This window comes from Gordonia sp. Swx-4 (assembly GCF_030316175.1).
Taxonomy (GTDB): domain Bacteria; phylum Actinomycetota; class Actinomycetes; order Mycobacteriales; family Mycobacteriaceae; genus Gordonia; species Gordonia alkanivorans.
This window is the reverse complement of the sequence record NZ_CP128197.1, coordinates 401,738-459,408: the sequence shown is the minus strand read 5'-3', so window position 1 is coordinate 459,408 and position 57,671 is coordinate 401,738. Positions and strand designations below refer to the sequence as shown.

General features: G+C 67.8%; 51 protein-coding genes, 1 tRNA gene and 1 other RNA gene (2 of these 53 running past the window's edge). 31 read left to right on the top strand and 22 right to left on the bottom strand.

Features of this window, described 5'->3' with window-relative positions; genetic code table 11:
- On the bottom strand, window positions 1–972 hold the 5' portion of the coding sequence (locus PWF70_RS02020) for an alpha/beta hydrolase (protein ID WP_006358971.1). It extends 123 nt beyond the left edge of the window; 972 of the gene's 1,095 nt are visible here — the first part of the coding sequence; it begins with the start codon at window positions 970–972; its stop codon lies off the left edge, out of view.
- Window positions 973–1,047: 75 nt separating this feature from the next.
- On the opposite strand from PWF70_RS02020, the gene PWF70_RS02015 reads away from it, so the two are divergent.
- Together PWF70_RS02015 and PWF70_RS02010 are read left to right on the top strand one after the other, a co-directional pair.
- Window positions 1,048–2,349 carry a MurT ligase domain-containing protein gene (locus PWF70_RS02015; RefSeq protein ID WP_075863644.1) on the top strand — a complete coding sequence of 434 codons (1,302 nt, stop codon included), beginning with the start codon at window positions 1,048–1,050 and terminating at the stop codon, window positions 2,347–2,349.
- Window positions 2,346–3,068, top strand: coding sequence for a type 1 glutamine amidotransferase (locus PWF70_RS02010; RefSeq protein ID WP_035754427.1), 723 nt, complete (start codon window positions 2,346–2,348; stop codon window positions 3,066–3,068). Before PWF70_RS02015 ends, PWF70_RS02010 begins: the two co-directional genes overlap by 4 nt.
- Window positions 3,069–3,072: 4 nt before the next feature.
- Here the strand turns inward: PWF70_RS02010 and PWF70_RS02005 are convergent, their stop codons facing one another.
- The 8 genes from PWF70_RS02005 to PWF70_RS01970 all read right to left on the bottom strand — a co-directional run bounded on the left by PWF70_RS02005 (window position 3,073) and on the right by PWF70_RS01970 (window position 8,900).
- Window positions 3,073–3,813: a uracil-DNA glycosylase gene (locus PWF70_RS02005; RefSeq protein ID WP_035754425.1), complete on the bottom strand. Its 741-nt coding sequence runs from the start codon at window positions 3,811–3,813 to the stop codon at window positions 3,073–3,075.
- Window positions 3,814–3,846: 33 nt separating this feature from the next.
- Entirely contained in the window at window positions 3,847–4,407 is a 561-nt protein-coding gene (locus PWF70_RS02000) for a uridine kinase family protein (protein WP_006358967.1), read from the bottom strand.
- A complete protein-coding gene (locus PWF70_RS01995; RefSeq protein WP_075863561.1) occupies window positions 4,404–5,993 on the bottom strand; it encodes an alpha/beta fold hydrolase in 1,590 nt (529 codons plus the stop codon). The genes PWF70_RS02000 and PWF70_RS01995 overlap by 4 nt, the downstream gene beginning before the upstream one ends.
- An 82-nt stretch (window positions 5,994–6,075) precedes the next feature.
- Window positions 6,076–6,687 carry a recombination mediator RecR gene (recR, locus tag PWF70_RS01990; RefSeq protein ID WP_006358965.1) on the bottom strand — a complete coding sequence of 204 codons (612 nt, stop codon included), beginning with the start codon at window positions 6,685–6,687 and terminating at the stop codon, window positions 6,076–6,078.
- Window positions 6,688–6,738: 51 nt separating this feature from the next.
- Complete coding sequence (locus tag PWF70_RS01985; RefSeq protein WP_286352820.1) at window positions 6,739–7,155, bottom strand: YbaB/EbfC family nucleoid-associated protein; 417 nt, start codon at window positions 7,153–7,155, stop codon at window positions 6,739–6,741.
- Window positions 7,133–7,462 carry a hypothetical protein gene (locus PWF70_RS01980; protein ID WP_006358963.1) on the bottom strand — a complete coding sequence of 110 codons (330 nt, stop codon included), beginning with the start codon at window positions 7,460–7,462 and terminating at the stop codon, window positions 7,133–7,135. The genes PWF70_RS01985 and PWF70_RS01980 overlap by 23 nt, the downstream gene beginning before the upstream one ends.
- 65 nt (window positions 7,463–7,527) lie before the next feature.
- Window positions 7,528–8,394: a pseudouridine synthase gene (locus tag PWF70_RS01975; protein ID WP_035754418.1), complete on the bottom strand. Its 867-nt coding sequence runs from the start codon at window positions 8,392–8,394 to the stop codon at window positions 7,528–7,530.
- Between the two features lie 68 nt (window positions 8,395–8,462).
- Entirely contained in the window at window positions 8,463–8,900 is a 438-nt protein-coding gene (locus PWF70_RS01970) for an SRPBCC family protein (RefSeq protein WP_075863560.1), read from the bottom strand.
- 81 nt (window positions 8,901–8,981) lie between these two features.
- Between PWF70_RS01970 and PWF70_RS01965 the strand changes: the two genes are divergently transcribed.
- Window positions 8,982–10,364 (top strand): FAD-binding oxidoreductase, encoded by a 1,383-nt coding sequence (locus PWF70_RS01965; protein WP_075863643.1) that lies wholly within the window; start codon window positions 8,982–8,984, stop codon window positions 10,362–10,364.
- Window positions 10,361–11,680, top strand: a complete 1,320-nt coding sequence (locus PWF70_RS01960) for a class I SAM-dependent methyltransferase (protein ID WP_006358959.1) — start codon at window positions 10,361–10,363, stop codon at window positions 11,678–11,680. Before PWF70_RS01965 ends, PWF70_RS01960 begins: the two co-directional genes overlap by 4 nt.
- 82 nt (window positions 11,681–11,762) lie before the next feature.
- Here PWF70_RS01960 and PWF70_RS01955 read toward each other — a convergent pair whose 3' ends face one another.
- The 6 genes from PWF70_RS01955 to PWF70_RS01930 all read right to left on the bottom strand — a co-directional run bounded on the left by PWF70_RS01955 (window position 11,763) and on the right by PWF70_RS01930 (window position 18,417).
- A complete protein-coding gene (locus PWF70_RS01955) occupies window positions 11,763–12,491 on the bottom strand; it encodes a M15 family metallopeptidase (protein WP_006358958.1) in 729 nt (242 codons plus the stop codon).
- 32 nt (window positions 12,492–12,523) lie between these two features.
- On the bottom strand, window positions 12,524–15,118 hold the full coding sequence (locus tag PWF70_RS01950) for a DNA polymerase III subunit gamma and tau (protein WP_279957163.1): 2,595 nt from the start codon (window positions 15,116–15,118) through the stop codon (window positions 12,524–12,526).
- Between the two features lie 43 nt (window positions 15,119–15,161).
- A complete protein-coding gene (locus PWF70_RS01945) occupies window positions 15,162–16,622 on the bottom strand; it encodes a glycosyltransferase 87 family protein (RefSeq protein WP_035754412.1) in 1,461 nt (486 codons plus the stop codon).
- A 111-nt stretch (window positions 16,623–16,733) separates the two neighbouring features.
- Complete coding sequence (locus PWF70_RS01940) at window positions 16,734–18,008, bottom strand: aspartate aminotransferase type Ic (protein ID WP_035754406.1); 1,275 nt, start codon at window positions 18,006–18,008, stop codon at window positions 16,734–16,736.
- Between the two features lie 70 nt (window positions 18,009–18,078).
- Window positions 18,079–18,173, bottom strand: an RNA gene (ffs, locus tag PWF70_RS01935) — signal recognition particle sRNA small type.
- A gap of 155 nt (window positions 18,174–18,328) precedes the next feature.
- Window positions 18,329–18,417, bottom strand: a tRNA-Ser gene (locus tag PWF70_RS01930).
- A 79-nt stretch (window positions 18,418–18,496) separates the two neighbouring features.
- On the opposite strand from PWF70_RS01930, the gene PWF70_RS01925 reads away from it, so the two are divergent.
- The gene (locus PWF70_RS01925) at window positions 18,497–19,345 is read left to right on the top strand and encodes an NmrA/HSCARG family protein (protein WP_155224950.1); all 849 of its coding nucleotides are present in this window, start codon (window positions 18,497–18,499) and stop codon (window positions 19,343–19,345) included.
- A 73-nt stretch (window positions 19,346–19,418) separates the two neighbouring features.
- Here the strand turns inward: PWF70_RS01925 and PWF70_RS01920 are convergent, their stop codons facing one another.
- On the bottom strand, window positions 19,419–20,501 hold the full coding sequence (locus PWF70_RS01920) for a DNA polymerase domain-containing protein (protein ID WP_155224949.1): 1,083 nt from the start codon (window positions 20,499–20,501) through the stop codon (window positions 19,419–19,421).
- A 2-nt stretch (window positions 20,502–20,503) separates the two neighbouring features.
- The gene (locus PWF70_RS01915; RefSeq protein WP_155224948.1) at window positions 20,504–21,556 is read right to left on the bottom strand and encodes an ATP-dependent DNA ligase; all 1,053 of its coding nucleotides are present in this window, start codon (window positions 21,554–21,556) and stop codon (window positions 20,504–20,506) included.
- A gap of 145 nt (window positions 21,557–21,701) precedes the next feature.
- Between PWF70_RS01915 and gluQRS the strand changes: the two genes are divergently transcribed.
- Window positions 21,702–22,619: a tRNA glutamyl-Q(34) synthetase GluQRS gene (gene gluQRS, locus PWF70_RS01910; RefSeq protein WP_279957160.1), complete on the top strand. Its 918-nt coding sequence runs from the start codon at window positions 21,702–21,704 to the stop codon at window positions 22,617–22,619.
- 3 nt (window positions 22,620–22,622) lie between these two features.
- Here the strand turns inward: gluQRS and PWF70_RS01905 are convergent, their stop codons facing one another.
- The 3 genes from PWF70_RS01905 to tgt all read right to left on the bottom strand — a co-directional run bounded on the left by PWF70_RS01905 (window position 22,623) and on the right by tgt (window position 26,590).
- Window positions 22,623–23,633 (bottom strand): hemolysin family protein, encoded by a 1,011-nt coding sequence (locus PWF70_RS01905; protein ID WP_155224946.1) that lies wholly within the window; start codon window positions 23,631–23,633, stop codon window positions 22,623–22,625.
- Window positions 23,626–25,047: a hemolysin family protein gene (locus PWF70_RS01900; RefSeq protein ID WP_155224945.1), complete on the bottom strand. Its 1,422-nt coding sequence runs from the start codon at window positions 25,045–25,047 to the stop codon at window positions 23,626–23,628. The genes PWF70_RS01905 and PWF70_RS01900 overlap by 8 nt, the downstream gene beginning before the upstream one ends.
- A gap of 286 nt (window positions 25,048–25,333) precedes the next feature.
- Window positions 25,334–26,590 carry a tRNA guanosine(34) transglycosylase Tgt gene (gene tgt, locus PWF70_RS01895; protein WP_155224944.1) on the bottom strand — a complete coding sequence of 419 codons (1,257 nt, stop codon included), beginning with the start codon at window positions 26,588–26,590 and terminating at the stop codon, window positions 25,334–25,336.
- A gap of 117 nt (window positions 26,591–26,707) precedes the next feature.
- On the opposite strand from tgt, the gene PWF70_RS01890 reads away from it, so the two are divergent.
- Together PWF70_RS01890 and PWF70_RS01885 are read left to right on the top strand one after the other, a co-directional pair.
- Window positions 26,708–27,217, top strand: coding sequence for a hypothetical protein (locus PWF70_RS01890; protein WP_006358947.1), 510 nt, complete (start codon window positions 26,708–26,710; stop codon window positions 27,215–27,217).
- A 49-nt stretch (window positions 27,218–27,266) separates the two neighbouring features.
- Window positions 27,267–28,064 carry a MerR family transcriptional regulator gene (locus tag PWF70_RS01885; RefSeq protein ID WP_155224943.1) on the top strand — a complete coding sequence of 266 codons (798 nt, stop codon included), beginning with the start codon at window positions 27,267–27,269 and terminating at the stop codon, window positions 28,062–28,064.
- 21 nt (window positions 28,065–28,085) lie between these two features.
- Here PWF70_RS01885 and PWF70_RS01880 read toward each other — a convergent pair whose 3' ends face one another.
- Window positions 28,086–28,901 carry a tyrosine-protein phosphatase gene (locus PWF70_RS01880; RefSeq protein WP_155224942.1) on the bottom strand — a complete coding sequence of 272 codons (816 nt, stop codon included), beginning with the start codon at window positions 28,899–28,901 and terminating at the stop codon, window positions 28,086–28,088.
- Between the two features lie 670 nt (window positions 28,902–29,571).
- On the opposite strand from PWF70_RS01880, the gene PWF70_RS01875 reads away from it, so the two are divergent.
- From PWF70_RS01875 to PWF70_RS01855, 5 genes are all read left to right on the top strand, one after another.
- Entirely contained in the window at window positions 29,572–30,303 is a 732-nt protein-coding gene (locus PWF70_RS01875; RefSeq protein ID WP_005200505.1) for an ATP-binding cassette domain-containing protein, read from the top strand.
- A gap of 4 nt (window positions 30,304–30,307) precedes the next feature.
- Entirely contained in the window at window positions 30,308–32,185 is a 1,878-nt protein-coding gene (locus PWF70_RS01870) for a YhgE/Pip domain-containing protein (RefSeq protein ID WP_075863641.1), read from the top strand.
- Window positions 32,186–32,296: 111 nt separating this feature from the next.
- Window positions 32,297–33,706: a glutamate decarboxylase gene (gene gad / locus PWF70_RS01865; protein WP_006358942.1), complete on the top strand. Its 1,410-nt coding sequence runs from the start codon at window positions 32,297–32,299 to the stop codon at window positions 33,704–33,706.
- A gap of 92 nt (window positions 33,707–33,798) precedes the next feature.
- A complete protein-coding gene (locus tag PWF70_RS01860) occupies window positions 33,799–34,473 on the top strand; it encodes a hypothetical protein (protein WP_075863550.1) in 675 nt (224 codons plus the stop codon).
- Between the two features lie 58 nt (window positions 34,474–34,531).
- Entirely contained in the window at window positions 34,532–35,584 is a 1,053-nt protein-coding gene (locus tag PWF70_RS01855) for a helix-turn-helix domain-containing protein (protein ID WP_075863549.1), read from the top strand.
- Window positions 35,585–35,603: 19 nt separating this feature from the next.
- Here the strand turns inward: PWF70_RS01855 and PWF70_RS01850 are convergent, their stop codons facing one another.
- On the bottom strand, window positions 35,604–36,917 hold the full coding sequence (locus tag PWF70_RS01850) for a UDP-N-acetylmuramoyl-tripeptide--D-alanyl-D-alanine ligase (protein WP_075863548.1): 1,314 nt from the start codon (window positions 36,915–36,917) through the stop codon (window positions 35,604–35,606).
- A 131-nt stretch (window positions 36,918–37,048) separates the two neighbouring features.
- Here PWF70_RS01850 and PWF70_RS01845 point away from each other — a divergent pair, with 131 nt between their 5' ends.
- The 18 genes from PWF70_RS01845 to PWF70_RS01760 all read left to right on the top strand — a co-directional run.
- The gene (locus PWF70_RS01845; RefSeq protein WP_035754385.1) at window positions 37,049–38,125 is read left to right on the top strand and encodes a D-alanine--D-alanine ligase family protein; all 1,077 of its coding nucleotides are present in this window, start codon (window positions 37,049–37,051) and stop codon (window positions 38,123–38,125) included.
- Window positions 38,126–38,194: 69 nt separating this feature from the next.
- On the top strand, window positions 38,195–38,605 hold the full coding sequence (locus PWF70_RS01840; RefSeq protein ID WP_035754383.1) for a hypothetical protein: 411 nt from the start codon (window positions 38,195–38,197) through the stop codon (window positions 38,603–38,605).
- 158 nt (window positions 38,606–38,763) lie between these two features.
- Complete coding sequence (locus PWF70_RS01835; protein WP_006358936.1) at window positions 38,764–39,171, top strand: NADH-quinone oxidoreductase subunit A; 408 nt, start codon at window positions 38,764–38,766, stop codon at window positions 39,169–39,171.
- 39 nt (window positions 39,172–39,210) lie between these two features.
- Window positions 39,211–39,765, top strand: coding sequence for a NuoB/complex I 20 kDa subunit family protein (locus PWF70_RS01830; protein ID WP_035754381.1), 555 nt, complete (start codon window positions 39,211–39,213; stop codon window positions 39,763–39,765).
- A complete protein-coding gene (locus PWF70_RS01825) occupies window positions 39,762–40,451 on the top strand; it encodes an NADH-quinone oxidoreductase subunit C (RefSeq protein ID WP_006358934.1) in 690 nt (229 codons plus the stop codon). The genes PWF70_RS01830 and PWF70_RS01825 overlap by 4 nt, the downstream gene beginning before the upstream one ends.
- The gene (nuoD, locus tag PWF70_RS01820) at window positions 40,451–41,812 is read left to right on the top strand and encodes an NADH dehydrogenase (quinone) subunit D (RefSeq protein ID WP_075863547.1); all 1,362 of its coding nucleotides are present in this window, start codon (window positions 40,451–40,453) and stop codon (window positions 41,810–41,812) included. The genes PWF70_RS01825 and nuoD overlap by 1 nt, the downstream gene beginning before the upstream one ends.
- Entirely contained in the window at window positions 41,809–43,860 is a 2,052-nt protein-coding gene (gene nuoF / locus PWF70_RS01815) for an NADH-quinone oxidoreductase subunit NuoF (RefSeq protein WP_075863546.1), read from the top strand. The genes nuoD and nuoF overlap by 4 nt, the downstream gene beginning before the upstream one ends.
- Window positions 43,857–46,268 (top strand): NADH-quinone oxidoreductase subunit G, encoded by a 2,412-nt coding sequence (locus PWF70_RS01810; protein WP_075863545.1) that lies wholly within the window; start codon window positions 43,857–43,859, stop codon window positions 46,266–46,268. Before nuoF ends, PWF70_RS01810 begins: the two co-directional genes overlap by 4 nt.
- Window positions 46,265–47,596, top strand: a complete 1,332-nt coding sequence (gene nuoH / locus PWF70_RS01805) for an NADH-quinone oxidoreductase subunit NuoH (RefSeq protein WP_006358930.1) — start codon at window positions 46,265–46,267, stop codon at window positions 47,594–47,596. The genes PWF70_RS01810 and nuoH overlap by 4 nt, the downstream gene beginning before the upstream one ends.
- Window positions 47,589–48,158 (top strand): NADH-quinone oxidoreductase subunit NuoI, encoded by a 570-nt coding sequence (gene nuoI / locus PWF70_RS01800; protein WP_006358929.1) that lies wholly within the window; start codon window positions 47,589–47,591, stop codon window positions 48,156–48,158. The genes nuoH and nuoI overlap by 8 nt, the downstream gene beginning before the upstream one ends.
- On the top strand, window positions 48,155–48,958 hold the full coding sequence (locus PWF70_RS01795; RefSeq protein ID WP_006358928.1) for an NADH-quinone oxidoreductase subunit J: 804 nt from the start codon (window positions 48,155–48,157) through the stop codon (window positions 48,956–48,958). The genes nuoI and PWF70_RS01795 overlap by 4 nt, the downstream gene beginning before the upstream one ends.
- Window positions 48,955–49,254, top strand: a complete 300-nt coding sequence (gene nuoK / locus PWF70_RS01790) for an NADH-quinone oxidoreductase subunit NuoK (RefSeq protein ID WP_006358927.1) — start codon at window positions 48,955–48,957, stop codon at window positions 49,252–49,254. Before PWF70_RS01795 ends, nuoK begins: the two co-directional genes overlap by 4 nt.
- Before the next feature lie 10 nt (window positions 49,255–49,264).
- Window positions 49,265–51,178 (top strand): NADH-quinone oxidoreductase subunit L, encoded by a 1,914-nt coding sequence (gene nuoL, locus PWF70_RS01785; RefSeq protein ID WP_006358926.1) that lies wholly within the window; start codon window positions 49,265–49,267, stop codon window positions 51,176–51,178.
- Window positions 51,175–52,812 carry an NADH-quinone oxidoreductase subunit M gene (locus PWF70_RS01780; RefSeq protein WP_042377081.1) on the top strand — a complete coding sequence of 546 codons (1,638 nt, stop codon included), beginning with the start codon at window positions 51,175–51,177 and terminating at the stop codon, window positions 52,810–52,812. Before nuoL ends, PWF70_RS01780 begins: the two co-directional genes overlap by 4 nt.
- On the top strand, window positions 52,809–54,611 hold the full coding sequence (gene nuoN, locus PWF70_RS01775) for an NADH-quinone oxidoreductase subunit NuoN (RefSeq protein WP_042377080.1): 1,803 nt from the start codon (window positions 52,809–52,811) through the stop codon (window positions 54,609–54,611). Before PWF70_RS01780 ends, nuoN begins: the two co-directional genes overlap by 4 nt.
- 112 nt (window positions 54,612–54,723) lie before the next feature.
- Window positions 54,724–55,605, top strand: coding sequence for a LysR family transcriptional regulator (locus PWF70_RS01770; protein WP_035754480.1), 882 nt, complete (start codon window positions 54,724–54,726; stop codon window positions 55,603–55,605).
- Entirely contained in the window at window positions 55,602–56,531 is a 930-nt protein-coding gene (locus PWF70_RS01765; protein ID WP_006358922.1) for a serine hydrolase, read from the top strand. Before PWF70_RS01770 ends, PWF70_RS01765 begins: the two co-directional genes overlap by 4 nt.
- A 100-nt stretch (window positions 56,532–56,631) precedes the next feature.
- Window positions 56,632–57,671 carry the 5' portion of a penicillin-binding transpeptidase domain-containing protein gene (locus tag PWF70_RS01760; RefSeq protein WP_035754369.1) on the top strand. It continues 733 nt past the right edge of the window, so the window shows 1,040 of its 1,773 coding nt (coding positions 1–1,040); its start codon is at window positions 56,632–56,634; its stop codon lies beyond the right edge, outside the window.

The window sequence follows — 57,671 nt, the reverse complement described above, 5'->3', positions numbered from 1 at the left end:
GTGGATCAGCGATCCCTCTCGGCGCAGCGTCACGGGTACACCCGCCTCCTCCAGCTTCTTCGCGTAGGCGAGGCCCTCGTCGCGGAGTGGGTCGAACCCGGCGACGATGACGTGTGCCGGCGGAAGGCCGCTGAGGTCGTCGGCGAGCAGCGGCGAACAACGCGGGTCCTTGCGTTGTGCGACATCCGGCACGTAGCGGTCGTTGAACCAGTGGATTCCGTCCAGGGTCAGGAAGTACCCGTTCGCGAACTCACGACGCGAGGGGGTCTCCGCGGTGGCGTCGGTGACCGGGTAGATGAGCAGCTGGAAGACCGGTGTGACCGGCTCGTCGCGGACGAGTCGGGAGACCACGGTCGCGAGGTTTCCGCCCGCGCTGTCCCCGGAGACGACGATCCGCGCGGGATCGAGACCCCACCGCGGTGCCGTGTCCACGGCGAAATGCCAGGCCGCGACGGCGTCGTCGACTCCGGCAGGGAACGGATTCTCGGGTGCGAGCCGGTACTCGACCGACAGCACGTCGAGTCCGGTGCCGTGCGCGAGCCGACGCACGAAGGTGTCGTGGCTGATCCGGCTGCCGGTGACGAACCCACCGCCGTGGAAGTAGACGACGAGCCCGTCCGACTCGGTCGACGAGCGGTAGCGCGTGGCCGGGATCGGACCGGCCGGACCGTCGATGACCAGGTCTTCCTCGACGGCCATCGGCGGCAGTTTCTCGGCCATCGCGGCGCCGAGCTCATCCGTACTGGCGCGCGACTGGTGGACCTCACCCGCGAACGGATTCGACCCCGGGACGTGCTCGGTGGACCAGCCGACCGCGACGAATTCCGGTGCCACCCGCTCACCATCGGAGTTGACGGGCGCACGCCGGCCGAGAACCGCCATCGCGGCGTCGGGAATCCTCGCCGCGGCGAGTAGCACGCCACGTTGGATTCGTGCGGGCAGGGACAGGCGGAGATAAGTGTCGCGGCTCACAGTCGCCGAGCCTACTTGCTGGTCGCCTGTCGGCACGAGCAACCCGGGCATCCGCCCTGTGGAACACTCGTGGCCATGCCCGACCGTCCATCGTCTGCCGGATCCGCATCTCGCCCGAGCACCCGTGTGCCCGCCCGCACCTCGGTCGCGCTGGCCGCGGCCGCAGCGGCTCGCTGGGCATCGCGCACCGCGGGCCGCGGCAAGGGTTCGATGATCGGCGGCCTCGTCGCCGCCAAGATCGATCCCGACATCATGCGTCGTCTCGCCGCCGGCAAACGCTCCGCGATCATCACCGGCACCAACGGCAAGTCGACGACCACCCGGATGACCGCCGCCGCGATGGCCGAGCTCGGCGAGGTCGCCACGCAGGCCGACGGCGCCAACATGGACGCCGGCATCATCGCGACCCTCACCCTCAGCCGCACCGCGCCACTGTGCGCGCTGGAGGTCGACGAACTCCACGTACCGCACGTCAGCGACGCGGTCGATCCCGAGGTGCTGGTCCTGCTGAACCTGTCGCGCGACCAGCTCGACCGGGTCGGCGAGATCAACCTGATCGAGCGCAGGCTTCGCGAGGGCATCGCCCGTCACCCGTCGACCACCGTGGTCGCGAACTGCGACGACGTCCTGGTCACCTCGGCCGCCTTCGACGCGCCCGACGTGGTGTGGGTGGCCGCGGGCGCCGGCTGGGTCGGCGACTCGGTGAGCTGTCCCCGCACCGGCGAACCGATCGTGCGGTCCGGCGACGGTTGGCAGTCGACCGGAGACGAGAACTTCCGTCGACCCACGCCCGACTGGTGGTTCGACGACGAGAACATCTACGGCCCCGGCGGCTTCTCCGCTCCCCTGACCCTGGCCGTCCCCGGCCGGGCCAACCGCGGTAACGCAACGCAGGCGGTGGCCGCCGCCGTCGCGATGGGCGCGGACCCGGGCAAAGCCGTCGCCGCGGTCGGGACGGTCGGCGAGGTCGCCGGTCGTTACGGCGTCCACCAGGTCGGGAACCACTCCGTCCGTACGCTTCTCGCGAAGAACCCGGCCGGCTGGCAGGAGGCCCTGTCGATGATCGACCAGGACGCCGACGGCCTGGTCATCGCGGTCAACGGACAGGTTCCCGATGGCGAGGACCTCTCCTGGCTGTGGGACGTGCGATTCGAGGCCTTCGAGACGATGCAGGTGGTCGCCGCCGGCGAGCGGGCCGCCGACCTGTCGGTGCGCCTGCTCTACGCGGGCGCCGAGCACACCACCATCCCAGACCCGATGGCGGCGATCGCCTCGTGTCCGCCGGGACGCGTCGAGGTGCTCGCCAACTACACCGCCTTCCGCGATCTGGGTATCGCCATGGAACGCGCGGCACGTGCACGAAAGGCCGAACAGTGAGCGAGTCGACGCTGCGGATCGGGCTGGTCCTGCCCGACGTCATGGGCACCTACGGCGACGGCGGCAACGCCCTCGTCCTCAAGCGTCGCGCCATCATGCGCGGAATCGACGCCGAGGTCGTGCACATCACGCTCGACGACCCGGTACCGGACTCCCTCGACGTCTACACCCTCGGTGGCGCCGAGGACTACGCCCAGCGTCTGGCCACCCGACACCTGACCCGCTACCCCGGCCTGCAGCAGGCCGCGGCGGCGGGACGCCCGGTCCTCGCGATCTGCGCGGCCATCCAGGTGCTCGGCCACTGGTACGAGACCTCGGCCGGTGAACGGGTCGACGGCATCTCGCTGTTCGACCTGACCACCGCACCGCAGGAGAAGCGCAGCATCGGCGAACTGGTCACCGAACCGACGCTCGCCGCGCTCACGCAGCCGCTCACCGGCTTCGAGAACCACCGCGGCGGAACAACGTTGGGCTCCGATGCCAAGCCGCTCGGACGTGTGAAGCACGGCGTCGGCAACGGCGTCGGCGACGGCACCGAGGGCGTCGTGCAGGGCAGCGCGCTCGGCACCTACATGCACGGTCCGGCGCTGGCTCGCAACCCGGAGCTCGCCGACCACCTACTCGCGACCGCGATGGGCGTCGAATCGCTTGCGCCGCTGGACCTCCCGGAGGTCAGCCGGTTGCGCAAGGAACGCCTCGCCGCCGGCCGGCGGCGGTAGGCACTCACTCCCCCGGCACGATCCCCGCGGACTCCGCCGCGGCTTTCAGCACGTCCACGAGCATCTCGACGGTCAGCCGTCCGGTGAAGGTGTTGTGCTGACTCACGTGGTAGCACCCGAACACCTCGAGGACCGCGTCGCCGCGGGTCAGGATCGTCGACGCGCCGTGCCCGAACTTCGGCGCCGGCCGCGGCACCGTCCAGCCGAGCGCGCCGAACGTGCGCAGCGTCGACTGCCAACCGAAGGCGCCCAGCGTGATCACGGATCGCGCCGTCGGAGCGAGCAATTCGAGCTCACCGTGCAGCCAGTGCGAGCACCGGTCCCGCTCCTCGACCGTCGGCTTGTTCTGCGGCGGAGCGCAGTGCACGGGCGCGGTGATCCGGGTGTCGAACAGTTCCAGCCCGTCGTCCATCGACACCGAGTGCGGCTGACTCACCAGGCCCGCGAGATACATGGCGGAGAACAGGAAGTCACCGGACTGGTCGCCGGTGAACATCCGGCCGGTGCGATTGCCGCCGTGGGCGGCCGGCGCGAGACCCACGATCAGCAACCGCGCATCCGCCGGTCCGATGCCCGGGACCGGCCGTCCCCAGTACTCCTGGTCGGCGAACGCCCGACGCTTCTCACGGGCCACCTGTTCGCGCCACTCGACGAGCCGCGGGCATGCGCGACAGTCGATCAGCAGCGCATCGAGCTCCGCGAGGTCACGGAATCCCGGATCACGAGAGTGCCGTCGGGTGCCCATATCCGACAGTAACCGCGAGCGGCGGTGGAGCGATCAGTCCAGTACGACGCAGCGTTCGCGCGTGCGGTCGACCGCGAACCAGCCGCGTTCGAACTCCTGCCATTGCTGCAGGTGGGCGCGCGACCCCTCGCCGTCCCGTGCGACGGCCCGCTCCAGACGCTCGGCCTCGGTTCCGCCGTCGAGCCACAGGGCGTGGGTCAACCGGTCGGCGATGCGACGCCGCGCCGACGACACCCCTTCGATGATCAGCAGCGGCTGCCACTCGATCCACACCGGCGGCCCGGGCGTCGCGACACCGTCGCGCCACACCCGAGGCCGATAGCGGTAGTCCCATCGCCGGACGAAGGAATGCAGCACATCGGCTTCCAGTTCGGGCCACCAGGCGACCGGGTCGTCCCAGGAGGCGAAGTCGTCGGTGCGCACCAGCGTCACCCCGGCGCCCCGCTCACGCAGTTGCGCGACCAGTAGATCCGCGACCGTCGACTTGCCCGCTCCCGACGGTCCGTCGATGGCGACGATGCCCGAGTCGAGCTGCCCGGCGAGTTCGGCGACCCGCGCACCGATCTCGGGGGCGACGCGGTCGGCCGCCGTCACCGCACCGCCACACCCGCGGACAGACCCGGCGGGAACGTGGTCAGTGGTGCGGTGATCGGCGCCTCCGGGACACGGGTGACCGCGGTCCGCCCGGTCCGCAGGTACTCGGCGATGGCGGCGTCGAGCGGCCGGTTCGCACGGCCCAACTGACCGTGGTCTCCCCCGCCGACGGTGATCAGGTGGCTGTCCATCTGCCGCCGCATGACCAGGCTTCCGCGGTACGGCGTCTGGGGATCGCCGATGCTCTGGATCTGCAACGGCCGTACGGCGAGGCCCCGATTCCGGATCTGGATCGGGCGGGTGACCGGAGCCGCTCCCGCACAGGCCATCCCCGACCGGTAGACGAATCCCGGCGCCTCGAACGGGTCGGCGGTGACGTAGCCGGTGATGAACGCCGGGAGGCTCATCGACGGGTCGGCCGGCACCTGGTTCTCGTTGCACAGGACGATCCCCTGCATGTCCTGTGAGACCGTCGCAGCTTCGAGAACCGTGGGTGGGGGCTCGGCGAACTTCCGGGCGGTACCGGCCGTCATCATCGCGATGACCGGCCAGAGGTTCCGATCGGGCGCAAACGCCCGCGTCAGGATCAGGAGTCCCGAGTTCGCCTGCACCGAACCGGGTGTCAGCAGCGTCGCAACGAAGTTCTCGAACCGTGCACGCGCATCCGCGGTCAGGTCGGTCCCGGCGATGTACTGGTCGGCGACGGCGCGAAGCCCCGGCGGAACGTCCCCGACCCGTGCCGGTGGCGCGACCAGAGACGGCGGGACGCCCGCCTCGGCGCTGACACGGTTGCTCCACTTCCGGTACACGGCAAGCGGAGTGGCACCGAGATGGTAGATGCGATCGTTCCGGGCGATCCAGGCCATCATGGCGTGGACGCGGGCCTTGTAACCGGGGGTCTGCGTATCCAGGAGTGCGTTCCACACGACGCCGGGATCGAAGCCGGAATCGAGGACCATGCGATCCACCCGCTGGGGGAACAGCGTCGCGTAGGTCGCGAAGAGCAACGTCCCGTAGGAGATGCCGTACAGGCTGATCGCGGACTCGCCCAGCGTCCGACGGACCACCTCGATGTCGCGTGCGGTGTTCTCCGTGGTGAGGGTCGACCCGACACCCGGCGTTTGCCGTTCGCACCGATCTCGATTGAGTTTCCCTGCGGCGGTGAAGGTTTCGGGCTCCGATCCGGTGATCGGGTCACACTTGAGCGGAGTGCCCGACACCAGCCCACGCGGCTGCACCGCAACGAGATCCCACTGATCGCGCACCTCGTCCGGCACACGCAACTGGCTGAACATCGCGATCCCGTCGCCGCCGGGGCCTCCCGGGTTGCCCATCAGGACACCGCGGCGCTGCGCCCGATCGCGTGCGGGAACACGGCTCACCAACAGCTCGATGGTGGGCCCGTTCGGCTTGGCGTGATTCAGCGGGACCTCGACCGCGGCACACCGGACGCTCGCCGGCACGCCGTGCACGGCGGGACATGACGTCCATTCCAGCTCGGGCACCGCAGCCCCGGCGGGAGCCACGACCCGTGCCGTGTCCGCCAGGCCGGCGACGGCGACAGCGGCCACCCCCGCCGCGATCACCCGGACTCGTCGACGCCCCCGCTTCAGCGATATCACTCCCCGACCTTAGCCGGGCTCACGAGGTACGCCCGCGTTCGGTTCCTCAGGCGAGAATCCGGCGCCCGGACAGGGCCCGGCCGAGGGTCAGTTCGTCGGCGAACTCGAGGTCGCCGCCCATCGGCAGACCCGACGCCAGGCGCGTCACCGACAGCCCGGGGAAATCCTTGAGCATGCGCTGCAGGTAGGTGGCGGTGGCCTCGCCCTCGGTGTTGGGGTCGGTCGCGACGATCACCTCGCTGACGTCGACGCCGTCCTCCTGATTGGCGAGCCGACGCAGCAGCTCGCGGATACGGAGTTGGTCGGGCCCGATCCCCGACAACGGATCAAGGGCCCCGCCGAGCACGTGGTAGCGACCGGTGAACTCCTTGGTCCGCTCGATCGCGTGCACATCCTTGGGTTCTTCGACGACGCAGATCTTGGTGGCATCGCGTCGCGCATCCGAGCAGATCCGGCACAGCCGGTTCGCCGACACGTTTCCGCATTCGGCGCAGAACACGACGTCGTCGCGCACGCGTCCGAGCGCGGCGATCAGCCGGTCGATGTCGGACTTCTCCCCCGCGAGCAGATGGAAGGCGATCCGCTGCGCACCCTTGGGACCGAGCCCCGGCTGTTTGGCCAGTTCGTCGATCAGATCCTGGATCGGTCCTTCATACATCGCGTGCCCGGGTTCTCTGGTGTGGTGGGAAGGATCGCGCGGCGGGCGCGATCAGCCGCCGAGCCCGGGGATGCCGCCGCCGAGGCCTCCGGCCAGCGGACCCATCTTCTCGCTCGTGATCTGCTCACGCTTCTGCGACAGGTCGGCGAGCGCGCCGAGCAGCAGATCCTGCAGGGTCTCCACATCCTCGGGGTCGACGACCTTGGGGTCGATGGACACCGCGGTCACCTCGCCGGTGCCGTTGCCGGTCACGGTGACCAGGCCGTTGCCCGCGCTCCCGACGATCTCCGCCGCGGCGATCTCGTTCTGTGCCGACAGGAGCTTCTCCTGCATCTGCTGCGCCTGGGCCAGCAGACCCGCCATCGGGTTCTCGCCGCCCTGGCCGCCGCCGAACAATGCGCTGGGATCGAATGGTTGCGTCACGCCGTCCAGGGTAGCCCCCGGGTCAGCGCAACAATCGATCGACATGCGCGGCGATGTCGTCGACGCTCACCTCGTCGACCGGGCTGATCTCGAAGGACAGCACCTCGTCGCCGAACAGATGACCGGCTCGTCGTGTGAGAGAGAACTCGAAACGGTCCTCGACCCGCCGCCACTCGACGATCCCGCCGTAGATGGGCGCACTCGCCCCGGTGGTGACGCAGTGTTCGTCGGCCCGGGGGCCGCCGGTGAGATCTCGCTGGATCTGGAAACACGCCAGCGACTCGTCGTCGATGAACACGACGGCCTCGCAGCCCAGGTCGGGGTGTCGTTCGTACGACGCGCGGATGGTCACGGTCGCCAGGGTACTTCTGCCGCCCGCCCCGAGGTCAGCCGCCGAAATCCACCAGGGGCGGCATTTCAGGACACCACCGAGCGACGGCTCACGAACCGGCGCTCCGTCCCGTCGAGCGGGTCCGTGAACTCGAGGGCGTGTGCGACGAGCCGCAGAGGGGAAGAGAAGTCCCCGTGATCGGCCCGTTCCGCGAGCTCGGGGCGTACGTCGGGATACAGCGGATCGTCGACGATGGGCACACCCAGGGACGACATGTGCAGCCGCAGCTGGTGCGTGCGTCCGGTGTGCGGCACCAGCCGGTAGACGCCGCCACGGTCGGTCTGTTCGACGAGGGTGACGTCGCTGATGGCGTTGACCGGCCCGTCGACGACGCGGGCCCGCAGGTCACCGGCGGTTTTTTCGATCCGGTCGCGCACGGTGACGGTCTCGGTGAGTCTCTCGTCGACCGGCGCCAGCGCGCGGTACTCCTTGCGCGCCAGCCGGGAGGCGAACAGGTCTTGATACGCCGCCCGGACCTCGGGCCGCAGCGTGAAGAGCAGAACACCGGCGGTGAGCCGGTCCAAGCGGTGGGCCGGCGAGATCGTGTCGCTGCCCAGTTCGCGGCGGAGTCGTACCAGCGCGGTCTGCGTCACGTGACGACCCCGCGGCATGGTGGACAGGAAATGCGGCTTGTCCACGACGACGATGTTCTCGTCGCGGTAGAGCACCGGGACGTCGAACGGGATCGGGACCTCGTCGGGCAGGTCGCGGTACAGGTAGAGCGAGACGTTCACCCGCGACGGCGCGTCGAGGTCGACGGGCTGCCCGTCGGCGTCGACGATCTCGCCGGCCGCGGCACGCGCGTGCAACTCCTCGATCCCGAGATCCGCGAGGCTCGGCGACGCCAGCAGTGCCTCGGCGACGGTGCATTCCGGCCCGGACCGCAGCACCACCCGTGTCGAGTCGACGCCGTCCCGGATCGGGAGCGGCGAAGGCCGCGCCCGCCCCCTCCTGCGCGGGGTCAGTTCTCGAGGCGCTTCTTGAGATTGCCGAGCACCTCGGCCTGAATGCGGTTGAGCCCCTTGGGCGCGAAGGTCTTCTCGAAGAAGCCGCCGATGCCACCGGCACCCTTCCAGGTGGTGGTGGTCGTGACGCGCGAACCGCTGCCCGACGGGGCGACCGTGTAGGTCGTCACCATCGTGGAGTTGGCGTCGCGCTCGGTCACGGTGTCCGGGGTCACGCTGACGGTGACCTGGACGTCACGCTGCCGCTTCTCGGTGGCCTGCAGGATCCAGTGCACGACGGTGCCGTCGCCGTTGCCGCCGCTGATGACCTTGTAGTCGCGGTAGTGGGCCGGGAGGATCGCCGGACGCACCTCGGTGTAGTCGGCGAGGGCTCCGATGACGGCGTCCGGGGCGGCGGTGATGTCGATCGACTGCGATGCGGAAACCTGACCCACGATGGAACACTCCTCGGGACGAAACGATTGGCGGGCGAACTGATCAAGTCCTAGGCTAACCGGGTGAGCTCTGGCTTGGAGATGGGGGGACAGGCATTTGACCAGGGGGTGTCCGCCCTACTGGCCAGCTATCGTGCCATCCCCCCGAACGCGACCGTGCGCCTTGCGAAGAAGACGTCGAACCTCTTCCGTAAGCGCGCAGCCAATCCACATCCCGGACTGGACGTCTCCGGACTCGACCGGGTGATCTCGGTCGATCCCGATGCCCGCACCGCCGACGTCGCCGGGATGTGCACCTACGAGAACCTGGTCGCGGCGACCCTGCCCTACGGTCTGGCACCACTGGTGGTCCCGCAACTCAAGACGATCACCCTCGGCGGCGCGGTGACCGGCCTGGGTATCGAGAGCACGTCGTTCCGTTCCGGACTGCCGCATGAGTCGGTGTCGGAGATCGACATCCTGACCGGCGACGGCGAGATCATCACCGCGACGCCCACCAACGAGCACGCCGACCTGTTCTTCGGCTTCCCGAACTCCTATGGCACGCTGGGCTATTCGGTCCGTCTGCGCATCGAGCTCGAACCGGTGAAGCCCTACGTCGCGTTGCGGCACGTGCGATTCACCTCGATCGCCGAGCTGCAGGCGACGATGGAGACGATCGTCACCGAGAAGACCTACGACGGCGAACAGGTCGACTACCTCGACGGAGTCGTGTTCTCCGCCCACGAGTCCTACCTCACGCTCGGACGCCAGACCGACGAGAAAGGCCCGGTCAGCGACTACACCGGGATGGACATCTACTACCGGTCGGTTCAGAACAAGACCACCGACCGTCTCACCATCCACGACTACCTCTGGCGCTGGGACACCGACTGGTTCTGGTGCTCACGGGCGTTCGGGGCACAGAATCCGAAGATCCGCCGCTGGTGGCCGAAGCGCTACCTGCGCAGCAGCTTCTACTGGAAGCTGATCGGACTCGACCAGCGCTGGGACATCGGCGACCGCCTCAACGCCCGCAAGGGCCTCCCGCCGGGCGAACGGGTCGTGCAGGACATCGAGGTGCCGATCGAGCACACCACCGACTACGTCGAATGGTTCCTGGACAACATTCCGATCGAACCGATCTGGCTGTGCCCGCTGCGCCTTCGCGAACCGGCCCTGCCGGGTTCGGATCCGGTGCGCCCGTGGCCGCTCTACCCGCTCGAACCGCAACGCGCCTACGTCAACGTCGGCTTCTGGTCGGCCGTGCCGGTCACCCCGGGCGATCCCGGGCACACCAACAAGATCATCGAACGCAAGGTCGCCGAACTCGACGGCCACAAGTCGCTGTACTCGGAAAGTTTCTACGAGCCGGAAGAGTTCGACGAACTCTACGGCGGAGAGAGTTATCGGCTCCTGAAGAAGCGGTACGACCCCCGCGGCCGCCTTCTGGACCTCTATGCGAAAGCGGTGAAACGCCAATGACGACATTCAAAGACGCACCGATCGGTGCGGACTCCCATTCGGGGAAGATGTCCCTGTCGGAGATCTTCGAGACCCTCCTGGGCGGCAACCTGTCCATCCGGATCTCGGCGTACGACGGCAGCAGCGCAGGCCCGGCCGACGCCCAGTACGGCCTCAACCTGAAGACTCCGCGCGGCACCACCTACCTCGTCACGGCGCCCGGCGATCTCGGTCTGGCCCGCGCCTATATCGCCGGTGACCTCGAACTCATCGGCGCACACCCCGGCGATCCGTACCCCGCGCTGAAGGCGCTCGCGAGCGATCTGGACTTCCACCGTCCGTCGCCGCTGGCCCTGGCACAGATCGCGCGCTCGCTCGGCATCGAACACTTCAAGCCGATCGCCCCGCCGCCGCAGGAGGCCGTACCGCGCTGGCGCCGTTTCGCGGAGGGCCTGCGCCACAGCAAAGCTCGTGACGCCGAGGTCATCCACTACCACTACGACGTCTCGAACACCTTCTACGAGTGGGTCCTCGGCCCGTCGATGACCTACACGTGTGCGGTGTACCCCGACCACGACGCGTCGCTCGAGACCGCCCAGGACAACAAGTACCGCCTCATCTTCGAGAAGCTGCGCCTCAAGCCCGGTGACCGGCTCCTCGACATCGGTTGCGGCTGGGGCGGAATGGTCCGCTACGCCGCCAAGCGCGGGGTGCACGCGATCGGCGCGACGCTGTCGGCCGAGCAGGCGGAGTGGGCCCAGAAGGCCATCGTCGACGAAGGACTCTCGGACTTCGCCGAGGTGCGTCACAGCGACTACCGCGACATCACCGAATCCGGTTTCGACGCGGTCTCGTCGATCGGCCTGACCGAGCACATCGGCGTCGGCAACTACCCGGCCTACTTCGGTTTCATGCGCGACAAGCTGCGACCGGGCGGAATGCTGTTGAACCATTGCATCACCCGGCCCGACAACGCGAGCCGCAGCAAGGCGGGTTCGTTCATCGACCGCTACGTCTTCCCCGACGGGGAGCTCACCGGCTCGGGCAAGATCATCTCCAAGCTCCAGGACATCGGCGGCATGGAAGTGCTCCACGAGGAGAACTTCCGCGAGCACTACGCGATGACCCTGCGCGACTGGAACGCCAACCTCGTCGAGCACTGGGACGAGGCCGTGGCCGAGGTCGGCGAGGGCACCGCCCGCCTGTGGGGCCTGTACATGGCGGGATGCCGGATCGGCTTCGACCGCAACATCATCCAGCTCCATCACGTGCTGGCGACCAAGCTCGACGACCGCGGCGGCCATCAGGTCCCCCTGCGGCCCTGGTGGAACGCCTGAGCCTGCTCGACCAACGAGACCCCGTCGGATGCCCGGCGGGGTCCCGTCGTCGAGGTCCCGGGATTGTTCAGGCCAGGGCGGCTCAGACCAGGGGGACGTCGACGATCGGCCGGCGCACGTCCGCGCCCGGGCCGTCGAAGTGCCACCATTCGCCGGAATAGACGGTCAGTCCTCCGTCGGCCATCGCCTGGCGCAATCGCGCCCGAGCAGCCTGCGCCGGCGCCGAGACCCCCTGTGTCGCATATGCGTTCGCACGCGGGGTAAACGAGTCGAAGTCGGTGCCCATGTCGACGCGACAGAGGTTGCCGATCTTGCGCGGGGCCGGACAGCCCGGACTGCGGACCGCCAGGGTGACGTCGACCGAACGACCGGTCTCATGGCTGGTCGAGTACGGACCCGGGGCTGCGACCCACGCCGGGTCGGGGACCTTCTGGAACATCTTCTGCTGCACCGAATGCGGCCGGTAGCAATCCCAGAACACCAGCGTCTGACCCCCGGCCCGAAGTTTCTGGGCCGCGGTCCTCAGACCCGGCGCCATCGACTCGTGCACCAGACAGCGAGCATCCGGCGGATACAGCCGCTCACCGACGAAGTTGTCGGTCGTCGCGTAGCGCAGATCCAGCACTGCGTCCGCGACGACGCTCTTCACGTCGACGAGGCCGACCGCGCGTGTCTGCCGGTCGACGGAGTGCCTCGGCGTCGGCGACGGCGAGTCGACGGGAGCCGCCTCGGCACATGCCATCGACAACGTCAGCGCCGCAGCCATTGCTGCCGGCGCCGTGGTCAGACGTAGGACCGATCGGATCTGCATCTCTGCGTTCTACCAGCCCTTCGTCTCGACGGTCACTCGATCGGTCGTGCCCCGAGCTCGGACTTGAGAAGTTCGAGCGCGACCTGATCGGGATCGAGACGTTGTTCGGGGGCTCCGGTGCGTGCGTCGGCGACCATCTCGGCCCGCTCCTCGTCGGGGATGTCCTCGTCCGCGCGTGGCGGCTCGGGCTCCTCCGGCTCGGCCACCGGTTCGGGCGGCGGAGGCGCAGCCGCCGACTGGTCACGAGACCGGCTCGGGCGTGAATACGACTGCCGGGGCTTGGCCTGCTGCTTCGCGGACTGTGCGCCACCGGCCGCCGACGACGCGACCGCAGTGCCCGGCGCCTGATGCACGGTGCGCACGTCGAGCGGTGTGCCGAAGACCTCGGAAAGCGCCTCCCGGATGATCGTCACCGCGTGCGGTGCCGAGAGTCGTCCGACGAGCACCTCGACCGGGTGGCCGAGCACCACCGTGGTGCCCTCGAGATCGGCGATGACCGCCGCAGACAACATCGGCTCGAGACTCTTCGACCGCTCCCGCACCGCGGCCCGGATCTCCGGATAGCGTTTGCGGATCGCGTCGGCGTCGAGCCCGCCCGAGGGAGCCGGTTCTGGTTCCGGTTCCGGTTCTGGCTCCGGTTCGGGGCGCTTCGCCCGGACCGGCATCGCGTCGGGCGGCGGGACCGAGTACTCGTCGACCGGCTCGTCCGGCAACGGGATGTCGTCGGTGTAGGCCGGCTGGGCCGGCTCGGCAGTGGGTTCCCGGGTCGGCTCCGGAGCCGGTTCGGCCACGGGTGCCCGCCAGGGCGGTTCCGGTGCCGTCGGGGTGCCGCCGTTCCGGACGCCAGGGCGTACGGGTTCCGAGACCGGGGCCGGCGCGATGTTCTCTGCCTCGGGCTCTGCCCCGGGAAGGTCGAGAGTCGGTGCCGCAGCGTCGACTTCGAGAGCCTCGGCGTCGAGGGTCTCGGTGTCGAGGGTCTCGGTGTCGGGAGTGTCGGCGTCGGCGGCGTCGAGATCCCCGAGATCGAGCGCCTCGGGTTCCGGCAGGGCGTCGGGGTCGGGAAGCGCGTCGGGATCGGGGATGGCGTCGAGCGCGGGCTGCTCGACACCCAGCTCCTCGAGCATGTCCGCGTCGTCGGTCTCGACGGCGGCAACCACGTCCACCGGCGGTGCGGCAGCGACCGGCTCCGCGGCGGGCGGCGCCGGGTCGGGCTCGGAAACCGCAGGTGCAGAGGCGGGTTCGGCCGGCGCCGGTTCGACCGCCGCGGGCTTCACCGCCGGCACAGGCGGTTCGGGCGCGGTGGGTTCCGGAGCGGGCGCGGCGACCGGGGTGTCGGCCTCGGCAACCTCGGCCGCAGTGCGGCGTGCCTCCTCGGCCGCCTTCGCCTCTTCCATCGCCTTGCGCTGCGACGGACGCACGAACTTCGGTTCCGGTTCGGGCTCAGCGGGTTTCGCGGGCACCGGGATCGACGTGGTGCCGATTCCCGACTCCAGACGCTCGAGCCGCTGCAGCAGAGCGGCGTCGTCGTTCGACACGCCGGGCAGCAGCATGCGCGCGCACATCACCTCGAGCAGGAGGCGCGGTGACGTGGTTCCGCGCATCTCGCCGAGGGCGTCGTGCACGATCTCGGCGAAGCGCGTCAACGAGGCGGGGCCGAGCGTCTCGATCTGGCTTTGCATGCGTGCGAGCTGATCACCGGGCGCCTCGACCAGGCCGCGGTCGGCGGCATCGGGAACGGCCTGCAGCAGGATCAGGTCGCGGAGCCGTTCGAGGAGATCGACCGCGAAGCGTCGTGGGTCGTGCCCCGCGTCGACGACCTTCTCGACGGCCCCGAACAGAGCCGCGCCGTCGGCCGACGCCAGCGCGTCGACGGCGGTGTCGATGAGTGCGACGTCGGTGACGCCGAGCAGTGCGAGTGCGCGCTCGTAGGCGACGCCCTGGTCGTCGGCGCCGGCGAGGAGCTGATCGAGGATCGACAGCGAGTCACGCGGCGAACCACCACCGGCACGGATGACCAGCGGGTAGACCTCGGGCGCGACGGTCACGCCCTCCCGCTCACAGATCTTCTCCAGCAGCCCGCGCATGACCGGCGGGGCGAGCAGACGGAACGGATAGTGGTGCGTACGCGAACGGATCGTCGGCAGCACCTTCTCGGGTTCGGTCGTCGCGAACACGAAGATCAGGTGCTCCGGCGGCTCCTCCACGATCTTGAGCAGCGCGTTGAAGCCGGCGTTGGTCACCATGTGCGCCTCGTCGACGATGAACACGCGATAACGCGACTCGGCCGGCGCATAGAACGCGCGGTCGCGCAGCTCGCGGGTGTCGTCGACGCCGCCATGGCTGGCTGCGTCGAGTTCGATGACGTCGAGGTTGCCGGGACCGCCGGGAGCGAGAGCCACGCACGACGTGCAGGTGCCACAGGGACGCGAGGTGGGGCCCTCGACACAGTTCAGCGACCGCGCCAGGATTCGCGCCGACGACGTCTTGCCACACCCGCGCGGACCGGAGAACAGGTACGCGTGGTTGATGCGCCCCGAGTCGAGGGCACGGCTCAACGGATCGGTGACGTGCTCCTGCCCCACGACGTCGGCGAAGGTAGCCGGGCGATAGGTGCGATACAGAGCCACGCGTCGAGAGTACCGGCGACCCGTGACATCGGATGCGCCTGCCTCACACTGCGGGCGACGCCCCCGTCTCGGGTGCTTCACCCATCGACTCACCGGCGGTTCCGACCAGGTCATCGGCCATGTCGTCGGACACGTTCACCCGCTCGGCGTCGGCTCGTGCCGACGGTTCGACGACCCGCGGACTCCCGCCCTCGGCCGGCTCGCCGGCCAGTCCGCCGTCGGCGATGACCGCTGCCGCGACCCCCGGGGCGATGACCGCAGCCGGCTCGGCCGCGGTGGTCGAACGGGAGCCGAAAACCCGCAGGGCGACGACCGTCGCGATCAGGATTCCCACGAACGCGAACAGATAGGGGCTGACGGTGAACCAGTTGAGCCAGGTGACCCGCGTCTTCACGTAGAGCCCGGTGTAGTAGCCATCGGGAACGAGCGCGGGGACGTGCGTCGGCCACGCGAACGCGAGCAACACGAGCGCCGCAACACCCACCGCCGCCAGGCCCCGCTCGAGCTGGGTTCGCCTCAGGTCGAGGGCCAGGTGGACCCCGATCACCACGATCGGCACGAACCAGACCCAGTGGTGCCCCCACGACATCGGCGACACCACGCATGCGGTCATGCCGACGATGCTGATCGCGAGCAGTTCCTGGCCCCTGCGGTGGGCATAGGTGGCGACCGCGAATCCGGCGACGAGCGCGGTCAGTGCCAGGGCTCCCCACAGGAGTGTCGACGGGTGGTCGGTGTCGAGGTGGTTGGCGAGCATTCCGCGGATCGATTGGTTGCCGCGCAGTTGCGCCGAACCGACACGTTCGGACTGGAACAGCTTGCCGGTCCAGTAGGCCCAGGAGTCACGCGGCAGGACGATGAACCCGATCGCGACGGTCATGACGAAGCCGCCGATGACACCGAAGAACGCGCGCCAGTTGCGTTGCACCGCGTAGTAACCGGCGAAGATCAGCGGCGTGAGCTTGATCCCGGCGGCGATGCCGGCGCCCACGCCCTTGGTCCTGCTGGTGTCGGGACGGGTCAGGTCGGCCAGGATGAGGAGCATCAGGAAGACGTTGATCTGGCCGTACCAGATGGTGGTGCGGACGGGCTCGAGCAGCATCGCGACCGCGACGAGCGACATCGCGATGACCCGCAGCGGCCACGTCACCGGCCGGCCGAGACTGCGGAAGCTGAGCATGACGACGAGATAGAGGGCGACCACGATGCCCGCGGTCCACAACCATCGCGCCACGTCGAAGGAGATCAACGCGAGCGGAGTGAAGAGCAACGCCGAGAACGGTGAGTACGTGTAGTCGAGGTCGCCGATCATCTTGACGTCGTAGAGGCTGGCGCCTTCGGTGACCGCTTGAGCACCCTGCCGATAGACGGCCAGGTCGATCTGGTTGTTCAGCAGACCCCAGAACTGGGCTCCCCAGGGCACGACGACATCCTGGAGGACAAGAGCGATGACCCCCACGATGGCGAAACCGGATGCGAGAAGAACCGGCCTGGGCAGATTCACGATTTACAAGAGTGGCATAAGAGTCGGCACATACCGGCTACTCATCGCCGAATGAGAGCTATCTAACGCCGATCCGGCGTTTGACAGCGGCGTGTCGGCGAGACGAGTGGCTCAGCTGCGCTCCGCCAGGAGGGTCTCGGCCGAGGCGAGGAGCACGCACGTCGCGACCCCGTCCATCGCGGCCCGCAGGTCGTCGGTGTTCGGGAAGGTCGGTGCGAGACGGATGTTCCGGTCGTGCGGATCGGTCTTGTACGGGAACGCGGAACCTGCGCCGGTCAGCGCGATTCCGGCTTCCTTCGCCAGTTCGATGGTGCGTCGGGCGGCGCCGTCGACGACGTCGAGACTGATGAAGTACCCACCCTCGGGCTCCGACCACGAGGCGACCTTCGACTCGACCAGCCGGTCTTCGAGGATGTCGAGCACCAGCTTGAACTTCGGCGCCAGGATCTCGCGGTGGCGGGCCATGTGGGCGCGCACGCCGTCGGCGTCGCCGAAGAACTTGAGGTGACGCAGCTGGTTGACCTTGTCCGGGCCGATGGTCTTGAGGCCGAGGTACTTGCTGAACCACGCGAGGTTCTCGTCCGACGACCCGAAGAACGCCACCCCGCCGCCGGCGAAGGTGATCTTCGACGTCGAGCCGAGGACGTACACACGGTTGGGATGACCGGCCTCGGCGGCCATCTCGAGGACGCGCAGCGGCGTCGGTGGGGCCTCCACGAGGGTGTGCACCGCGTAGGCGTTGTCCCAGTAGATGCGGAAGTCGGGTGCCGCGGGCATCTCGAGCAGTCCGCGGGTCACCGCCTCGGAGAAGGTGACGCCGGTCGGGTTGGAGTAGGTGGGTACCGCCCAGAGGCCCTTGATGCTCGGGTCGTTGGCGACGAGTTCGGCGCAGAGGCGCACGTCCGGACCGTCGGGGAGCATCGGCACCGGGATCATCTCGATGCCGAAGCTCTCGGTGATCGCGAAGTGCCGGTCGTATCCGGGCGACGGGCACAGGAACTTGATCTTCTGGCGGCCCCACGGCTCGTCGGAGTCGGCGGTGCCGTGCAGCAGGCCGAAGACGGTGAGATCGTGCATGAGCTCGAGGCTCGAGTTGCCGAACGCGATCAGGTTCGCGGGGTCGACGGCGAGCAGCTCGCCGAAGACCTCGCGCAGCTCGGGCAGGCCGTTGAGGCCGCCGTAGTTGCGGGTGTCGGTGCCTTTGCCGTCGCGGTACTCGTCGCCGGGGAGCGACAGCAGCGCGTTGGAGAGATCGAGCTGCTCGGGAGCGGGCTTGCCGCGGGTGAGGTCGAGCTTCAGACCCAGAGCGGCCAGCTCGTCGTAACGCTTCTTCAGATCCGCCTGGGTGTCTCGTAGTTGGTCGACACTCATCGAGTGGAAATTCAACGTTAGACCTCTCGCGCTCGACGCCGGCGCGAGTGTCCGACGACGCAGACCTGGAAATGGAAATCGGGGATATAGGGGACCCCGCGCACCCGAGAGAGCCCGTTGACCCTTGCTGCCTTCCGGCCCTGGGGGAGTTCACAGGATGCACGCCGCGCGGGATCCGTCGTCCAGTGTAGCGAGGGTTCACAGCCGGGTGACACCGGGTGGTCACCACCCCCGCGACGGCGCCGGTCCGCGCAGGCGAGGCAGGTGATCGTCTCCCGGATACGACGAAGGTCCGCGGTGCACTCCCTTGCGGGTCGTGCACCACGGACCTTCGGTGGCGGAGGATAGGGGATTCGAACCCCTGAGGGCTGTTAACCCAACCCGCGTTCCAGGCGAGCGCCATAGGCCACTAGGCGAATCCTCCAACGTCGAGATGATAGCCGCCGGGGACTCCCACACCCAAACCCGCTTGCCGGCCGCTCGGTCGGCACTAGGGTCGGGGCATGTCCGATTCCTCTCCCATCGTCGTGATCGGAGCGACCGGCGGACAGGGCGGTGCCGTCCTCGACGCGCTGCTCGACGCCGGTTTCGCGGTGCGCGCCCTCGTCCGCGACGCCGTGTCGTCGAAGGCCGCGGCGCTCGCCGACCGCGGTGTCGAACTCGCCGTCGGCGACATCGTGAGTGGCGTAGGACTCACCGATGCGTTCACCGGCGCGGCGGGAGCCTTCGCGCTGACGACGCCCTTCGAGTCCGGCGTCGACGCAGAGGTCGCCCAGGGCACCGCGCTGATCGAGTCGGCGACCGCGGCCGCGCTCCCCTACCTCGTCTTCTCGTCGGTGGCCTCCGCCGACCGCGACACCGCCGTCCCCCACTTCGACTCCAAGTTCGAGGTCGAGCGGATGCTCGCCGCCACCGACATCCCGCACACGATCGTCGGGCCGGCCTACTTCTACGACAACCTGCTCGCCGGGTCCGACGCGTTCGCCACCGGCGTCATGCCGATCGCGATGCCTGCGGACAAACCGCTGCAACAACTCTCACGCCGCGATCTCGGCCGGTTTGTCGCGACGCTGTTCCGCAACCCGGGTGCGTACACCGGCGAACGGATCGACATCGCCTCCGACCATCCGACGCCTCTGGAGATGGCGCAGATCGTCGGCGACGTACTCGGAACGACGGTCAGCGCGGAATCCTATGATCCCGAACGCATCCCGTCGCCCGACATGAGTGCGATGTTCCGCTTCCTCGGCGATCGCGGTTACGAGGTCGACATCCCCGCACTGCACCGCCGGTTCCCCGGTGTCGGTTGGCAGACCTTCGCCGAGTGGGCCGCCGAGGCGCTGCGCGGTTGACCCGCGAATCTTCCGTATGACGTCGAACCCGGAAAGCGGGCACAACGTCATGCGGATCGGATCCCAGGGAGCGTCAGTCCCCGATCCGGTTACCCTTCTCGTCCCAGTGCTCGGCGACCTTCTTGCTCGGCTGCACACGTGGCGGCTCGCCGGGCATCTTCGGGTAGCTGGGCGGATAGGGCATGTCCGCCAGCCCGTTCGCGTCGTCCTCCTGGACCATCTCGAGCAGGTTCTCGATGCCGCGGCGGTGGTCGGCGATGTCGGCCCACGGATCACCGCGATCCTCCAGCAACTTCGGGACGGTGGCCATGGTGCAGTCGTCGGGATCGACATCGGCCAGTTCGTCCCATGTCACCGGGGTCGAGACCCGGCCGGTCGCGCTGCGGCGGACGGAGTAGGGCGAGGCCATCGTGCGGTCGCGGGCATTCTGGTTGTAGTCGATGAAGATCCGTTCCCCACGTTCCTCTTTCCACCACGAGGTGGTGACCCGGTCCGGGTCGCGGCGTTCCAGTTCACGGGCGATCGCGATGACACAGCGCCGCGTGGCGATGAAATCCCACAGCGGCTCGATGGGGACGTAGACGTGAATCCCGCGCCCACCCGAGGTCTTCACGAAGCCGGTGAAGCCGAGCTCGTCGAGCAGTGGTTTCAGCCCGTCGATCGCCACGTTCCGGACGTCGTCGAAGGTCGTGCCGGGTTGCGGGTCGAGGTCGATGCGGAGCTGGTCGGGATGGTCGTTGTCCGGGTGCAGGGTCGGCCAGGTGTGGAACGTGACCGTCCCCAGGTTCGCCGCCCACACCAGATCGGCCGGCATCGTCGGGCGGATGGCGTCCCCGGTTCGTTTGGACGGGAACACGATCGGCGTGGACTGCACGTGGTCGGGCCGCTTCTTCGCGATGTGCTTCTGGTAGATCTCCTCCCCCTCGACACCGTCGGGGAAGCGTTGCAGAAACGTCGGCCGGTCGCGCGTCGCGCGCATGAGCGGCCCGTCACCGCTGTCGTCGACGCCGAGCGCGAGCGTCCGGTAGTAACCGACGAGATCCCGCTTGCGGCCGCCGTTCTCGCCGAGCTCGGGGAAGTAGATCTTGTCCGGGTTGCTGAGGCGGACGGCGACCCCGTCGACGTCGAGCTCTTCTGCGGGAGAACGTGATGCCATGGTCATTCCCCTTCGAGGACGTCGTGCAGGTCGTAGGTGAGCGGAACCTCTAGCTGGTCGTAACCGCAGCTCTCCGGGTCCCGGTCGGGGCGCCAGCGGAGGAACTTCACGGTGTGGCGGAAACGCTGGTTCTCCATCTGGTCGTAGGCGAACTCCGCGACCAGTTCGGGACGAATGGGAATCCACTCCCCCGACTTCTCCGACCGCCAGCGGGTGGGTTCACCCGGCGACGGCTTGTCCGGGTCGAGACGCATCGGCTCGAACATCTCTTGCAGTTCAACACGTTTGGCGTCGGAGAACGCACCCGCTCCCCCGACCATGTGCAGCTCGCCGTCGTCGCCGTAGAGCCCGAGCAGCATAGAGCCGATCCCCCTGCCGGACTTGTGGATTCGGTAACCGAAGATCACGCAGTCCGCGGTCCGCTTGTGTTTGATCTTCAGCATCTCGCGCTTGTTCTCCACGTAGAGGCCGTCGAGTCGCTTGGCGACGACGCCATCGAGGCCGGCGCCCTCGAAGGCGGAGAACCAATCCTCGGCGACCGAGGGGTCGCCGGTCACCCGGCTGACGTGCATTCGCCGATCCCGGCCGCCGGGTCCGACCGCGCGCAGCAACGCCTCTCGACGAACCTCGAACGGTTCGTCCTTGACCGACGTCGATTCCAGCGCGAGTGCGTCGAAGCCGATGAAGATCGCGGGTGTCTTCTCGGCGAGCATGTTGACCCTCGACTCGGCGGGATGGATGCGCTGGGCCAGCGAATCCCAGTCGAGCCGATGCGTGTTGCCGATGAGTGCGGGCACCCCGATCTCGCCGTCGAGGACGACCCTGTCCGGCAGCTCGGCCTTTGCCGCGGCCACGACCTCCGGAAAGTACCTGGCCAGGTCTTTCCCGCCGCGGGAACCGATCAGCACCTCGTCGCCGTCGCGGAAGATCAGCGCGCGGAATCCATCCCACTTCGGCTCGTACGACCAGGCGGTGTCACCGTCGGGCTGCTGCGGCACGGCGGTGACCGCCTTGGCCAGCATCGGGGCTACGGGCGGCATGACCGGAAGATCCATGGCTTCACTGTTCCTCACTTCTCCGGGCGCTGGCAACGACCCGCCCGGAAGTCCGGGCCGACCGCCGGGTCTGGCGCAGAGACAGACCACCGGCGAGATCGGTTCTCATCGCGGGTCGTCGGAGCGACGCGGTAACCTCGACGCGATGTCGACACAGCACGCAGCGGGCCGGTATGCGCCGTCCCCGTCGGGCGACCTCCACGTCGGCAACCTGCGGACCGCCCTGCTGGCCTGGTTGTTCGCCCGCACGACGGGTCGGCGGTTCCTCATCCGCATGGAGGATCTCGACCGCGCGGTCGCCGGCGCCGACGCCCGGCAACTCGCCGACCTCGCCTCGCTGGGCATGGACTGGGAGACCCCCGTCGTCTATCAGACGCAACGACGGGACATCTACGGCCGGATCATCGACCGTCTCCGCAAGGGCGGCCGGACCTTCGAATGCTTCTGCACGCGTCGCGAGATCCTCGAGGCCCCGTCCGCTCCCCATGCACCGCAGGGCGCCTACCCCGGCACCTGCCGGAACCTCACCGACGCCGAGCGCGCCGAGAAGATCGCCGCCGGCCGACCGCCCGCGTTTCGCATCCGGGCCGATACCACCGAGTTCACCGTGACCGACCTGCTCCACGGCACCTTCACCGGGATGGTCGACGACTTCGTCATCCAGCGCAACGACGGCACCCCCGCCTACAACCTGGCCGTCGTCGTCGACGACGCCGCGCAGGGAGTCGATCAGGTCGTGCGCGGCGACGACCTGCTGTCGTCGGCTCCCCGCCAGGCCTACCTCGCCACGTTGCTCGGCGAGACCCCGCCGACCTACGCCCATGTGCCGATGGTGCTCAACACCGACGGCGTCCGGCTCTCCAAGCGCGACGGAGCGGTGACCCTCGCCGACCTCGCAGCAAGCGGTGTTCCGGCCGGCACCGTCCTCTCGCACATCGCTCGCTCGCTGGGCCTCGCAGGTCCCGGCGAAACCGTCGATCTCCACACGCTCGCAAGCCGTTTCGACCCCGATGCCCTCCCCCGCGAACCCTGGCTGCTGGGGCCCACGGAGTGGTCGTCCTGACGGTTACGCGGTCGTCGCCAGCAACCTCTGCAGCAGGTCGTTGAGCGTGATCAGCCCGATGGCCCGGCCGGAGTCGGTGACCAGCGCGAGGTGGGCGCGGCGTTCACGCATGGCGGCGAGCGCCTCGTAGACCGGTTGCCCGGATTCGATCCGCAGCACCGGGCGCATGAGATCGGCGGCTGTGGCACCCGGCTCCGCGCGCAGGCTGTCGCGCACGTGCACGACGCCGTGCACCGGTCCCCGGTCGGCGTCGCGCACCAGCAGCCGGAGGTGTCCCGAAATCCGTCCGGCCGTCTGGATCTCGTCGGCACTCGCGGTCGGCAGCACCGCGCCCAACGTGTCACTGGGCGTGACGACGTCGCCGAGCGTCAGCGATTCGAGTTCGAGTGCGCTGGTCAGATGCGCGTGATAGCGCTCGTCGAGTGTCCCGACCGTCGCCGAGTGCTCGACCAGGTGACGCAGCGCGTCGCTGTCCTGTCCGGTGGCCACCTGGTCCACCGGTTCGACGCCGACCCGCCGGAGGCACCAGTTCGCCAGGTGGTTGAGCTGCACGATGATCGGCCGCGTGAGCCACATGAAGGCTCGCATCGGCAGGGCCAACACGATCGCCGACCGCTCCGGGTGGGCGATCGCCCACGACTTCGGGGCCATCTCACCGACCACCAGATGCAGGAACGTCACGATGATGAGCGCCAGCACGAAGCCGACGATGTCCGCAGACCAGTACGGCAGGCCCCAGGTCTCGAACAGCGGCGTGAGCCAGTGGTGGACAGCAGGTTTCGTGATCGAACCGAGCGCGAGCGTGCAGACGGTGATGCCGAGCTGCGAGCCCGCGAGCAGCACGGACAACTCCGATGCGCTGCGCAGGGCGGCGCGGGCACTGCTACTCGTCGCGGCCTCGTCCTCCAGCCGGTGGCGTCGGGCCGCGATCAGAGCGAACTCGACGGCGACGAAGAAAGCACTCGCCGCGATGAGCGAGACGGTGATCACCCCGATGACCCACGGGTTATCCATTGTCGGCCTCCCGTCCGGCGTCCGATCCTGCTGCGTCGGTGCTCACTTCGGTTCCGAGTGTCATCGACACCAGCGCCGGCACATGCTTCTCGACCTCGAGGACATCGACGCGCACCACACGGGGTGGCGCCTCGTCGTCGTCGAGGACTGAGGCCGGATCGGGATCGATGGTGATCTCGACGGTCTCCCCGACCTCGGGCAACCCGACGAACTCGGCGATCACCAGTCCGGCGATCGTCTCGTAGTCGCCTTCGGGCAGTTCCCAACCGATCGCACGGGACACCTCGTCGACGTGGGCGTCACCGCGGACACGCCAGCCGCCGGCGGTCTTCTCGATCGCCGCGGAGGTCTCCGGGTCGTGCTCGTCGTCGATCTCGCCCACCAGTTCCTCGGCGATGTCCTCGGCGGTCACGACGCCGGCGAAGCCGCCGTACTCGTCGATGACGATGGCCATCTCCTCGTGTGCGTCAGAGAGGTTCTCCAGCACCTCCGGCAGCGGCAGGGTCGACGGGACGACGACCGCGCGGCGGCAGAGGTCACCCGCGGTGGCCGTCGGGACAGCCTGCGCGGGTTGTTTTTTCAGCGCGTACGACCACTCGAGAAGGTCGTGGAGATGGACCACGCCGAGAACTTCGTCGTCACCGGCGACCGGGTACCGGGTGTGCCCGGTACTCATCAGAGCGAGTACCTCGGAGGCGGGCAGCGACGCGTCCACCTGATCGGTGTGCGGACGCGGGATCATCGCGTGTTCGGCTGTGCGTGTGGGGAACTCGAGCACGCGGTCGAGCAGCACGGACAGGTCTTCGGGAAGCTCACCGGCGTCGCGCGACTCGGCGACGATGTGTTCGAGGTCGCGGACCGACGCGGAGTGTTCGACGTCGTGGACCGGCTCGATCCGCAGTGCGCGCAGCAACAGGTTCGACGCCTTGTCGAACAACGCGATCAGCCAGCCGAACACGGCGAGGTAGATCGCTGTCGACCGGGCGAGCCAGAGCGCGACCGGTTCCGGCCGGGCGATCGCGAGGTTCTTGGGGAAGAGTTCGCCGAAGACCATCTGCACGACGGTGGAGAACAGGATCGCGATGACCGTGCCGATCGCGACACCGACACCCACCGGGATGCCGACGTTGCTCAGCAGGTCACCGACCCCGGAACCGATCAGCGGTTCGGCGACGTAACCGACGAGCAGGCCGGTGACGGTGATGCCGAGCTGGGCACCGGACAGCATGAACGAGGTTCGCCGGGTGACGGAGAGGGCGCGCTTCGCTGCGGCGTCACCGGATTCGGCGCGGGCCTTCAGGCGGGAGCGGTCGACCGCCATGAAGCCGAATTCCTGGGCCACGAAGTAGCCGGTGACGGCGGTGATCGCGAGGACGACCAGGATTCCCAGGAAGATTCCGAGAACGGTCAGCATGTCGCCATCCGATCAGCTTCGACGCCTGGGACGTCGGGATGGATCTCGCAGTGGACTGCGTGTCCGGAACGCGGGTCAGGGCCCGGTTCGGGGCAGGGTGCGGACGGGTGTCGTCGGCGTTTTCGGCGCTTTGCGCGTCTCATCGTCTCTCTCGCTGGTACTCGATTACCCCTACAGGGTGCCGAGTGTTCGGGGGTGTACGCAACCTCGTTGCGATGGGGTCACAACGAATCACCGTTCCGCGCGGTTCCGGGACGTGACCCACCACACGGCGTCGGGGACGCGTTCAGTCCCGCGTCGAACCGTAGTAGCGCCGCAGGAACTCGTCGCGGTACTCGATGTACGTGCCGTTCTCGATCGCCTGTCGGGCCCGGTCTACCAGCGTGACGATGAACGACACGTTGTGCAGGGTCGCCAGCGTCGGGCCGAGACCCTCCTTCGCCTTGAACAGGTGATGCAGGTAGGCGCGGCTGTACTGCGAGGTGTAGTTCTCGATCTCGGGATCGAGCTGCCGGAAGTCGTTGCGGTACTTCGCATTCGTGATGTTGTATCGACCGTCGAGCGAGTAGATCGCACCGTTGCGGGCGACGCGCGTCGGCGATACGCAGTCGAAGGTGTCCACACCGTTCTCGATGGCGGTGAAGATGTCGTCGGGTTCGCTGATGCCCAGCAGGTGCTTGGGCGCGTCCTCGGGCAGTTCGTCGTTGACCCAGCCGACGATGGTGCCGAGGTTGTGCTTCTCGAGCGCGCCGCCGATGCCGTAACCGCCGAAGCCCTTGCCGCCGGCCTCGCGATCGGCCTCGCTCAGCGCGACGAGATCGCGGGACGCCTTGCGCCGCAGATCCTCGTACTGGGCACCCTGGATCACACCCCACAACGCCTGCTGGGGCCGATGTGCACGCTCGACACTCAGTCTGTTGTGCTCGGCCAGGCACCGGATTGCCCACAGCCGGGTACGCTCCAGCGAATTCTCCTGGTACGCACGGGTGTTCATCAACGTGGTGAGCTCGTCGAAGGCGAAGATGATGTCGGCACCGAGCTGGTGCTGAATCTGCATCGACACCTCGGGGGTGAAGCGATGCGACGAACCGTCGAGGTGCGACTTGAAGGTCACCCCGTCGTCGTCGACTCGCGACAGACGTTCCTTGCCCTCGGCGATGAGCGAGTCGTCGGGGCTGACCTCCATCGCGATGACCTTCTTGAAGCCGGCGCCGAGCGACATGACCTGGAATCCGCCGCTGTCGGTGTAGGTCGGGCCCGACCAGTTCATGAAGGCACCGAGCCCGCCGGCCTGATCGATGATCTCGGGGCCCGGCTGCAGGTACAGGTGGTACGCGTTCGCGAGGACGGCCTGCGCACCCAACTCGGCCACCGACTCGGGCAGAACGGTCTTCACCGTCGCCTTGGTACCCACCGGCACGAAGGCGGGGGTCTGGATCGCGCCGTGCGGGGTGCTGATCACCCCGGTGCGGCCGCGGGTGCCGGGCAGGGTGGTGCCGACGGTGTAGGCGGGGTCGGCGACTTCGGTTCCGGTACTGCTCACCGGTGCATCCTCCCAGGTCGGTGGCCTCCACCCAAACCGACGACGCCGCCGTCGGCCCCGTCTGCGCCCTCGACGACCTATCGCTCCGGCGTTCCGGCATTCGATACGGTGGGGACCATGTCGTGCAGAACGCGCCGCGCCATCGCCTCCGGGGCCAGGGTCGCCACCACCGCACTCGGCCTGTCGTTGGCCCTGTTCACACTGTCCGCGTGCGGTTCGGAACAGGATGTCACCGACACCTCCGCGAGCGGCGGGAACGGCGCTGTCGCTTCGGCGGAGCAACCCGCCGACGCCCCGTCGACCTCCGCACCCGTCGTCCCGGGTCGCAAGCCCGCGTCGGCCCGTCCCAACTCGGTCACCTCTGGTGCCGACGCGGACGAATCGACTCAGGGCGGCCCCGGCACCACCTGCGGCAGCATCCCCGGCCCCGACGGCGCGCTGCGTGTTCTGGTCCTCGCCGGCGACGTCGACTGCGACCAGGCGAAGTCGATCGCCGACGAGTACGGCCCCAAGATCGTCACCGGCACGCAGCAGTCGGTGGGCGGCTGGACCTGTGGGCCGTCGGCGCTACAGGGCGTGCTCGCCGCCTGCCAGAAGGACACGACGGTCATCGGTTTCGCTCCCTGACCCCAACTCGCTTGACCCTCACGCGACGTCAGACCCCAAGGTTGCTCATGTGAGTGAAGAGAAGCACCACCCGCTCCGCACTCCTGCGTCGGACCTGACCGTTGGCGTCGTCGCGGGGATGGTCGGAGTCAGTGTCCGCACACTGCACCACTACGACCAGATCGGTCTGGTGACGCCGTCGCGCCGCACGCCTGCGGGATACCGCGTCTACGACGACGCCGACGTCGCACGGCTCTACCGTGTCCTCACCTATCGCGAGCTGGGCTTTTCACTCGGGCGGATAGCGACCCTGCTCGACGATCCCGATGCTGACGAACTGCATCAACTCCGCGCGCAGCACGAGCTGCTCACCGACCGGATCGATCACTTGCACCGGATGGTCGCAGCGGTGGAGGAGATGATGATGTCGAAGAAGCAGGGGATCCAGCTGTCCGCGGCCGAGCAACGCGAGATCTTCGGCGACGACTGGCGCGGCGAGGAGTACGCGGCGGAGGCCGAGGAACGGTGGGGCGAGACCGCCGCGTGGCAGGAGAGCCGCAAGCGCGTCGCCCGGTTCTCGAAGGAGGACTGGCGGCAGATCAAGGCCGACGCCGATGCCCTCGAACGGCGCCTCGCCGACGCGATGCTCCGCGGACTCACACCCGGTTCCGCCGAAGCCGATGCCCTCGCCGAGGAGCACCGCGCACAGATAAGCCGGTTCTACGACTGCACCCACGAGATGCACGTCGGGCTCGCCGACATGTACGTCGCCGACCCGCGTTTCACCGCGCACTACGACGAACAGGCGCCCGGGCTCGCCGTCTATCTGCGCGAGGTCATCCGGGCCAATGCCGAGAAACGGATCTGATCGACGCCGCCCGGTGTCTGCTCACTCGTCCAGATAACGCTTCCGGAGCGCTTCCGGCACAGCGGGATCCAGTCCCAGACCGTCGCGGAAGTAGCCCTCGATGTCACCGAACTGTGCGGTCATCTCCTCGAAGGCGCCCTCGAGGTAGTTCCGCTGGACGCCGAGGATCGGTTTCAACACCTCGGGGTCGCCGCCGGCCGTCTGGAACGCGGCGAAGACCGGGTGCAGTGCCGGGATGAGCTCGTCGTTGGTGAGCAGGTAGTCCTCGAACACCTCGTCACGTCCGACACCGAGCACAGAGAGGAAGGTGGCAGCGGCCCAGCCGGTCCGGTCCTTGCCGGTCGTGCAATGGAACAGTGCCGCACCCGGCAACGCGGGCTCGGCGAGTGCGCTGAACAGCCGGTGGTAGGCCGCATGGGCGCTGGGCAGGGTCAGGATCTGTCGGTAGGTGGCCTCCATCAGCTCCGCCGCCTTACCTCCCCCGAGCGCATCGCTCACCGCGGCGACCGCGGCCGGATCGGCGACCACCTCGTTGAGACGGGCCGGGATCGCGGTCGACGAATCGGCCAGCACGTCCAAGGGGACCTCTGCGACGCCGGGCAGTGCCGGGTCCGGCGCAGCCGAACGCTCGGCAACCGTGCGGAGGTCGTAGACGGCCGTGATACCCAGCGCGTCGAACTTGGCGAGGTCGTCACCGGCCAGTCGGTGGAGCTCGGTGGACCGGAAGACCAGACCGGGTCGGACCCGGCGTCCATCGGCGGTCGTCCATCCGCCGAGGTCCCGGAGATTCGGCACGGTGGAAAGAGACAAGGCGTGGGCGTGGGTGAGGTCGGTCATGACGAGAGATTCTGACAGGCCGATCCGACGACGATTGGGTCCAGCGACCGAAATGTGGCACCGATTCACACACCGCAAACCTGGTGAGGCACTTCGGTGGCGTCGCGACGACGAGAAGTTAACGCGAACTATGGTGTTACTCCCGGGTAACGGCAATATCGTGCCGTCTTCGGAGATTGCCCTGGCCCAGCCATTCTTTCCCCCGGAAAGGGGACACCGAAACCCAGTCCGCGGGATTCCGGACACATCATGAGGATTACGGCCGTTCACCCCAAACGTGCTGTTCGCGGACGTAGCGGGCACTTCGAACCGGACCCCGGAGCCGTTACAGGTTGCCGGGGCGAATTTCGTGCCAGGTTCGCCCTCTGTGACCTGCGCGTTCGCATTGATATGCCGGATATGCCTGGGCTAAGTTCCAACGTATGTCCAGCAAAGTGACTGTTCACGGTCGCACACTCATCCGAGTCACTCGGGTATTCGACGGGACGTCCGAAGGACTGATCGAGGGCACAGACCCACTCATCGAGGGCGACGCCGCGCGAATCTTAAAGAACCTCTGAATTCACCCCCAGCCTGTCGTACTGCTCACCGGCGGTACGGCAGGCGAGTCGGTTATGCCGACACAACGACAGAAAGTTGGACGATGTGGTCTTCGGATCGGGCGGCAGCGATGCGTGATGCCCCGGAGCCTGGCGGCACCCCCTCTGACGCGACCCTGATCGAAGGCCACGGACTCTCCGTGGATGCTTCCTGGGGCCACATCTACGGCCCGGTCGACCTTCGGGTCCGCACCGGCGGGGTCACGGTCATCGCCGGGCCGGAGGGCCGAGGCCGCACCGCACTGCTCCTCACCCTCGCAGGTCGCATGAAGCCGACGAAGGGTGAGCTGGTCGCCTTCGACCGCGCCAACGACGCCCACCACCTGTTCGAGAACGCGGCCGTCGCGTGGATCGACGAGGTCGACGGGATCGAACAGACCATCCGTGTCAGCGACGTCATCACCGAGCAGATCCGGTGGTCGGCGCCTTGGTACAAGTGGGTCACGCCCGCGCGCGAGGAAGACCTCGAGCGCATCTGCCGACCCGTCTTCGGCCCCTACCCCCTTCCCGCGATGGAATCGTTCGTCGAGGAACTCCCCGAGCTGACCGCGGCTCTCTTCCGGATCGCCGTGGGCAACCTGCGCCGTCCGCCACTGCTGGTCGTCGGCGGAGTGGACAACCTGACCCGGCGCGAGAACCAGGTCCATCTCATGGACCGCCTCGTCGACCTGGGCCGCACCCAGACGGTGATCACCGCCGACATCAACGCCGTGTCCCCGGCCGGCGGCGTCCGTGACGTCATCCCCGTCGACAACCTCACAGATGGCCAGTTCGTCGGCCTCGAGCACGAAGATCGGACGTAGGAACATGTTTGCCGCATTCTCGCCGGGCAGCGACATCAAGCGCTACTACCGGGGCCGGATGCCCCGGCTGGCGCTCGTGGTCATCATGCTCATGCCGCTCCTCTACGGCGCGATGTACCTGTGGGCGTTCTGGAATCCGTTTGCCGCCGCCGACAAGATCCCCGTCGCACTCGTCAACGAGGACACCGGTGCAGTCGTCGAAGGGCAGAAACTCGACGCCGGCTCCCAGGTCGCGGCCGGACTGATCGAGTCCAAGCAGCTCGATCTGCACGAGGTCTCCGCCGCCGAGGCCGCCGACGGTGTCGCGCACGGCAAGTACTACTTCTCGATCACGCTGCCCGCCGACTTCAGCAAGGCGATCGCCTCGCCCACGAGCGACAAGCCGCGTTCGGCGCCGCTGGTGTTCACCTACAACGACGCCAACAACTACCTGGCGACGATCATCGGTCAGGACGCCGCCCAGCAGGTCGTCAACAAGGTCAGCGCACAGGTCGGCGCGCAGACGTTCGAGATCGTCCTCAACGAGGTCGGGGACCTCACGCCCAAGCTGACGGAAGCGGCCGACGGCGCGAACGAACTTGCCGCCGGTCTGAAGACCGCCGACTCGGGCGCTCAGGAGCTCGCGTCCGGTCTCGGCCAACTCGACTCCGCACTGATCAAGGCCACCGATCCCCTGCTCAACGCACTCGGCGCCGACCAGACCGGTCTGTCCTCAGCCGAGGTGAATGCGGCCGCAGATCGACTCGCCCGCAATGCCGGAGCGGCGTCGAACGAACTCACGACCGCCGCGAATCAGCAGTCGCAGGCCAGCAAGGGCCTCGACTCGGTCATCGCCCAGCTGAGTTCGTCGCCGGATCCCACGATGCGATCTCTCGCCAATGCCCTTTCCCCCGCACAACAGTTCCTGCGCACCAGCGGACTCGGACCGGACGCGAACAACCAGCTCACCCAGCTGAACAACGACGCCAACGTGCTCTCGCAGCAGCTCGGCAATCCGAACAGCCCCCTCCGCCTCGGCCTCACCCTCGTCGAGAACGGCGGCCTTCGCAACGACATCCTCGCCGCACGCGGTGCCGCCAACGAACTGAAGAGCGGCTCAGCCGAACTCAGCTCTGGCCTCGGTGAGCTGAGCGCGGGTGCCGACGAACTGGCGTCCGGTCTGGAAGAAGGGGTCAAGGCCATCCCGTCCTGGACCAACCAGGAGAAGACGGAGATCGCCAAGACGTTGGCACAGCCCGTCGCCCTGCAAGAGGACTACACACACGAGGCCCCGACCTTCGGTACCGGCTTCGCACCGTTCTTCATGTCCCTGGCACTGTTCGTCGGCGGCATCATCACCTGGATGTTGTTGACGCCGTTGCAGTCCCGCCCGATCGTCCAGGGCTTCTCGTCGCTGCGCGTCGTATTGGCCTCGTACGCACCCGCTTTCGCCATCGGCTTCATCCAGGCGACCGTCCTGTACACGGTGGTCACCTTCGCGGTCGGGCTGCGTGCCGAGTACCCGATAGCCACGTTCCTGTACCTGTTGCTCGTGGTCGCGACCTTCATGGCGATGATCCAGATGTTCAACGCGGTCTTCGACGTCGCGGTCGGACGTGTTGTGACACTGGCGTTCCTGATGATCCAGCTGGTGTCCGCGGGTGGTATCTATCCCGTGCCGACCACGGCCACGCCGTTCCAGTACATCCACTACGTAGACCCGATGACCTACACGGTGGAGGGCCTCCGACAACTCACGGTCGGCGGCATCGACTACCGACTGTGGCTCGCCATCGGTGTCCTCAGCGGAATCACCCTGGGCTGCCTGCTCATCTCGTCGTGGGCCGCCCGTCGAAACCGCCAGTACACGATGGACCGTCTGTATCCGCCGGTGGAAGTCTAGGGAGGTCGAGACAGGCAAGCCCCCGTGACTGTCGTCTACCTCGAGTAGATCGCTTCAACCGCCCCATTTCCGGTATTGAGCGCCTTAGCATCTGAACACCAGGAGGAATACATGACACCCAAATCGAACTCGCAGGCCCGCGCCACGACCAACATCGGCGACAACCTGAATCTGCGGACCGTCTTCACCCGCCCGGGCGAGGCCACCGATCTGCCCAAGTTCTCGATGGCCGACGACATGCTGCTGCCCGAGACCGCCTACCAGATCGTCCACGACGAGGCGATGCTCGACGGCAACGCGCGCCTGAACCTGGCGACCTTCGTGTCGACCTGGATGGACGACGAGGCGAAGAAGCTCTACTCCGAGACCGTCGACAAGAACATGATCGACAAGGACGAGTACCCGCAGACGGCCGCCATCGAGGACCGCTGCTGGAAGATCCTCGCCGACCTCTGGCACAACCCGAACGTCGACAACGCCATCGGCACCTCGACCATCGGTTCGTCGGAGGCCTGCATGCTCGGCGGCCTGGCCCTCAAGCGCCACTGGCAGGCCCGCCGCAAGGCCGAGGGCAAGTCCACCGAGACCCCGAACCTGGTGCTGTCCACCGCCGTTCAGGTCTGCTGGGAGAAGTTCTGCAACTACTTCGAGGTCGAGCCCCGCTGGGTGCCGATCAGCCCCGACCACATGGTCCTCGACGGCCACGAGCTCGAGAAGTACGTCGACGAGAACACCATCGGCGTCGTCGCCATCATGGGCCAGACCTACACCGGCATGTACGAGCCGGTGAAGCAGATCGCCGCCAAGCTGGACCAGATCCAGGCCGACACCGGCCTCGACGTGAAGATCCACGTCGACGGCGCGTCGGGCGCGATGATCGCTCCGTTCTGCCAGCCCGACCTGGAGTGGGACTTCCGCGTCGACCGCGTCGTCTCCATCAACACCTCGGGCCACAAGTTCGGCCTCGTCTACCCGGGTGTCGGCTGGATCGTGTGGCGCGACACCGAGGCGCTGCCGGAGAGCATGGTCTTCCACTGCAGCTACCTCGGTGGCGACATGCCCACCCTGGCTCTGAACTTCTCGCGTCCCGGCGCCCAGGTGCTGCTGCAGTACTACCAGTTCCTGCGCCTCGGCCGTGAGGGCTACCGCCAGGTCCAGCAGGGTTCGCTCGACGTCGCGCAGTGGCTGTCGTCGGAGATCGCCAAGATCGACGCCTTCGAGCTCGTCAGCAAGGGCGACACCATCCCGGTCTTCGCATGGCGCCTGAAGTCGGGCCACACCGACAACTGGAACCTCTACGACCTGTCTGATCGCCTGCGCATGAAGGGCTGGCTGGTCCCGGCCTACCCGATGGCCGACGACCTCGCCGACCTCACCGTCCAGCGCATCGTCGTCCGCGCCGGCCTGAGCCACGACCTCGCGCGTGCCCTCATCGCCGACATCCAGACCGAGGTCGACTTCCTCGATCGTCTCGAGGGCCCGATCCCGGCCGAGGGTGAGCGCTCGCACTTCCACCACTGATCGCCGAGATCGTCGCGATCCCCTGATGTGTCCCCGGCCTGGCATCCCTTCCAGGCCGGGGACGCATCGTCGCATTCACAGACAGGTAGAAAATGAGTATTGCCGCGTCAGCCCCCAGACGCAGCACGGTCTTCATCCCGACCCTGAACAAACAGTGTTGGGGCTTCATGATCGGATCCGCACTCTTCGCGTTGAGCGCGGCGCCGGGCTTCGGCAGCTCGGCTGGATCGTCGGCCGTCAATCTCTGCTGCTTCGTCGGGGCGTGGTTCTTCACCGCCGCCGGCCTGATCCAGCTGATCCTGAGCGGCCCCGTGACGACCAAGGTCGACTACGGCAGCGGCATCATGGTGCGCGCCGACTGGCTCGCGGCGTCGACCCAGTCGTTGGGAACGATCCTGTTCAACGTGAGCACCACCGCGGCACTCACCGCGCATTCGATCCCCTCCCAGAGAGAGTTCGTCTGGTCGCCGGATGCCGGCGGATCGATCCTCTTCCTCGTCAGCGGCTTCATGGCCGTTCGCGGCTACCGGCACGCACACAAGTTCTTCGACCCGGGTTCGGCCGGCTGGTGGTCGGTGCAGATCAACCTCATCGGATGCATCGCCTTCGGCGTCGCCGCGGTGGGCGCCTACGTGTCCAAGGGCGGAGTCACGGTCGACACGGCGATGGCGAACTGGGGAACCTTCATCGGAGCGATCTGCTTCTTCCTGGCGTCCCTCGTGGTCCTCCCGGCCTGGGACCGCAACTCCGCGGGTGAGTCGGCATGACCGGACCACTTACACAACCGAATCCCGGCGAGGGCGCTCGGGCACCGGGGAGCCGGGGATGACCGAGCTGTTCCGGGACGATGTCTCGTCGGACCCCCTCCCGCCGAAGGTGATCGAGACGTGGGAGCGCCGTGTCGGCGTGCACCGCAGCAACATCCATGCCGAACCGATCCGGCTCACCGGACCCGACGGAATGCGCCACTACGGGCAGCACGTCGAGGTGCGGACCGATGACCCCGGTTCGTTCGACTCGCTGATGTACGTACGTCAGCTCTCGATGATCGGCACGTTCTGCAGCCTGCACACCCCGCTCGAGGTGTCGCGGAACCCGCGCCTCATCTCCGAACAGCCCTCCGAAGACCTGGTCATCGGGGTGCACACCCTGGAGGGCAAGCACATCATCCGCCAGGGGTCACGCGATTTCGCCTACGGCCCCGGGCAACTCGCCTTCGTCAGCAATGCATCCCCCTACCTCGAGCGGACCTTCGAGATCAATGACCCTGCGGGCCTGGTGATCCCGCTCGAACTCCTCGGGAACCAGCGCCGCGTCGCCGAGCAGGCCCGCCGGCCGGTCGCCTCTCACACCCTGCTGGCGCGCGCCACCGCATCGTTCATCCTTCAGTTCGCGTCGGACACCGCGGTCGGCGTGACCGAACCCGGCCCGGACACGGAGATGGCCGCCATCGAATTGGTTCGCGCTGCACTCGGACAGCTCGACTACGACAATCGACAGATCACCGACAACGCCCTTTTCGTGCGGGAGGCGGTCTCCGACCTCATCGAGCGTCACCATCGCGATCCCTCGTTCACCCCGAACGCGATCGCCCGCTACCTGCACATCAGCCGCCGTCAGCTGTACCGGCACTTCGAGGACACCGAGGACTCGTTGGCCGCACGCATCGCCGACCGCAGACTCAAGACCGCCTGCGAGTTCCTCCGGACACGTCCGGACATGGCGGTCTCCGAGGTGGCCAGGATCTCCGGCTTCCCGTCGAGTCCCACGATGCGCAACCGCTTCCGGGCCGAACTCGGGATCGGCCCGAGCGAATACCGCGCCCGCGCGGCCGCCGAGGCCGACCCCGTGGAGAACTGGGAATCACCGACCGCGTGACACGCGGCCGGCCCGGACCTCAGCTCAGCAGGGCCTGCGCCACCCGCTCCAGTGCGGCGACGCGACTTCCTTTGACCAGTACCGCATCTCCTCCGGCGAGGTCGCCGAGTGCGGCAACCGCTTCGTCGACGCCGGAGGTGTGGCGCGCGGTGTCGCCGTAGTCGGGTTCGTCGACCGCGATGACCTCGATGCCGAGTTCGTGTGCCTCGAGTGCGATCGCGTGATGCTGGGCCGGAGAGTCCGATCCGAGTTCTGCCATGGTGCCGAGAACGGCGACGCGTCGTCCCGCGGGCAGCGCGGCGAGCGACTTCAGTGCCGCCGACATCGACGTCGGGTTCGCGTTGTAGGCGTCGTTGAGCACGATCGTGCCGTCGGCGTTCTTCGCGAGTTCCATTCGCAGACCGGACAATTCGGCGGCAGACATACCATTGGCGATGTCCTCGACGGACACTCCGAGACCGCCGCCGGCCGCCGCGGCCGCGAGCGCGTTGGGGACCTGGTGCTCACCCCGCGCACCGAGGCGCACGTCGGTCGAACCCCACGGCGTGTGCAACCGGAACGATGCTCGCAGCTCGTCGTCGACGACGATGTCCGACGCGTACACGTCGGCGTCCGGCGACAGGCCGTACCGCAGCACCCGGGCCGAGGTGCGCTCCGCCATCGCCGCGACGTACCGGTGATCGGCGTTCAGAACCGCGATCCCGTCGGCCGGAAGGGACTCGACCAGCTCACCCTTCGCGCGGGCCACCGATTCGATGTCCCCGAACAACTCGAGGTGGACACCTTCGACGCGCGTGATCACGCCGACGGTCGGGCTCGCGATGGAGCACAGCAGGTCGATGTGGCCGATCCCGCGCGCACCCATCTCGAGGACCACGGCTTCGACGTCGTCGGCCGCGCCCGCCAGGGTCAGCGGAAGGCCCAGTTCGTTGTTGAAGGACTTCTCGCTCGCCGCGGTGCGGTAGGTGGTCTGCAGGACCCCGGCCAGGAGGTCCTTGGTGGAGGTCTTGCCGACCGAGCCGGTGATGCCCACGACGCGGTCGGGAATACGGCCGCGGACCGCACGCCCGAGATCAGCGAGGGCCAGGGCGGTGTCGGGGACGCGAATGGCGGTGCCGCGAGAGACCTCCGCGCGCGAGGTGAAGTACGCCGCCGCGCCGCTCTCCAGGGCCGACGGGATGAAGTCGTGACCATCCCGCTCGGCGACGATCGGCACGAAGAGCTGACCCGGCCGGACATTGCGCGAGTCGATGCTCGCCCCGTCGATCTGCACGTCGGGACCGATCAACTCGCCGCCGACGGACGCTGCGACCTCACTCGCCAAGAAATGCACGACCTCACGCTAGCCGACGTCCGCGGACCGGCTTCCCGAGCCGTCTGCGCTGCTGGTCGAGCCGTGTCGAAACCCACAACCGGCCACGCCACCCCGAGAACTCGGTTGCCGGGGGCCGTATCGTGACATGCATGTCTTCGCGGCTCCTGCGTCTTGTGGTCCTCTATGGCGGGGTGTCCGCCGAACATGATGTGTCACGGGTCACAGCCGCGCATGTTCTCGCCGCCGCTGACCGGGCCAAATACGATCTGGTCCCCATCGGCATCGCCAAGGACGGCACCTGGCTGCGCAACGACAAGGCCATCGCCGCGATCGCCGACGGCACCCCGCTCCCGGACGTCCTGGAGGTGGCCGGCACCGTCGTCGACCCGCTGACCGAACTCCGCGGACACGCCGACCAGGCGATCACCGTCGTCCTGCCGCTGCTGCACGGTCCGCACGGCGAGGACGGCACCATCCAGGGGATGCTCGAACTGTTCAAGCTGCCCTACGTCGGCGCCGGGGTGCTCTCGTCGGCGGTGTGCATGGACAAGGCAATGGCGAAGATCGTCGCCGCGCAGGCCGGCATCCCGCAGTGCCGCTGGGTCGAGTTCCGCGACGGCGTCGACGACCCGGACACGATCGTCCCGCGGGTCGTCGAGGAGCTGGGGCTCCCGGTGTTCGTCAAGCCCGCGAACCTCGGATCGTCGGTCGGCATCACCAAGGCGCACGACGAGCGTGAGCTGGACGCCGCGATCAACCTGGCCCTGCGCTACGACAACGTGGTGATCATCGAGGAGAACGTCACCGGTCGCGAGATCGAGGTGGCCGTCCTCGGCGACACCGCCCCCGAGACGTCGGTGCCCGGCGAGATCGAACCCGGCAGCGAGTTCTACGACTACGAGGACAAGTACGTCACCGGCGCGGCGAAGCTCGTCATCCCGGCGGTCCTCCCCGACGCCGCGATCGCCGAGGTCAAGGAGCTCGCGGCCCGGACGTTCACGGCGATGCGCTGCACCGGTATGGCCCGTGTGGACTTCTTCTACGAGGCCGACGGTCGCGGCTGGCTGCTCAACGAGGTCAACACCATCCCCGGGTTCACCCCCGGTTCGATGTACCCGAAGCTGTGGGAGGCCACCGGGGTGCCCTACGCCGATCTCATCGACCAGCTCGTCGTCTTCGCGCTCGAGGTCCACCGGCGCCGCGCCGGCTTCTCGACCGAGCACTGAGCCACCCGACGACCGACGCGCGGGTCAAGTCACCCGAACCGGACGTCGAACGGCGGTAGCATCGCACGCGTGACCCACACCCAGGCTGCCCGGTCGCTGCGCGTGCTGGTCTATTCCGACGATTCGGAGACCCGGGCCCAGGTCATCGGTGCGCTCGGTACCCGGCCGTCCCAGGACATCCCCGAGCTCAGCTTCATCGAAGTCGCCACGGCTCCAATGGTCTTCGCCCAGCTCGACGCCGGCGTGGTCGATGCGGTGATCGCCGACGGCGAGGCCTCCCCGGCCGGCGGGATGGGGATCGCCAAGCAGATGAAGGACGAGCTGGACCCGAGCCCACCGGTGCTCGTGCTGCTCGGCCGCGCCGACGACCGCTGGCTCGCCGAATGGTCGCGGGCCGATGCCGTCGCCACTCTCCCGGTCGATCCGATCGCCCTCGCAGAGGCCTTCGTCGAGATGGTCGAGAAACGCCGAACTGCCTGAAACGGGTGACTCCCGCGGGACGACCACCTAGGCTTGTGGTGTAGCTCACAACCGCGTCGGGAGGTTCTGACCGAACCCCTGGCACGGGCAGGACAATCGCCGAGCCGGAATCGCCCACCAGGTGTTTCGGCCGCCCGGAGCGAGGAGGAGTCCACGCTTTGAACGCCTACGTCCCGATCATGATCCTCGGGGCAATCGGCGTGGCGTTTGCCGTTTTCAGCGTCTTCATCGGTATCGCGATCGGCCCGAAACGGTACAACCGCGCCAAACTCGAGGCGTACGAGTGTGGCATCGAGCCGGTCGGCCAGAGTCTTCTGACTCCCGCCTCCCGTCGCGGGGGCGAGGGCCCCACGTTCAGCGGCCCGATCCAGCGGGTGCCGGTCAAGTACTACCTCACCGCGATGCTGTTCATCATCTTCGACATCGAGATCGTCTTCCTCTACCCCTGGGCCGTCGCCTTCGACTCCTTCGGCTGGTTCGGCCTCGCGGCCATGCTCTTGTTCATCGTCAACGTCTCGGTCGCCTACGCCTATGAATGGCGTCGTGGCGGACTGAGCTGGGACTGAGGACTTTTCACCCGGTCACCGTCTGTAAGGAGGTCAGTCATGGGACTCGAGGAACGGCTCCCCAGCGGTTTCCTGCTGAGCACCGTCGAAGATCTCGCCGGCTTCATGCGCAAGGGTTCGCTGTGGCCGGCCACCTTCGGACTCGCCTGCTGCGCAATAGAGATGATGTCCACCACGTCGGGTCGCTACGACCTCGCCCGATTCGGCATGGAGGCCTTCCGTGCGTCTCCGCGGCAGGCCGACCTCATGATCGTCGCCGGCCGCGTCAGCCAGAAGATGGCGCCGGTGCTCCGGCAGATCTACGACCAGATGCCCGAACCCAAATGGGTTCTGGCGATGGGGGTCTGTGCATCGTCCGGCGGGATGTTCAACAACTACGCGATCGTCCAGGGCGTCGACCACGTCGTGCCCGTCGACATCTACCTCCCGGGCTGTCCTCCTCGTCCCGAGATGTTGCTGAACGCGATCCTCAAGCTGCACGAGAAGATCCAGGAGATGCCGCTCGGCGTGAATCGCGAGGAGGCCATCTGGGCAGCGGAACGCGCTGCCCTGCAGGCGACTCCGACCATCGAGATGAAGGGGCTGCTGCGATGACCGACCTGGGCATGCCCGACCCGAAACCGCCCGATCCCGAGGTCATCGGCGTCCGCCACGGACTGTTCGGCGCACCGGGCACCGGCGACACCTCCGGATACGGGGGTCTGATCGATCCGATCACCCTGCCGCCCAGCTCTTCTCGACCCTACGGCAGCTACTTCGACGAGATCGCCGATCTCCTGGAGGCCGAACTCGGCGACTCCTACGACGCCGCGGTCGAGAAAGTGGTCGTCTTCCGCGACGAGATGACCGTCCACGTCGCGCGAGAGCACCTCCCCGCCGTCGCGCTGACCCTCCGCAACGCACCCGGATTGCGCTTCGAACTGTGCCTGGGCGTCAACGGGGTCCACTATCCCGGCGACACCGACCGGGAACTGCACGCCGTCTATCCCCTCGCCTCCCTGACCCACAACCGGCGCCTGCGCCTCGAGGTGTCGGCACCCGACACCGATCCGCACATCCCGAGCCTCTGCGACATCTACCCCACCAACGACTGGCACGAGCGCGAGACCTACGACTTCTTCGGCATCGTCTTCGACGGCCACCGATCACTGACGCGTATCGAGATGCCCGACGACTGGGAAGGCCATCCGCAGCGCAAGGACTATCCGCTCGGCGGAGTGCCCATCGAGTACAAGGGAACCCGCGTCGACCCACCGGACCGGAGGAGGTCGTACAGCTGATGACCGACACAGCCACCGGATCGTCGAAACCCCGTTCCACGACGCCACGCGAGGAGACCCCGACCCGCACCTACACCGTCTCCGGACAGGACTGGGACTCCATCGTCTCCGACGTCCGCACCCGCGCCGAACAGCAACCCGGCGACGAGCGCATCGTCGTGAACATGGGCCCCCAACACCCGTCGACGCACGGCGTGCTGCGGCTCATCCTGGAGATCGAGGGTGAGACGGTCACCGAGGCGCGCTGCGGAATCGGCTACCTGCACACCGGGATCGAGAAGAACCTCGAGTATCGCAACTGGACGCAGGGCGTCACGTTCGTGACCCGGATGGACTATCTGTCACCGTTCTTCAACGAGACCGCCTACTGCCTGGGCGTCGAGAAGCTCCTCGGGATCACCGACGACGTCCCGGAGCGGGCCACCGTCATCCGCGTCATGCTGATGGAGCTGAACCGGATCAGCAGCCACCTCGTGGCCCTGGCCACCGGCGGAATGGAGCTCGGCGCCGTCACCGCGATGTTCCTCGGTTTCCGCGAGCGAGAACTGATCCTCGACCTCTTCGAGCTCATCACCGGCCTGAGGATGAACCACGCCTACATCCGACCCGGCGGCGTCGCGCAGGATCTGCCGCCCGACGGGCCGGAACAGGTCGCCAAGGTCGTCGCCCAGCTACCCGGCCGCCTGGACGAGCTCGGAGATCTGCTGACCGACAACTACATCTGGAAGGCGCGCACCCAGAGCGTCGGTTATCTCGACCTGACGGGCTGCATGGCTCTCGGCATCACCGGACCGGTGCTGCGGTCGACCGGTTATCCGCATGATCTGCGGAAGACGCAGCCGTACTGCGGGTACGAGACCTACGACTTCGATGTCATCACCACCGACACCTGTGACTCTTACGGCCGCTACCTGATCCGCGTCAAGGAGATGCGCGAGTCGATTCGCATCGTCGAACAGTGCCTGGAGAGGCTCCGGCCCGGCCCGGTCATGGTCGCCGATCGCAAACTGGCCTGGCCGGCCGATCTGGCCCTCGGTCCCGACGGTCTCGGCAACTCCCCCGAACACATCGCCAGGATCATGGGGACGTCGATGGAGGCGCTGATCCATCACTTCAAGCTGGTCACCGAGGGCATGCGCGTGCCGGCCGGACAGTGCTACGTCGCGGTCGAGTCCCCACGCGGCGAGCTCGGCGTCCACCTGGTAAGCGACGGCGGCACCCGACCCTATCGGGTCCACTTCCGCGATCCGTCGTTCACGAATCTGCAAGCGGTGGCGGCGATGTGCGAGGGCGGCATGGTCGCCGACGTGATCACGGCCGTCGCCAGTATCGACCCGGTGATGGGAGGCGTGGACCGATGACCGATCCCGTGTTCGTGGAGCTCTCCACCTCACCGCCCACCGAGGACGCCGCGCCGGTCTCAGGCACCCCGGCGCCGATCATCACCTTCGGCGGCCCGTCGGCGTACACGGCCGAGGTCACCGAACGTCTCGCCGAGCAGGCGGCACCGGTCATCGCGCGCTACCCGCAGTCGCGGTCGGCCCTTCTCCCCCTGCTTCATCTGGTGCAGTCCGAGGACGGCTACATCACCCGCGCCGGCGTCGAATTCTGTGCGGCGCAGCTCGATCTGACCGCCGCCCAGGTCGCGTCGGTGGCCACCTTCTACTCGATGTACCGACGCTCACCGACCGGTGAATACCTCGTCGGGGTGTGCACCAACACGCTCTGCGCCACTCTCGGCGGCGACGACATCCTCCGCGCGGTCTGCGACCACCTCGGTGTCCGGCCCGGGGACACCACCGCGGACGAACGCATCACGGTCGAACACGTCGAGTGCAATGCCGCCTGCGATTTCGCGCCGGTGGTGATGGTGAACTGGGAGTTCTTCGACAACCAGACCCCGGAGTCGACGATCGAACTCATCGAGGACCTCCGCGCCGGCGTCTCGGTCGAGCCCGCCCGCGGCACCGGGAGCGTGTGCTCCTTCCGTCGGACCGAACTCGAGCTCGCCGGGGCCGCGCCCTCGCCGGCCGACCCCCGACTCCCGACGGACCAGACGACCAGCGAACCTGCTGAACCCGAACCCCCGGACACCCCGGTGCTGTCCCGGCATTGGGACGAACACGAGTCCTGGTCCCTGACGAACTACCTGCGCCACAACGGATACCGCGGCCTGCGCACCGCGCTCGACACCCCACCCGACGACGTCATCGAGATGGTCAAGGCTTCCGGCCTCCGGGGGCGCGGCGGCGCCGGCTTCCCGGTCGGGATGAAGTGGTCCTTCATCCCGCAGGAGAAGTCCCCCGGCGCCGAGCCCTCGATTCCGCACTACCTCGTGGTCAACGCCGACGAATCCGAGCCCGGTACCTGCAAGGACATGCCCCTCATGCTCGCGACGCCGCACACCCTCGTCGAGGGGGTCGTCATCGCCGCGTATGCGATCCGCGCGCACCACGCGTTCATCTACGTCCGCGGGGAGGTCGCCTCGGTCCTGCGCCGTCTGCGTACCGCCGTGGACGAGGCCTATGCCGCAGGCTGTCTCGGGAAAGACATCCTGGGCTCGGGCTTCGATCTCGAGCTCGTGGTGCACGCCGGCGCGGGTGCGTACATCTGCGGTGAGGAGACGGCGCTCCTCGACTCACTCGAGGGCCGTCGGGGCCAGCCGCGCCTCCGCCCGCCCTTCCCGGCGGTCGCCGGCCTCTACGCCAGCCCGACCGTGGTCAACAACGTCGAATCGATCGCGAGCGTGCCGCCGATCATCCGGAACGGCGTCGACTGGTTCCGGTCCATGGGCACCGAGAAGTCACCGGGGTTCACTCTGTACTCCCTGTCCGGCCACGTCACTCATCCAGGCCAGTACGAGGCACCTCTCGGAATCACCCTCCGGCAACTGCTCGAACGCGCCGGCGGCGTCCGCGCCGGACACGAACTCAAGTTCTGGACCCCGGGCGGGTCGTCGACGCCGCTGCTGACGCCGGATCACCTCGACGTCCCACTCGACTACGAGGGCGTCGGCGCCGCGGGATCGATGCTGGGCACCAAGGCTCTCCAGATCTTCGACGAGACGACCTGTGTCGTCGGTGCGGTGCTGCGCTGGACCGAGTTCTACGCGCACGAGTCGTGCGGCAAGTGCACGCCGTGCCGGGAGGGCACCTACTGGCTGGTGCAACTACTCCATCGGCTCGAGCACGAGGGCGGCACCGCCGCCGACCTCGACACTCTCTCCGATGTCACCAACAGCGTCGTCGGAAAGTCGTTCTGCGCGCTCGGCGACGGTGCGGGCAGTCCGATCGTGTCCTCGCTCGAGTACTTCCGCGACGAATACCTCGCCCATCTCGATCACGGTTGCCCGTTCGACCACTCGCTGTCGACCGTCCTGGGTTCCGAGCCGATGGGAGACGCCCGATGACCCTCACACACGGCAGTGATCCGGCGACCCAGGCCGACAACCTGGTCGGCATCACCATCGACGGCGTCGAGCTCCGGGTACCCAAGGGCACCTTGCTGATCCGCGCCGCCGAACAGATCGGCATCACCATCCCCCGCTTCTGCGATCACCCGCTGCTCGACCCGGTCGGCGCCTGCCGCCAGTGCCTCGTCGAGGTCGAGGGTCAGCGAAAGCCCCTGGCATCGTGCACCACCACGGCCACCGACGGAATGGTCGTCCGGACACAGCTCAGTTCGCAGATCGCCGCGGACGCGCAGCGCGGCGTGATGGAGCTGCTGCTGATCAACCATCCGCTCGACTGTCCGGTGTGCGACAAGGGCGGCGAGTGCCCGCTGCAGAACCAGGCCATGTCGGCCGGTCGCAGCGAGTCCCGGTTCGACGGCGTCAAACGCACGTTCACCAAGCCGGTCCCGCTGTCCTCGGAGGTCCTGCTCGACCGGGAGCGATGCGTACTGTGCGCCCGGTGCACGCGGTTCTCCACACAGGTCGCCGGCGATCCACTCATCGAACTGGCGGATCGCGGTGCGCTGCAACAGGTCAGCATCTACTCCGACGAACCCTTCGACTCGTACTTCTCCGGCAACACCGTCCAGATCTGCCCGGTCGGCGCGCTGACCGGCGCTCAATACCGTTTCCGTGCACGGCCCTTCGACCTCGTCTCGACGCCGAGCGTGTGCGAGCACTGCGCGAGCGGATGCGCCCAGCGCACCGATCATCGGCGAGGCAAGGTGCTCCGACGCCTCGCCGGCGACGACCCCGAGGTCAACTCCGAGTGGAACTGCGACAAGGGACGGTGGGCCTTCGCCTATGCGACCGAGGCCGACCGCCTGACGTCTCCGCTGATCCGCGACCGGCACGGCGAACTGCGGGAGGCGTCGTGGGCCGACGCCATCCGCGTTGCCGCCGCGGGACTCTCGACGGCCATCGGCAACGTCGGCGTCCTCGCCGGTGGACGCCTCACCGTGGAGGACGCCTACGCCTACGCACGGTTCGCCCGAACAGTCCTGAAGTCGGACGACATCGACTTCCGTGCCCGGGTTCACAGCACCGAAGAGGCGTCCTTCCTTGCGAGCCGGGTGGCCGGGCGCGGTCTCGACACCACCTACGACGATCTGTCCGCCGCCCCGGCGGTACTCCTCGCGGGTTTCGAACCCGAGGAGGAGTCCCCGATCGTCTTCCTGCGTCTTCGCCGGGCGGTGCGGACGAACCGGCAGCGGGTGGCCACCCTGGCCCCGTTCGCGAGCCGCGGCGCACAGAAGCTCGATGCGCGACTGTTCCCCACCACGCCGGGCGCAGAGACGGAGATCCTCGCCTCCGACGAGGTGACCGACCATCTGCGCGAAGCGGGTTCGGTGATCATTGTCGGGGAGCGACTGGCCGGGGTTCCGGGGGGACTGCGGGCGGTCGCCGACCTCGCTGATCGCACCGGCGCGCGGATCGCCTGGATCCCGCGCCGGGCCGGTGAGCGGGGCGCACTCGAGGTCGGCGCGCTCGCCGGGCTGTTGCCGGGCGGTCGGCCGATCACCGACAGCGCGGCGCGCGGCGCGGTGTCGGAGGTGTGGGGCCCCGGCATCCCGACGCTGCCCGGTCGGGACACCACCGGAATCCTCGATGCGGCCCGCTACCACGGACTCTCGCTGATCGTCGCCGGCGTCGACCTCGATGATCTCCCCGATCCCGCGGCCGCGCAGGACGCACTGGCCGCCGCACCCTTCGTCGTGAGTCTCGAACAGCGGCAGTCGACGGTGACGCCGCATGCCGACGTGGTGTTCCCGGTGGGGACGGTCGCCGAGAAGGAGGGCACGTTCGTCGACTGGGAGGGCCGTCCGCGCAGTTTCACCGCCGCGCTGACCGAGTCGGGACAGATTCCCGACCATCGGGTCCTGGACGCACTCGCACGGCGGCTGGGCGTCGAACTGCGCTGCGATGGACCGCAGACCATCCACATGGACCTGCGCCGCATCGGAGCGTGGTCGGGTGAACGCCCGGCCGTCGTCGCCCATGAGCGTCCCCAACGCGCACCGGAGTCCGGCCAGGCCGTGCTCGCCACGTGGCACATGCTGCTCGACCTGGGGCGTCTGCAGGACGGTGAGCCGCACCTCGCCGGGACCGCACGCCCGCCGGTTGCGCGCATGTCTCCGACGACCGCCGCCGAAGCCGGGGTCGCGGTCGGCGGTCGCGTGCGGATCAGCACCGCCGACGGGGAGATCGCTTTGCCCGTCGAGTATGCCGAGATGCCCGACCGCGTCGTGTGGGTCCCGCTCAACTCTCCCTGCTCGCGAGTGCACGCCGACCTCCGGGCCCGGGCGGGCGATCTCGTCGCGCTGTCGCCGGCCTCGTCGGCGGACGTCGCCGGAGGTGTTCGATGACAACTCTCGCCACCGATTTCCCCGACCTCGCCGACTTCGGCCACGACCCCATCTGGCTCATCGTCGTCAAGGCTGTCGCCGTCTTCGCGTTCCTCGTCGTCAACCCGCTGGTCGCGATCCTGCTCGAGCGCAAGATCATGGCGCGCATGCAGACCCGGATCGGACCCAACCGCGTCGGGCCTCGCGGAATTCTCCAGAGTCTCGCCGACGGTGTGAAACTCGCACTGAAGGAGGGCATCATCCCGTCCGGCGTCGACAGGGTGATCTACCTCCTCGCACCGATCATCGCGGTAGTGCCCGCGGTGATGGCGTTCGCGGTGATCCCGTTCGGGCCGATGGTGTCGGTGTTCGGCCACGAAACCCCGTTGCAGCTCACCGATCTGCCGGTCGGGGTGCTCTATGTCCTCGCCGTGACCTCGGTCGGCGTGTACGGAATCGTGCTGGCCGGTTGGTCATCCGGCTCGACCTATCCCCTTCTCGGCGGACTCCGTTCCACCGCCCAGGTGATCTCCTACGAGATCGCGATGGGACTCACGTTCGCGGCGGTGTTCCTCGATGCCGGGACGATGTCGACCTCGGGAATCGTTGCGGCGCAGGAGCATCATTGGTATTTCCTGCTGTTGCTCCCGTCGTTCGTGATCTATGCGATCTCCATGGTCGGCGAGACCAACCGCGCTCCCTTCGACCTGCCCGAGGCCGAGGGCGAGCTGGTCGGCGGCTTCCACACGGAGTACTCGTCGCTGAAGTTCGCGATGTTCATGCTCGCCGAGTACATCAACATGGTGACGGTCTCGGCCCTGGCCACCACGATGTTCCTGGGGGGTTGGCAGGCGCCGTGGCCGCTGAGTGCCTTCGACTGGGCGAACTCCGGTTGGTGGCCCGTCCTCTGGTTCACCATCAAGGTCTGGGCGTTCCTGTTCGTGTTCATCTGGCTCCGGACCAGCCTGCCGCGGTTGCGTTACGACCAGTTCATGAACCTGGGCTGGAAGGTGCTCATCCCGATCTCGCTGACGTGGGTGATGGTCGTGGCGATCATCCGCGCCTCCATCGGCGACGACGCAGGCCTCATCCGGCCGCTCGTCTCTGCGGGCGCAGGTCTCGCGGTGACGGCACTGATCGCCTACGCGATCTGGCGGATGATGCGGGTACCGGATCTGCCGGAGGCCCCGGCCGAACCGGAGAGCCCGGCCGAGTTCGATCCCATGGCCGGAGGGTTCCCCGTACCGCCCATGCCGTCGACGGATTCCAGATCCCAGCCCGTCCGTATCGATCCCGAGCCGCCCCTTCCCGCCGATCAGACGCCGAGCAGGGAGACCACCGATGCCTGATTTCCTCAAACCGGTCAGTGGATTACGCGTCACCTTCGGTGGCATGTTCCAGCCGAGCATCACCGAGCAGTATCCCGAGGAGAAGCGGCCGACCGCGCCTCGCTATCACGGTCGGCACCAACTCAACCGTCATCCCGACGGCCTGGAGAAGTGCATCGGCTGCGAGCTGTGCGCGTGGGCGTGTCCGGCCGATGCCATCTACGTCGAAGGGGCCGACAACACCCCGGACGAACGGTACTCGCCCGGTGAGCGGTACGGCCGCGTCTATCAGATCAACTATCTGCGTTGCATCGGCTGCGGACTCTGCATCGAAGCCTGTCCGACCCGTGCCCTGACGATGACCAACGACTACGAGCTCGCCGACGACAACCGAGCCGACCTCATCTACGAGAAGGACCGACTGCTGGCGCCACTGGCACCGGACGTCGAACCACCACCGCACGCCATGGCGCCCGGTTCGACCGAGGAGAACTACTACCGCGGTGAGGTCACCTCCGACGGCCGGGTGACGCCGCTCCCGACACCGACGGTTCGCGAGGGTGCCCGGGAGCCGCGACCATGACGCCCGGGCCGATGACCACGACACTGGCCGACGAGGTGATTCGCACCTCGACCGGTGAGGCCGTGCAGTTCTGGGTGCTCGGAGTGATCGCGGTGGCCGGCGCGCTCGGCGTCGTCTTCGCCACCAAGGCCGTGTACTCGGCGATCTTCCTGGCCACCACGATGATCGTCCTCGCGGTCTTCTACGTGGCACAGGGTGCGCTGTTCCTCGGCGTGGTGCAGGTGGTCGTCTACACCGGCGCGGTGATGATGCTGTTCCTCTTCGTGCTCATGCTCATCGGCGTCGACTCCTCCGACTCCCTGAAAGAGACCCTGAGAGGGCAACGAGTCGCCGCGATGATCATCGGTGTCGGGTTCGGCGTCCTGCTGATCGCCGGGATAGGCAACGCCACCATCGCGGTCACCACCGGCGCGACCGCCCCCGGCGCCCTGGCCGACGACAGCGACTACGGTATCGAGGCCATCGCCGAGCTCATCTTCGTCCGGTATCTCTGGGCGTTCGAGCTCACCGGGGCACTGCTCATCGCCGCGACCCTCGGCGCGATGGTGCTGGCCCACCGGGAGAAGTTCGGTCCACGCCTCACCCAGAAGGAGCTGTCGCAGGCGCGATTCCGCAGCGGCATCAACATCACCCCGCTCCCGAGTCCCGGTGTCTACGCCCGGCACAACGCGGTCGACGTCCCGGCACGACTGCCCGACGGCAGTCCCTCCGACCTCTCGGTGAACGCCATCCTGGCCGCCCGCACCCTGCGCCAGAAAAATCCGCAGGCTCCGGAGAACCCGGGTGGGGCTCGATCATGAATCCGGAGAACTACCTCTACCTCGCGGCACTGCTGTTCACCATCGGGGCCGCCGGAGTGCTGCTGCGACGCAACGCGATCGTCGTGTTCATGTGCATCGAACTCATGCTCAACGCCGCGAATCTCGCCTTTGTCACCTTCGCCCGGATGAACCAGTCCTTCGACGGGCAGGTGATCGCCTTCTTCACGATGGTCGTCGCCGCGGCCGAAGTGGTCGTCGGGCTCGCCATCATCATGACCATCTTCCGATCGCGCCGCTCGGCGTCGGTCGACGACGCGGATCTGCTGAAGCGGTAGAGGAGGATTGGTGAACGCCGAACTGACCGCGTCACTGCTCTGGTTGGTCCCCGCGCTCCCGCTCGCCGGTGCGGTGATCCTCCTCCTCGGTGGTCGGACCACCGACCGCTGGGGTCATCTGCTCGGTACCGCCGCGGCGATCGCATCGTTCGTGGTCGGGCTGGTGATGTTCGCCGGGATGGTGTCTCGTCCCGCCGACGACCGCGGCGTGACCGACACCCTTTTCAGCTGGGTTCCGGTGGGAGAACTACAGGTGGACTTCGGTTTCCGCCTGGACCAGTTGTCCATGTGCTTCGTCCTGCTCATCACCGGCGTCGGATCGCTGATCCACGTCTACTCGATCGGCTACATGGCCGACGACCCCGACCGTCGACGATTCTTCGGCTACCTCAACCTGTTTCTCGCAGCGATGCTCGTCCTCGTCCTCGCCGACAACTATCTCGGCCTGTACCTCGGTTGGGAGGGCGTGGGCCTCGCGTCGTACCTGCTGATCGGCTTCTGGCAGTACAAGCCGACCGCGGCGACCGCGGCCAAGAAGGCCTTCGTGGTCAACCGCGTCGGCGACATCGGGCTGGCCGTCGCACTGATGATCATGTTCGCGACCTTCGGGTCGGTGGCGTTCACCGCGGTCTTCGACGGCGCTCCCCAGGCCGGCGAAGGAACCCTCACCGCACTGGGTTTCGTGCTCCTGCTCGCCGCCTGCGGCAAGTCGGCCCAGGTACCGCTGCAGTCGTGGCTCGGTGACGCCATGGAGGGTCCGACCCCGGTGTCCGCGCTGATCCACGCGGCGACGATGGTGACCGCCGGCGTGTACCTGATCGTGCGCTCCGGCCCCATCTTCGACCTGGCACCCACCGCCCAGGTCGGGGTCGTGGTCGTCGGTGCCGTGACGCTGCTGTTCGGCGCGATCATCGGTTGCGCCAAGGACGACATCAAGAAGGCGCTCGCGGCGTCGACGATGAGCCAGATCGGATACATGGTGCTCGCCGCCGGCCTCGGCCCGGCCGGTTACGCATTCGCGATCCTGCACCTCCTCACCCACGGCTTCTTCAAGGCCGGTCTGTTCCTCGGCGCCGGATCGGTGATGCACGGGATGAACGACGAGACCGACATGCGACGGTACGGCGGACTCCGCACACTCATGCCCGTCACCTTCGTGACGTTCGGGGTCGGCTACCTCGCGATCATCGGTGTCCCACCGTTCGCGGGCTTCTACTCCAAGGACCACATCATCGAGGCCGCCTTCGGCGCGGGCGGCGCGAAGGGTCTGATCCTCGGTGGTGCAGCGCTTCTCGGCGCGGGCATCACCGCGTTCTACATGACCCGCGTGATGCTGCTGACCTTCTTCGGCGAGAAGCGCTGGCACGACGGCACCGATGCCCCCGCACCGCACCCGGACGAGTCACCCCGGGTGATGACCGGGCCGATGGTCCTGATCGCACTGGGTTCGGTGGCTTCCGGTGGCCTGCTCGCGATCGGCGGTTCGCTCGAGCGCTGGCTCGAACCGGTGGTCGGCGAACACACCGCCCACCACCTGATCCCGGTCTGGGCGATGACCGCGATCATCCTTCTGGTCGTGGCGGTCGGCGTCGCGATCGCCTACCGGCAGTACGCCACCCGGCCGGTTCCCGTCGTCGCACCCGAGGACGTGTCGGTGCTGACCGTCGCAGCACGACGCGATCTGTACGGCGACACGATCAACGAGGAACTACTGATGCGTCCCGGGCAGCGCGTCACCGCCGGCCTGGTCGCCGTGGAATCCGACGGTGTCGACGGGCTGACGAGCGGGGTCGGCGAGACCGTGACCCGCGCATCACGCCGAATACGCGGGTGGCAGAACGGTTATGTACGGTCCTACGCGCTGTCGATGTTCGCCGGGACGACCCTGATCGTCGCACTCGTGATGGCGGTGAACGTGCTGTGAACATCCCCTGGCTGACGATCCTCTGGCTGGCCCCCGCGGTGGGCGCGGCCCTGGTCCTCGCGATTCCCGCGAGCCGTCCCGCGGTGGCCCGCTGGTTCGCCTTCGCGGTCACCGTCGGTGTTCTCGTCCTGGCCGTCGGTCTCGCGGTCGGTTTCGATCCTGCCGGGCAGCGATACCAGTTCACCGAGGACGTGAGCTGGATTCCGGCCCTGGGGACCCGGTATGCGTTGGGGCTGGACGGAATCGGATTGGTCCTCATCCTGCTGACCGCAGCTCTCCTGCCGTTGCTACTGCTGGCCGGCTGGCACGACGCCGACTCCGACGGTTCCCTGGACCATTCGGGTGGACGGGCACAGAAGGGCCCGCACATCTATCTCGCGCTGTTCCTCGCGACCGAGGCGATGGTGCTGATGAGCTTCGTCGCCCTGGACATCCTGCTGTTCTACATCTTCTTCGAAGCCATGCTCATCCCGATGTACTTCCTCATCGGCGGCTTCGGCACCGGCCCCAACCGCTCCGGTGCGGCGGTGAAGTTCCTGCTGTACAACCTGTTCGGCGGTCTGCTCCTGCTCGCGGCGGTGGTCGGCCTGTATGTGGTGTCCGCACAGAACGGCGTCGGGGCCGATGGCGGCGGGACCTTCGCACTGGGAGACATCGTGGCCGCGGTGTCGAGCGGACAGATCGACGACACCACCGGTCTCGCGAAACTGTTGTTCCTCGGCTTCATGTTCGCGTTCGCGGTGAAAGCCCCGCTCTGGCCGTTGCATTCGTGGCTTCCCGATGCCGCGGTCGCCGCCACCCCGACCTCTGCGGTGCTCATGATGGCCGTCATCGACAAGGTGGGGACCTTCGCAATGCTGAGGTTCTGCCTGCAGCTGTTCCCGGATGCCAGCCAGTACTTCGCCCCGTTGATCTGCGGGCTCGCGGTCGTGAGCATCATCTACGGCGCGATCCTGGCGATCGGTCAGACCGACGTCATGCGCCTGATCGCCTACACGTCCATCTCCCACTTCGGTTTCATCATCCTCGGCATCTTCGTGTTGACCGATCAGGGACAGACCGGATCGGCGCTGTACATGGTCAACCACGGACTCTCCACGGCCGCACTGTTCCTCATCGCGGGGTTCCTGGTGTCGCAGCGGGGCAGTCGCCTGATCGCCGACTACGGCGGTGTCCAGAAGGTCGCCCCGGTCCTGGCCGGGACCTTCCTCGTCGCGGGTCTCGCGACCCTGTCGCTGCCCGGACTCGCCCCGTTCATCAGCGAGTTCCTGGTCCTCATCGGCACATTCACGCGCTACCCGATCGCGGCCGTCCTCGCGTGCTCGGCCTTGGTGCTCTCCGCCATCTACATCCTGTGGACCTACCAGCGGATGATGGGCGGACCGGCCAGGCCCGACGACGAGCGGTCGACGCCGATACGCGACCTCGCCGGCCGCGAGCTGGCCGTCGTCGTCCCGCTTCTCGCCCTGCTCATCGCCCTGGGGGTCTATCCCAAGCCGATGATCGACCTGATCGATCCGGCCGTGCAGAGCACGCTGACGACGGTCGGGGTCACCGATCCCGAACCCGCGGTGGCGGACCCCGCCCATGACCGGCCCGCCGGCTCGACCCCTGTCGCGGAGGCTCACCGATGACCACGTCTCTCGTCGCCCTGAGCACGACGCCGCTGGCCGCGATCGAAGCCCCGAGCGTCGAGTATGCGGCGCTGTCCCCCATGCTGATCGTGTTCAGTGCGGGAGTCATCGGGGTCCTCGTCGAAGCCTTTGCCCCGCGCAGGTTGAGGTACGCACTGCAACTGGCACTTTCGCTGGGCGGCCTCGTCGTCGCTCTCGCCGCGCTGGCCACCGTCACAACCGCACAGACCGCGGACGGCGCGAACGGTCAGTTCGCGATGTCGGGGGCCGTCGTGATGGACCGCCCGACACTGTATCTGCAGGGACTCCTGCTGATCATCGCGATCATCGCGGTGGGTTTCATGGCCGAACGGCGGCTCGAGCGGGTCGTCGCGCCGGTCACCATGCGTACTCTCGCCGGCGCCGAGGTCGGCGACGATCAGTCCGGCAGGACAGGTCTGAACGGCGGTGGAGTAGACGCGGACATGTTCACGCCGTCCGGTGCGTCGGTGCCCAACACCGACGCCGAGTTCGAGGCGACCCGTGCCGGGGCCGTGACGACCGAGGTGTTCCCGCTGGCCCTTCTCGCGGTCGGCGGCATGATGCTGTTCCCCGCCTGCGGCGATCTGCTCACCATGTTCATTGCGCTGGAGGTCTTCTCGCTGCCGCTCTACCTGCTGTGCGGACTGGCGCGGCGTCGTCGGCTCATCTCGCAGGAGGCGTCGCTCAAGTACTTCCTGCTGGGCGCCTTCTCGTCGGCCTTCTTCCTGTTCGGTGCGGCATTCGTCTACGGCGCGACCGGCTCGCTGAACCTGTCGACGATCGGAGCGTCGCTCACCGATGTCGCCGGTACCGGCGGCGACACCACGCTGGCGCTGATCGGGCTCGCGATGCTGGCCGTCGGGCTGTTGTTCAAAGTCGGTGCGGTTCCGTTCCATTCCTGGATTCCCGACGTCTACCAGGGCGCCCCGACCCCGGTCACCGCGTTCATGGCATCGGCGACCAAGGTCGCCGCATTCGGTGCGCTACTGCGCGTCTTCTACGTCGGTTTCGGTGCGCTGCGCGATCAATGGGAGCCGGCGCTGTGGGCAGTGGCGATAGCGTCGATGGTCATCGCGTCGGTGATGGCGGTGACCCAGAACGACATCAAGCGCATGCTCGCCTACTCGTCGATCGCGCACGCCGGTTTCATCCTGCTCGGCCTGATCGCCTTCGACGACGCCGGTCTCGGCGCAACGCTCTTCTACCTGGCGGCCTACGCGTTCACGACGCTCGGCGCCTTCGCCATGGTGGCGGTGATCCGCGAACCCGACTGTGACACGACAACTTCGGACACGACAACTTCGGATACCAGCACTTCGGCACGCACGGCCGCGATCCACGGCACCGCGGCGACGGTCCGCAACCCGCACTTGTCCGGCCGCGAGGCCACCGACCTCACCCAGTGGTCGGGTCTCGGCCGTCGGTACCCCTTGGTCGGCGCCATGTTCGCGGTCTACCTGCTGTCCTTCGCGGGCATCCCGCTGACAAGCGGTTTCATCGCCAAGTTCGACGTCTTCGCCGCAGTCGCCGGCAACGGCGGCGGAGTCCTGGTGGTCATCGGCGTCATCAGCAGCGCGATCGCCGCCTACGTCTACATCCGCATCATCGTCGCCATGTTCTTCGACGACGTCCCCACCCACGACGCACCGCACGTCGTGAAGCCGAGCATCCTCACCACCACGGGCATCGCGATCTGCACCCTGGTCACCGTCGTACTCGGCATCTTCCCGCAACCGCTGCTCGACCTCGCCGACGCGGCCGCGACGTTCCTGCGCTGACCGTCGCAGCCTCTCCCCTTTTCCGTATACCCGCCCCCGCTCGACGGGGTGGGTATACGGAAAAGGGGTGGGTTGCGAGGCCGGTCGACGCCGCCGTGCCATCCTGGAACCCGTGGATCTCGTCAGGCACCTGCGGTTCTTCGTCGCCGTCGCCGAGGAAGGCCACTTCGGGGACGCGGCTGCTCGGCTGGAGATGACGCAGCCACCGGTGTCGCAGGGGCTGAGACGCCTGGAGAAGGAGCTCGGGGTCCAGCTGATCCGACGCACCTCCCGCGGCGCCGAACTCACCGACGCGGGCCGCGACCTGCTGCCCCGCGCACGTCTTCTCATCGACGACGCAGCGCGGTTCCTCGGTGAAGCCCGACACCTTCACGACGGATCCGAGGTGCTGCGTTGGGGTGCAGTGCCTCTCGCCGGTGCCGCGGCGATTGCGGCAGTCGCACAACGTCTCGGTGACGTGTCCTCCGGCCAGGAGATGCTGAGCGCAACTGCGGTGAGTCTGGTCGAGCAGGTATCCGCGGGCACGCTCGACCTCGCGATCGTCGACGCTCCCTGTGTCACTGGCACTCTCACCACCGGTCCGATCGTCGTGTTTCGGCGCCACGTGGTCGTACCCGCAAACCATCCGGTGACCACCACGGTGCGTCCGCGGTTGCGACAACTGGCCGGACTCGACCTCTGCCACCAATCGCGCGCGGCGAATCCACCCGCACATGATCAGCTGATCGACCGCCTCCGCGAATCCGGGCTCGATCCACGCATTCTGCCCATCTCGTCGTCCGAACACCTGGTGGCCGCCGTCGCCGGCAGCGGAGCCTTCGGTCTGACCGCCGACGCGCAACGCCTTGCATCGCTGGACTCCATAAGCTGCCTGCCCATCGGGCGTGACGCAACAGCACTTCGACTCCGCGTCGTCTACCGGGAGTCTGCGCTCGGCGAGGTGGCCGACGTGGCGACGGCCGCACTGTGGAAGATCAGCAAGGCGACCGGGTGACCGTCGGCCCGGGTGAGCTGCCTGCCCACGTGAGAGATCGGATCGACCGCAACGTCGCCGAGATCCTCGCCGACGCCGGCTGTTCCGGCTGGCTTCATGCGACGACGATCGGCTCGCCCCAGATCAGCTACTCCTACGACGCCGACGCACCGGTCGTTCTGGCATCGGTCTACAAGCTCGCTGTCCTGATCTCGTTGTGCCGCAGCGCAGATCGCGGAGAGATCGACCTGACCTCGCCGGTGACCGTCGATCCCACCCGGTGGGCGCAGGGACCGACGGGCCTGGCCACGCTGCGCGACCCGATCACCCTGAGCCGACGCGATCTCGCCACCTCGATGATGACCGTCTCCGACAACGTGGCCGCCGACGTCCTCCTCGACGAGATCGGGCTCGACCGCGTCCGAGAGGACCTCATCGGCCTCGGTGCCACGAGCACGCGCATCGTCGGAGGGGTCGCAGAACTGCACGAAAGACTCCAGCGCGAGACCGGAACGAGCACGGTGGCAGAGGCTTTCGCCGCACTCGCCGACCCGGACAGCGACACCACGGTGAGCGCCTACGACGCCGCCTATACGAGTTCGTCCACGCCCCGGGACTGCTCGACGGTCCTGACCGCCGTGTGGACCGACCGCGCGGCGTCGGCCGAGATGTGCGCGTTCATCAGGGACACCATGCGTCGTCAGGTCTTCACCTCCCGACTGGCGTCGGGCTTTCCGTTCCGACGGGTCACGGTCGCGGGCAAGACGGGCACTCTGGTCGCGATCCGCAACGAGGTCGGCGTCGTCGAGTTCCCCGGCGAGCTCCCGGTGGCCGTTGCGGTCTTCACCAGGAGTGCACGGTCGGAGCCTGCATTGCCGCAAGTCGACCGCGCGATCGGCGAGCTGGCCCGGACCGTCGTCACGGAGCTCCGCATTCCTCGGGAATGACGCCGTCCACCCGGTGTGATCTGGGCTGATACTGGTTCGCTATCGCTTGATCGCGCGTTGTGACTTTGCATCGGGGCACTCCGGTCGGTTGTCTGACCACATGCGTCGGTGGTTGGTGATCCTGAGCGTTCTCGCGGTTCTGGTCGGCACGTTGTCGGGGTGTTTCCTCACGAAGGACTCGCCTGAGGACACCCTGCGGTCGTTCGCGGAGGCACTCCAACGGGGTGACGTCGACGCGGCCGCCGGACTCACCGACAACCCGGCCGCCGCGCGCACCACCATCAAGTCGATCTTCGAGGGCATGGGCTCCACCCCGAAGCTGTCGGTCACCCCCGACCTCGTCGATGACAAGAAGGTCACCGGGACTCTCGACCACCAGTGGCAGATCCGGAACGGGAACACCGCCTATCAGACGTCGGTCATCCTCACCGAGACCGATTCGGGCTGGCGTGTGCGGTGGCAGCCCTCCGTGATGCACCGGCAGCTCCGCGACGGACAATCCTTCTCCTACAGCGACGACCGCGCCTACCGCACCCCCGTACTCGACACCAACGCCCGCCCGCTGATGACATGGCAAGCCGTGACGCTGATCGATCTCGAACGGGCACAGCTCGCGTCGGCCGGTCAACTGGCGCGCGCGCTCCGGCCGATCGAACCGTCGATCACCACGGCAACCATCCGAAAACTGTTCGACGGCAACAAAGCCCCGAGCCAGACCGTGATCAGGTTGCGCGACAGCGATCTCGAACGTGTCCAGCGCAGCCTCAGGTCGATCGCCGGCATCACGACCACCGAGCAGGGCGCACTCCTCAGTGCCACCAAAGCTCTCCACTCCCCCGCGATGGCCGGCCTTGAGGACATCTGGCGAAGCGCGATCGACGCCACAGCCGGGTGGTCGATCCAGATCGTCGACAAGGACGGCGCACCAACGCATCTCGTTGACTCAGCTCAACCTGGCGAGACGTCTCCGGTCCGCACCTCACTCGATCGCGACATCCAGGCCCAGGCGCAGCGGGCCGTCGACCGGGAACGACGCCCCGCGATGATCGTCGCGATCACCCCCTCGACCGGCGGAATCGTCGCCGTCGCCCAGAACGACGCCGCGGACCGCTCCGGCGCAGTCTCCCTGACCGGGTTGTA

Coding starts and splice junctions, on each gene's coding strand:
- PWF70_RS01880 (WP_155224942.1), bottom strand. CDS start 28,901: ATGACCGACCTCACCCACGCCCACGCCTTGTCTCTTTCCACCGTGCCG.
- nuoH (WP_006358930.1), top strand. CDS start 46,265: ATGACAACTCTCGCCACCGATTTCCCCGACCTCGCCGACTTCGGCCAC.
- PWF70_RS01955 (WP_006358958.1), bottom strand. CDS start 12,491: ATGCAGATCCGATCGGTCCTACGTCTGACCACGGCGCCGGCAGCAATG.
- PWF70_RS01960 (WP_006358959.1), top strand. CDS start 10,361: ATGACGACATTCAAAGACGCACCGATCGGTGCGGACTCCCATTCGGGG.
- PWF70_RS02015 (WP_075863644.1), top strand. CDS start 1,048: ATGCCCGACCGTCCATCGTCTGCCGGATCCGCATCTCGCCCGAGCACC.
- nuoD (WP_075863547.1), top strand. CDS start 40,451: ATGACCGACACAGCCACCGGATCGTCGAAACCCCGTTCCACGACGCCA.
- PWF70_RS01855 (WP_075863549.1), top strand. CDS start 34,532: ATGACCGAGCTGTTCCGGGACGATGTCTCGTCGGACCCCCTCCCGCCG.
- PWF70_RS01870 (WP_075863641.1), top strand. CDS start 30,308: ATGTTTGCCGCATTCTCGCCGGGCAGCGACATCAAGCGCTACTACCGG.
- PWF70_RS01845 (WP_035754385.1), top strand. CDS start 37,049: ATGTCTTCGCGGCTCCTGCGTCTTGTGGTCCTCTATGGCGGGGTGTCC.
- gluQRS (WP_279957160.1), top strand. CDS start 21,702: ATGTCGACACAGCACGCAGCGGGCCGGTATGCGCCGTCCCCGTCGGGC.
- gad (WP_006358942.1), top strand. CDS start 32,297: ATGACACCCAAATCGAACTCGCAGGCCCGCGCCACGACCAACATCGGC.
- PWF70_RS01900 (WP_155224945.1), bottom strand. CDS start 25,047: ATGCTGACCGTTCTCGGAATCTTCCTGGGAATCCTGGTCGTCCTCGCG.
- PWF70_RS01810 (WP_075863545.1), top strand. CDS start 43,857: ATGACCCTCACACACGGCAGTGATCCGGCGACCCAGGCCGACAACCTG.
- nuoK (WP_006358927.1), top strand. CDS start 48,955: ATGAATCCGGAGAACTACCTCTACCTCGCGGCACTGCTGTTCACCATC.
- PWF70_RS01915 (WP_155224948.1), bottom strand. CDS start 21,556: ATGGATCTTCCGGTCATGCCGCCCGTAGCCCCGATGCTGGCCAAGGCG.
- PWF70_RS01825 (WP_006358934.1), top strand. CDS start 39,762: ATGACCGACCTGGGCATGCCCGACCCGAAACCGCCCGATCCCGAGGTC.
- PWF70_RS01965 (WP_075863643.1), top strand. CDS start 8,982: ATGGGGGGACAGGCATTTGACCAGGGGGTGTCCGCCCTACTGGCCAGC.
- PWF70_RS01875 (WP_005200505.1), top strand. CDS start 29,572: ATGCGTGATGCCCCGGAGCCTGGCGGCACCCCCTCTGACGCGACCCTG.
- recR (WP_006358965.1), bottom strand. CDS start 6,687: ATGTATGAAGGACCGATCCAGGATCTGATCGACGAACTGGCCAAACAG.
- nuoI (WP_006358929.1), top strand. CDS start 47,589: ATGCCTGATTTCCTCAAACCGGTCAGTGGATTACGCGTCACCTTCGGT.
- PWF70_RS01925 (WP_155224950.1), top strand. CDS start 18,497: ATGTCCGATTCCTCTCCCATCGTCGTGATCGGAGCGACCGGCGGACAG.
- PWF70_RS01860 (WP_075863550.1), top strand. CDS start 33,799: ATGAGTATTGCCGCGTCAGCCCCCAGACGCAGCACGGTCTTCATCCCG.
- PWF70_RS01920 (WP_155224949.1), bottom strand. CDS start 20,501: ATGGCATCACGTTCTCCCGCAGAAGAGCTCGACGTCGACGGGGTCGCC.
- PWF70_RS02005 (WP_035754425.1), bottom strand. CDS start 3,813: ATGGGCACCCGACGGCACTCTCGTGATCCGGGATTCCGTGACCTCGCG.
- PWF70_RS01795 (WP_006358928.1), top strand. CDS start 48,155: ATGACGCCCGGGCCGATGACCACGACACTGGCCGACGAGGTGATTCGC.
- nuoN (WP_042377080.1), top strand. CDS start 52,809: ATGACCACGTCTCTCGTCGCCCTGAGCACGACGCCGCTGGCCGCGATC.
- nuoF (WP_075863546.1), top strand. CDS start 41,809: ATGACCGATCCCGTGTTCGTGGAGCTCTCCACCTCACCGCCCACCGAG.
- PWF70_RS01985 (WP_286352820.1), bottom strand. CDS start 7,155: ATGTCGATCGATTGTTGCGCTGACCCGGGGGCTACCCTGGACGGCGTG.
- PWF70_RS01830 (WP_035754381.1), top strand. CDS start 39,211: ATGGGACTCGAGGAACGGCTCCCCAGCGGTTTCCTGCTGAGCACCGTC.
- PWF70_RS01905 (WP_155224946.1), bottom strand. CDS start 23,633: ATGGATAACCCGTGGGTCATCGGGGTGATCACCGTCTCGCTCATCGCG.
- PWF70_RS01890 (WP_006358947.1), top strand. CDS start 26,708: ATGTCGTGCAGAACGCGCCGCGCCATCGCCTCCGGGGCCAGGGTCGCC.